The 49,295-nt window shown below is 64.1% G+C and carries 39 protein-coding genes, 1 other RNA gene and 1 pseudogene; 17 read left to right on the top strand and 24 right to left on the bottom strand.

The annotated features are described in order from the left end of the window. Positions 1 to 221: 221 nt before the first annotated feature. Both aroQ and BVH01_RS24050 read left to right on the top strand, forming a co-directional pair. Positions 222 to 662, top strand: coding sequence for a type II 3-dehydroquinate dehydratase (gene aroQ, locus BVH01_RS24055; RefSeq protein ID WP_075932751.1), 441 nt, complete (start codon positions 222 to 224; stop codon positions 660 to 662). 7 nt (positions 663 to 669) lie between these two features. Continuing rightward, positions 670 to 1,524, top strand: a complete 855-nt coding sequence (locus tag BVH01_RS24050; RefSeq protein WP_075932750.1) for a shikimate dehydrogenase — start codon at positions 670 to 672, stop codon at positions 1,522 to 1,524. A gap of 53 nt (positions 1,525 to 1,577) precedes the next feature. On the opposite strand, the gene BVH01_RS24045 is transcribed toward BVH01_RS24050, so the two are convergent. Both BVH01_RS24045 and quiC read right to left on the bottom strand, forming a co-directional pair. Continuing rightward, positions 1,578 to 2,261: a TetR/AcrR family transcriptional regulator gene (locus BVH01_RS24045; protein ID WP_177344628.1), complete on the bottom strand. Its 684-nt coding sequence runs from the start codon at positions 2,259 to 2,261 to the stop codon at positions 1,578 to 1,580. A gap of 71 nt (positions 2,262 to 2,332) precedes the next feature. After that, complete coding sequence (gene quiC, locus BVH01_RS24040) at positions 2,333 to 4,240, bottom strand: 3-dehydroshikimate dehydratase QuiC (RefSeq protein ID WP_075932749.1); 1,908 nt, start codon at positions 4,238 to 4,240, stop codon at positions 2,333 to 2,335. Positions 4,241 to 4,817: 577 nt separating this feature from the next. Between quiC and BVH01_RS24035 the strand changes: the two genes are divergently transcribed. Further along, positions 4,818 to 6,194: an MFS transporter gene (locus BVH01_RS24035; protein WP_075932748.1), complete on the top strand. Its 1,377-nt coding sequence runs from the start codon at positions 4,818 to 4,820 to the stop codon at positions 6,192 to 6,194. A 207-nt stretch (positions 6,195 to 6,401) separates the two neighbouring features. Here BVH01_RS24035 and BVH01_RS24030 read toward each other — a convergent pair whose 3' ends face one another. The 4 genes from BVH01_RS24030 to BVH01_RS24015 form a co-directional block, all read right to left on the bottom strand. Continuing rightward, on the bottom strand, positions 6,402 to 7,283 hold the full coding sequence (locus BVH01_RS24030; RefSeq protein WP_075932747.1) for a DMT family transporter: 882 nt from the start codon (positions 7,281 to 7,283) through the stop codon (positions 6,402 to 6,404). A gap of 84 nt (positions 7,284 to 7,367) precedes the next feature. Continuing rightward, entirely contained in the window at positions 7,368 to 8,189 is an 822-nt protein-coding gene (locus BVH01_RS24025) for a sugar phosphate isomerase/epimerase (RefSeq protein ID WP_075932746.1), read from the bottom strand. Positions 8,190 to 8,229: 40 nt separating this feature from the next. After that, positions 8,230 to 9,276: a Gfo/Idh/MocA family protein gene (locus tag BVH01_RS24020; protein ID WP_075932745.1), complete on the bottom strand. Its 1,047-nt coding sequence runs from the start codon at positions 9,274 to 9,276 to the stop codon at positions 8,230 to 8,232. A gap of 121 nt (positions 9,277 to 9,397) precedes the next feature. Beyond that, on the bottom strand, positions 9,398 to 10,171 hold the full coding sequence (locus BVH01_RS24015) for an IclR family transcriptional regulator (protein ID WP_075932753.1): 774 nt from the start codon (positions 10,169 to 10,171) through the stop codon (positions 9,398 to 9,400). 314 nt (positions 10,172 to 10,485) lie between these two features. On the opposite strand from BVH01_RS24015, the gene BVH01_RS24010 reads away from it, so the two are divergent. The 5 genes from BVH01_RS24010 to BVH01_RS23990 all read left to right on the top strand — a co-directional run bounded on the left by BVH01_RS24010 (position 10,486) and on the right by BVH01_RS23990 (position 15,203). Beyond that, complete coding sequence (locus BVH01_RS24010) at positions 10,486 to 10,671, top strand: hypothetical protein (protein WP_075932744.1); 186 nt, start codon at positions 10,486 to 10,488, stop codon at positions 10,669 to 10,671. A 45-nt stretch (positions 10,672 to 10,716) separates the two neighbouring features. After that, a complete protein-coding gene (locus BVH01_RS24005; RefSeq protein WP_075932743.1) occupies positions 10,717 to 11,184 on the top strand; it encodes a tripartite tricarboxylate transporter TctB family protein in 468 nt (155 codons plus the stop codon). A 12-nt stretch (positions 11,185 to 11,196) separates the two neighbouring features. Beyond that, the gene (locus tag BVH01_RS24000) at positions 11,197 to 12,711 is read left to right on the top strand and encodes a tripartite tricarboxylate transporter permease (protein ID WP_075932742.1); all 1,515 of its coding nucleotides are present in this window, start codon (positions 11,197 to 11,199) and stop codon (positions 12,709 to 12,711) included. A gap of 62 nt (positions 12,712 to 12,773) precedes the next feature. Continuing rightward, positions 12,774 to 13,775, top strand: coding sequence for a tripartite tricarboxylate transporter substrate binding protein (locus BVH01_RS23995; protein WP_075932741.1), 1,002 nt, complete (start codon positions 12,774 to 12,776; stop codon positions 13,773 to 13,775). Between the two features lie 222 nt (positions 13,776 to 13,997). Then, positions 13,998 to 15,203, top strand: coding sequence for an OprD family porin (locus BVH01_RS23990; RefSeq protein ID WP_371915625.1), 1,206 nt, complete (start codon positions 13,998 to 14,000; stop codon positions 15,201 to 15,203). A 173-nt stretch (positions 15,204 to 15,376) separates the two neighbouring features. Here BVH01_RS23990 and ffs read toward each other — a convergent pair. From ffs to BVH01_RS25375, 3 genes and pseudogenes are all read right to left on the bottom strand, one after another. Continuing rightward, an RNA gene (gene ffs / locus BVH01_RS23985) (signal recognition particle sRNA small type) lies at positions 15,377 to 15,473 on the bottom strand. 101 nt (positions 15,474 to 15,574) lie between these two features. Beyond that, positions 15,575 to 16,354, bottom strand: a complete 780-nt coding sequence (locus tag BVH01_RS25380; RefSeq protein ID WP_371915624.1) for a methyl-accepting chemotaxis protein — start codon at positions 16,352 to 16,354, stop codon at positions 15,575 to 15,577. Between the two features lie 78 nt (positions 16,355 to 16,432). After that, positions 16,433 to 17,209 (bottom strand): annotated as a pseudogene (locus tag BVH01_RS25375) (MCP four helix bundle domain-containing protein); the annotation flags it as partial. Positions 17,210 to 17,495: 286 nt separating this feature from the next. Between BVH01_RS25375 and BVH01_RS23975 the strand changes: the two are divergent. Together BVH01_RS23975 and BVH01_RS23970 are read left to right on the top strand one after the other, a co-directional pair. After that, positions 17,496 to 17,774, top strand: a complete 279-nt coding sequence (locus tag BVH01_RS23975) for an HU family DNA-binding protein (protein WP_013791713.1) — start codon at positions 17,496 to 17,498, stop codon at positions 17,772 to 17,774. A gap of 120 nt (positions 17,775 to 17,894) precedes the next feature. Continuing rightward, complete coding sequence (locus BVH01_RS23970; RefSeq protein ID WP_075932738.1) at positions 17,895 to 19,607, top strand: OPT family oligopeptide transporter; 1,713 nt, start codon at positions 17,895 to 17,897, stop codon at positions 19,605 to 19,607. A 685-nt stretch (positions 19,608 to 20,292) separates the two neighbouring features. On the opposite strand, the gene ligA is transcribed toward BVH01_RS23970, so the two are convergent. The 3 genes from ligA to smc all read right to left on the bottom strand — a co-directional run bounded on the left by ligA (position 20,293) and on the right by smc (position 27,300). Further along, entirely contained in the window at positions 20,293 to 22,659 is a 2,367-nt protein-coding gene (ligA, locus tag BVH01_RS23965) for an NAD-dependent DNA ligase LigA (protein ID WP_075932737.1), read from the bottom strand. 99 nt (positions 22,660 to 22,758) lie between these two features. Next, entirely contained in the window at positions 22,759 to 23,586 is an 828-nt protein-coding gene (zipA, locus tag BVH01_RS23960; RefSeq protein WP_075932736.1) for a cell division protein ZipA, read from the bottom strand. A gap of 225 nt (positions 23,587 to 23,811) precedes the next feature. Continuing rightward, positions 23,812 to 27,300: a chromosome segregation protein SMC gene (smc, locus tag BVH01_RS23955; protein WP_075932735.1), complete on the bottom strand. Its 3,489-nt coding sequence runs from the start codon at positions 27,298 to 27,300 to the stop codon at positions 23,812 to 23,814. 250 nt (positions 27,301 to 27,550) lie between these two features. On the opposite strand from smc, the gene BVH01_RS23950 reads away from it, so the two are divergent. After that, the gene (locus BVH01_RS23950; protein ID WP_075932734.1) at positions 27,551 to 28,780 is read left to right on the top strand and encodes an MFS transporter; all 1,230 of its coding nucleotides are present in this window, start codon (positions 27,551 to 27,553) and stop codon (positions 28,778 to 28,780) included. Positions 28,781 to 28,942: 162 nt separating this feature from the next. Further along, on the top strand, positions 28,943 to 30,250 hold the full coding sequence (gene guaD, locus BVH01_RS23945) for a guanine deaminase (protein WP_075932733.1): 1,308 nt from the start codon (positions 28,943 to 28,945) through the stop codon (positions 30,248 to 30,250). A gap of 241 nt (positions 30,251 to 30,491) precedes the next feature. Here the strand turns inward: guaD and BVH01_RS23940 are convergent, their stop codons facing one another. From BVH01_RS23940 to moaA, 5 genes are all read right to left on the bottom strand, one after another. Continuing rightward, complete coding sequence (locus BVH01_RS23940; RefSeq protein ID WP_075932732.1) at positions 30,492 to 31,280, bottom strand: ABC transporter ATP-binding protein; 789 nt, start codon at positions 31,278 to 31,280, stop codon at positions 30,492 to 30,494. Further along, positions 31,277 to 32,362, bottom strand: a complete 1,086-nt coding sequence (locus BVH01_RS23935; protein ID WP_075932731.1) for an iron ABC transporter permease — start codon at positions 32,360 to 32,362, stop codon at positions 31,277 to 31,279. The genes BVH01_RS23940 and BVH01_RS23935 overlap by 4 nt, the downstream gene beginning before the upstream one ends. Then, entirely contained in the window at positions 32,355 to 33,500 is a 1,146-nt protein-coding gene (locus BVH01_RS23930; protein WP_075932730.1) for an ABC transporter substrate-binding protein, read from the bottom strand. Before BVH01_RS23930 ends, BVH01_RS23935 begins: the two co-directional genes overlap by 8 nt. 263 nt (positions 33,501 to 33,763) lie before the next feature. Continuing rightward, entirely contained in the window at positions 33,764 to 34,213 is a 450-nt protein-coding gene (locus BVH01_RS23925; RefSeq protein WP_075932729.1) for a PA2169 family four-helix-bundle protein, read from the bottom strand. 197 nt (positions 34,214 to 34,410) lie between these two features. Next, positions 34,411 to 35,406 (bottom strand): GTP 3',8-cyclase MoaA, encoded by a 996-nt coding sequence (gene moaA, locus BVH01_RS23920; RefSeq protein WP_075932728.1) that lies wholly within the window; start codon positions 35,404 to 35,406, stop codon positions 34,411 to 34,413. A 374-nt stretch (positions 35,407 to 35,780) separates the two neighbouring features. Between moaA and BVH01_RS23915 the strand changes: the two genes are divergently transcribed. Then, complete coding sequence (locus tag BVH01_RS23915; RefSeq protein ID WP_075932727.1) at positions 35,781 to 36,194, top strand: CopD family protein; 414 nt, start codon at positions 35,781 to 35,783, stop codon at positions 36,192 to 36,194. A gap of 45 nt (positions 36,195 to 36,239) precedes the next feature. Here the strand turns inward: BVH01_RS23915 and BVH01_RS23910 are convergent, their stop codons facing one another. Then, the gene (locus BVH01_RS23910; protein WP_075932726.1) at positions 36,240 to 36,698 is read right to left on the bottom strand and encodes a DUF2231 domain-containing protein; all 459 of its coding nucleotides are present in this window, start codon (positions 36,696 to 36,698) and stop codon (positions 36,240 to 36,242) included. 132 nt (positions 36,699 to 36,830) lie between these two features. Between BVH01_RS23910 and coxB the strand changes: the two genes are divergently transcribed. From coxB to BVH01_RS23895, 3 genes are read left to right on the top strand one after another with little or no spacing between them, the layout of a single operon-like run. Continuing rightward, positions 36,831 to 37,721, top strand: coding sequence for a cytochrome c oxidase subunit II (gene coxB / locus BVH01_RS23905; RefSeq protein ID WP_075932752.1), 891 nt, complete (start codon positions 36,831 to 36,833; stop codon positions 37,719 to 37,721). Then, positions 37,718 to 40,273, top strand: coding sequence for a cytochrome c oxidase subunit I (gene ctaD, locus BVH01_RS23900; protein ID WP_075932725.1), 2,556 nt, complete (start codon positions 37,718 to 37,720; stop codon positions 40,271 to 40,273). The genes coxB and ctaD overlap by 4 nt, the downstream gene beginning before the upstream one ends. Further along, positions 40,273 to 40,626, top strand: coding sequence for a hypothetical protein (locus BVH01_RS23895; RefSeq protein WP_075932724.1), 354 nt, complete (start codon positions 40,273 to 40,275; stop codon positions 40,624 to 40,626). Before ctaD ends, BVH01_RS23895 begins: the two co-directional genes overlap by 1 nt. A 216-nt stretch (positions 40,627 to 40,842) precedes the next feature. On the opposite strand, the gene argR is transcribed toward BVH01_RS23895, so the two are convergent. From argR to acs, 6 genes are all read right to left on the bottom strand, one after another. Beyond that, positions 40,843 to 41,823, bottom strand: a complete 981-nt coding sequence (gene argR / locus BVH01_RS23890) for a transcriptional regulator ArgR (RefSeq protein ID WP_075932723.1) — start codon at positions 41,821 to 41,823, stop codon at positions 40,843 to 40,845. 53 nt (positions 41,824 to 41,876) lie between these two features. Continuing rightward, positions 41,877 to 42,641 carry an ABC transporter ATP-binding protein gene (locus BVH01_RS23885; RefSeq protein ID WP_075932722.1) on the bottom strand — a complete coding sequence of 255 codons (765 nt, stop codon included), beginning with the start codon at positions 42,639 to 42,641 and terminating at the stop codon, positions 41,877 to 41,879. A 29-nt stretch (positions 42,642 to 42,670) separates the two neighbouring features. Beyond that, positions 42,671 to 43,369 (bottom strand): ABC transporter permease, encoded by a 699-nt coding sequence (locus tag BVH01_RS23880; protein WP_075932721.1) that lies wholly within the window; start codon positions 43,367 to 43,369, stop codon positions 42,671 to 42,673. Positions 43,370 to 43,379: 10 nt separating this feature from the next. After that, positions 43,380 to 44,069 (bottom strand): ABC transporter permease, encoded by a 690-nt coding sequence (locus BVH01_RS23875; RefSeq protein WP_075932720.1) that lies wholly within the window; start codon positions 44,067 to 44,069, stop codon positions 43,380 to 43,382. A gap of 209 nt (positions 44,070 to 44,278) precedes the next feature. Continuing rightward, on the bottom strand, positions 44,279 to 45,058 hold the full coding sequence (locus tag BVH01_RS23870) for an ABC transporter substrate-binding protein (protein WP_075932719.1): 780 nt from the start codon (positions 45,056 to 45,058) through the stop codon (positions 44,279 to 44,281). Between the two features lie 324 nt (positions 45,059 to 45,382). After that, entirely contained in the window at positions 45,383 to 47,344 is a 1,962-nt protein-coding gene (gene acs, locus BVH01_RS23865) for an acetate--CoA ligase (RefSeq protein WP_075932718.1), read from the bottom strand. A 247-nt stretch (positions 47,345 to 47,591) separates the two neighbouring features. Between acs and BVH01_RS23860 the strand changes: the two genes are divergently transcribed. After that, on the top strand, positions 47,592 to 49,136 hold the full coding sequence (locus BVH01_RS23860; protein ID WP_075932717.1) for a cyclic diguanylate phosphodiesterase: 1,545 nt from the start codon (positions 47,592 to 47,594) through the stop codon (positions 49,134 to 49,136). Positions 49,137 to 49,295: the final 159 nt, after the last annotated feature.

The raw sequence follows: 49,295 nt of genomic DNA, 5'->3' as shown, positions 1-49,295 counted from the left end.
AGGAGTTTTCAGATCAGGCTGCGCCGGAAGTGGTGCGCATTATAGGCCCCCACGAGATCAGGTCAACCGTTTATTTCACTTTTTTGCGGAATCGACTGTAGCGCGATAATCGAACGCTTTGGCCTGCTTTATATGGATAGCTGGATTGACCTAATTAACCAGTTAGTACATTTTTAATGGCGCCACCTCAGGCTGGTTCCACAATAACAACAGGAAGCACCATGGCTCCCATCATTCTGATCCTCAACGGCCCGAACCTGAATATGCTCGGCACCCGTGAGCCGGCCACCTACGGCCACGAAACCCTGGCCGATATCTCCAGGCTTTGCGCGAACACCGCTGAAGCCCTTGGCCTGACCACCGAATTCCGCCAGACCAACCATGAAGCCGAGCTGATCGACTGGATTCACAAGGCCCGCGGCCGCTGCGCGGGCATCGTGATCAACCCGGCGGCCTGGACGCATACGTCCGTCGCCATCCGTGATGCGCTGGTTGCCAGCGAGCTACCGGTCATAGAAGTGCACCTCTCCAACGTGCACAAGCGGGAGACCTTCCGCCATCACTCCTTCGTTTCCCCTGTCGCGCTTGGCGTGATCTGTGGCTTGGGCAGCGGCGGCTATCGCGCGGCACTCCAGCACTTCAGCCACCTGATCAAGGAATAAGGCCGTCATGACTTCCAGCAAAAGCATTCTGGCCGGCCTCATCGGTGCAGGCATCCAGGCGTCTCGCACCCCCGCCATGCACGAGCATGAGGGCGATGCCCAGGGGATTCGCTACTTATATAGGCTGATCGACCTGGACCAACTGAAGCTCGACATCAGCGCCCTCCCCGACCTGCTCAGCGCCGCCGAGCGCATGAGCTTCACCGGGCTCAACATCACCTTTCCCTGCAAACAGGCGATCATTCCGCTGCTCGATGAGCTCTCCGACGAAGCCAGGGGCATTGGCGCGGTCAATACGGTCGTGTTCAAGGGTGGCAAACGCATCGGTCACAACACCGACTGCCTTGGTTTTTCCGAAGGGTTCAAACGCGGCTTGGGCGACGTCGCTCGCCGGCGCGTGGTGCAAATGGGCGCTGGAGGTGCCGGCGCCGCGGTCGCTCATGCCCTGTTGAGCGAGGGCGTCGAACAGTTGAGCATCTTCGACGTCGAGCCCGAACGCGCTCAGGCCCTGGCAAGCAACCTCAACGAGCACTTCGGCTCGCCACGTGCCCAGGCCGGCGGCGACCTGAGCTCAGCGATGGCCGCCGCCGACGGTCTGGTCAACACCACACCGATGGGCATGGCCAAACTGCCCGGCATGCCGGTACCCAAGACGCTGCTGCGCCAAGAGCTATGGGTTGCGGAGATCGTCTACTTCCCGTTGGAAACCGAACTGCTGCGCGAAGCACGTGCCATCGGTTGCCGAACCCTGGACGGCGGCAACATGGCAGTCTTCCAGGCCGTGAAGGCATTCGAGCTGTTCAGCGATGCCCAGGCCGATGCCCAGCGCATGCTCGATCACTTCCATAGCATGAACGGTTGATGCCACCGGGCCGACTCGGCGATGAGGCGGCCCAAGCTCGCTGGCTGATACGCTCAGCGCGTGATGTAGCGCAGTACCGCTTCGCAGATCATCGTCTTGTGGCGCTGCTTGACCTGATCGTCCGGCAGGTCGATCTGGAAGATCTCCCCGAAGGTATGCCGGTTCGAGACGCGGTAGAAGCAGAACGAACTGATCAGCATGTGTACGTCCAGGGTATCGAGCCCCTCGCGAAACAGCCCTTCCTTCTCGCCACGCTTGAGGGTTTCGCCCAGCGTCAGCAGCACCACGTTGCTCATCCGGCGGATTTCCGGTGACTGCTTGACGTACTCGCCGTAGTGAATGTTCTCGATGCTGACGATGCGCACGAAATCCGAGTTGCGATCATGGTGGTCGAAGGTGAACTCCACCAGGCGGCGAATGGCGTCGGGTGCTGGCAATTCGTCAAGGTGCAGACGGCGCTCGGTACTGCGGATATCACCGTACAACTTCGAGAGCACTTCGAGATAAAGCTGCTCCTTGCTGCCGAAGTAGTAATAGATCATGCGCTTGGACGTCGCCGTGCGCTCGGCGATGGCATCGACCCGGGCACCCGAGAGCCCCTGGCGGACGAATTCGGTGATGGCGGCCTGCAGGATGTTCTCCCGGGTTTTCTCCGGATTGTTCTTGCGTGGCTTGCGCGGCGCTGCGGCCTGCTCGTGGCTCGCAGGCTCGAGGGTAGCGGTCATGGAATCACTCATCATGGCGTTCTTGTTATCACTGCAAACGAAAAGCGGATGCGACCTCTGGCACGCATCCGCCTGAGTACAGCTTACAGCTTCGCCTGCCGCGTCACACCACTGCGTGCCTTGGCCATGGCAGCCAGACGCACCGCAACGTTGGCGGCACCATAGCCGACGTAGCCATTCTTGCGCTGAATGATCTCGAAGAAGAAGCGCTCCTCGAACGCCTCGGTGTATACGTGAAACAGCTCACCGCCCTGGGCATCGCGGTCGTAGAGCACGTTGTAATAGGCCAGTTCGCTGAGGAACTCGTCGTCGAAATCGAAGCGCGCGGCGAGATCGTCATAGTAGTTGAGCGGGATGTCCAAAAGCGGCACACCCGCCTCCTTGGCCCGCTCGACTTCCTTGAAGATGTCCTCGCAGGAAAACGCGATGTGATGCACGCCGGAACCCCGGTAGCTGGACAACGCATGGGCGATGGCGGTATTGCGGTTCTCCGAAATGTTCAGCGGCAGGCGCACCGAGCTGCAGCGGCTGCGCAGCGCTCGGCTCTTAACCAGGCCATAGGGATCGGGCAGCACCACTTCGTCGTCGGCCTCGAAGTCCAGCAGGCTCTTGTAGAACAGCACCCAGCTGTCGAGGCTGTCCGCCGGCAGCGCCAGCGCCATGTGGTCGATACGTTGCAGGCTGCCAGTCGGCAGTGCAGCGGGATCCAGCTTGAAGTCGCTGTCGTAGATGGTCTGCCCTGCTTCGGCCTGATCGACCAGGTAGATGAGGCTGCCATCGGGCGCGCGCATCGCCGGAATCTCGCGCTCGTTCGGCCCGACCAGGCCGCGATACGGGTGACCACGGTAATCGAGGGCGCGCTGCAACGCCGTCGTACCGTCCTTGACCTTCAGTGCGGTGGCGCACAGCGACGGGCCGTGGGCCTCGAAGAAACCGTGGGCGAACGAATAGGGTTCGGCATTGAGCACGATGTTGATGTCGCCCTGACGCAGCAGGCTGACGTCCTTGGAGCGGTGCTCGCCTGCCTTGGCGAAACCCAGACGCTGCAACCAACCCGACAGCTTGGCGCCGGCAGCCTCGTCGACGGCGAACTCGAGGAACTCGACACCGTGATAGCGACTGGCTGGCGGTGTGTCGAACAGCAGATCGAGGTTCGGCGCCTTGGCATCGGTCGCCAGCAGTTGCCGAGTCTTCTCTTCCAGATAAAGAAGTGAACGCAGCCCGTCGACCGCATTGGCGCGTGGCGGCGCGGCACGGAAGCCATCGTTGAAGATTTCCAGCGACAGCGGGCCGGTGTAGCCGGTGCGGATGATCGGCGCCAGAAAGCCTGGCAGGTCGAACTCGCCCTGCCCCGGGAAGCAACGGAAGTGGCGGCTCCACTCCAGCACGTCCATGGCCAGAATTGGCGCATCGGCCATCTGCACGAAAAAGATCTTGTCGCCAGGGATCTCGGCGATGGCTGCCGGATCGCCCTTGAGCGACAAGGTATGGAAGCTGTCGAGAATCACCCCGACCGCGGCATGATCGGCCTGGCGAACCAAGTTCCAGACCTGCTGGTAAGTATTGACGTGGCGGCCCCAGGCCAGTGCCTCGTAACCGATACGCAGGCCCCGCGCGCCGGCGCGCTCGCCCAGCAGACGCAGGTCGTCGACGAGAATCTCTTCATCGCCGAGCGAGTCGGTAGCTACGTTGCTGCATACCAGCACCAGATCGGTGCCAAGCTCCTGCATCAGGTCGAACTTGCGCTCCGCGCGGTCCAGGTTGCGTTGCAGCCGGTCGCGGCGGCAGCCTTCGAAATCACGGAACGGCTGAAACAGGGTGATGGCGATGCCCAGATCGGCGCACATCTTGCGCACGTCGCGCGGGCTGCCCGCGTAGTACAGCAGGTCGTTCTCGAAGATTTCCACGCCGTCGAAGCCGGCAGCGGCGATGGCTTCGAGTTTCTCGGGCAGGGTGCCGCTCAGCGAGACGGTGGCGATCGAGCGATGCATACTTCAGCTCCTTGTAGATAACGATCTCTACGGATCGTGTAATGACCTGGGCCCGGCACCAGAAGCGTAGCCGACAAGGCGTTCGAGCTTGGCATTCGCCAGGCCGTTCAATCCCCTTATGCCATTTCTTGAGGCCTGCAGCGATTATTCGTGCGCCCGCGCGAAGCGGCAATTCAAAGTGTACGAACTAGTTAGTATTTCGTGCGATTATCGAACACTAGGCCGTTTATCGAATTGACGCTATTTCACGGTTTGCAACACCATGTTTCCCACTGCAGTGACGGAAACCCTTCCGCCGCGACCAGCAAACAACCCGGCTCCATCCATAACAATTTCAATAAGAGTACGCCCATGCTCACTTCCCAGCCCCTGCATACCCGCATACCATTCGCACGCTTTTTGGCACCCACCCGGCCAACTGCGTCTGCGCACGTCCAACCCTGACTCGCGACACTCCGCTCGATAATCCTGAAAGCGGGTCGACCGGTGCCATCCACAAGGCCGGTCCCCACACGCTGTGGCCAAGCCGCACCCAGTTGCCGCTTCGCTCGGCGCTCTAATAACAACGGAGACCATGATGGCTAAGCCCTCAACTTCACAAGCCAAGAAAGCCACTGCCAGCGGCTGGGTCGGTTCAGCGCTGGAGTACTACGATTTCTTCATCTACGCCCAGGCCGCGGCGCTGATCTTCCCGCAGATATTCTTTCCCAACACCGATCCGAAGATGGCCATCGTCGCCTCGCTGGCAACCTACGGCGTCGGCTATCTGGCGCGCCCGGTAGGTGCATTCGTGCTCGGCCATTGGGGCGACACCCGTGGTCGCAAGAACGTGCTGCTGCTGTGCATGTTCCTGATGGGCATCTCCACCATGGCCGTCGGCCTGCTGCCGACCTACCACGATATCGGTCTGCTGGCTCCGGCCATGCTGGTCGTTCTGCGCCTGATCCAGGGCTTCGCGGTAGCCGGTGAGATCTCCGGCGCCAGCTCGATGATTCTCGAGCATGCGCCCTTCGGACGACGAGGCTTCTACGCCAGCTTCACGCTGCAAGGCGTACAGGCCGGCCAGGTGCTCGCCGCTGCGGTATTCCTGCCGCTCGCCTACTTCATGCCGAGCGAGGCGTTCAACGACTGGGGCTGGCGGATCCCGTTCCTGCTCAGTGCCTTCGTACTGCTGGCGGGTTTCATCATCCGTCGTGAGGTTCACGAAACGCCGGCCTTCGTCAACGAAGAGAACAAGCAGAAGATCGCCAAGTCGCCGATTTCCGAAGCATTCAGCACCAGCTGGCGGACCATGTTCCTGGTCATGGTGATGGCGCTGATGAACGTGATTCCGGTGGTGGCGACCATCTTCGGTGGCGCTTATGCCGTGCAACCGGCCTACGGGATCGGCTTCGACAAGAGCGTCTATCTGTGGATTCCGGTGGTGGGCAACATCGTCGCGGTTCTGGTGATTCCGTTCGTGGGCAACCTCTCCGACAAGATCGGTCGCCGCCCGACCCTGATCACCGGCGCGCTGGGCTCTGGCCTGCTGGCGTTCGGTTATCTGTATGCGATCAGCATCAGCAACGTGCCGCTGGCGTTCATCATGTCGCTGCTGATGTGGGGCGTGGTCTACCAAGGCTACAACGCGGTGTTCCCAAGCTTCTACCCGGAGCTGTTCCAGACCCGCTACCGCGTGTCCGCCATGGCCATCGCCCAGAACATCGGCACCATGCTTACCGCCATGCTGCCTGCGCTGTTTGCCCTGGTCGCACCGCCCGGCTCGGACAACATTCCATGGCTGATCGGCAGCCTGGCATTCGGCATCACCTGCCTGTGCGCCCTCGCCGCCTTCATCGCACCGGAAACCTACCGGATTCCGATGAGCGAACTGGGCAAACCCGGCGCCAAGCCGATGGACAAGGCCGAATACGACGCCGCTCGCCAGAACAGCGTGAACGAAGCCAGCCACTAACAAGGCAGGCGTAAAAAGAGAAGGCCCTTAGCCAGGCCGTGTGAAAACGTAGCGAGCGAAGGTCAGGCAAGGCAAAAATCGGCGAAAAAGCGCAGTTTACGAGTTGTAAATGAGCATTTTGAGCCGGTTTTTAACGCCGCCTGACCGAGCGCAGTAGTTTTCACACGGCCTGCAACGGGCCTTCTTGTATTTCCGGAGGCTAAAATTTCAGCGCTTTCTGCGTTGCTGATAAGCGGCCGCCAGCCCGCTGAGACAAATGATGGCGATACCCACCTTGGCGCTCGCCTCGGGGTCGTGGCCGAAGATGATCAGCCCCAGCAGGCCGGCGAAGACGATCTGGCAGTAGCCGAACGGCGCCAGCAGTGCCGGCGCGGCGTGGCGGAAGGCCTTGGTCAGCAGCAGGTGAGCGAACATGCCGCACGCGCCGAGGGCCAGCATCAGCGGCAAATGTTGCCACTGCGGCAGTTGCCAGAAGAACGGCACCAGGCAGCTCATCAGCAAGGTATTGAGCAGGCCGGTAAAGAAGTTACTGGTGGTCGGCGTGTCGTACTGGCTGAGCAGGCGCGTGAGTATCTGGTAGGCCGCGAAGCAGCTGGCCGAACAGAGCGGCAGCAGTACGGCCGGGGTGAACAGATCGCCGCCCGGATGCACGATGATCAGTACGCCTACGAAGCCCACCAGTACCGCCGCCCATTGCCCCCGGCTGACACGCTCCTTGAGCAGCGGCACCGACAGCGCGGTAACCAGCAACGGCGCCAGGAAGTTGACCGCCGTGGCCTCGGCCAGCGGGATGTACAAAAGACCGGTGGTGAAGAACAGGCTGCAGCCCAGCAGGCAGATCGCCCGCAGCGCCTGCAACCCCGGCCGTTTGCTGCGCAGCACGCGCAACCCCGACTGCGGCAGGAAGATGCCGGCCATCAGCAGCGTGTGCACCACATAGCGCGCCCACACCACCATGATCACCGGGTAGATGCCGGACAAGTACTTCGACAGCGCGTCATGGCTGGCGAACAGAAAGGTCGCCAGCACCACCAGGGCGATGCCCTTCAAGGGATGATTGACGCCTGACAGCGAACTCGGGGTGCTCATGGGAATTCTCGTGATCCAGACGTCATTATCGGTAGCAAACTAACTATATGTGCGGTCTGCCGCCATTGCGGATTTCAGTATGGGCTATGCCGACAGGTCGAGACGTTTCAACAGCGCCCGAGTCTTGTCGATGGCCATCTGCGCCCGCTGCGTCGGATCCTCCACCTGCCGGGTGGGGATTTCCAGACTCAACGGAACATTGGCCGGTAGACAGCGCAACAGCCCCGGCAAGTCACAATCACCGTCACCGGGAAAACGCCGCTCGTTACGCGCCTGGCGCAGAATCTCCGCCATGTCGTCCGGCCGCGGCCCGGCCACGTCGCACAGTTGGGCATAACCCAGCCATGATGGTTCCACCTGCTGCAATTCGTCGAGGCGTGACCCCGAGCGATTGAAATGAAAGGCGTCGACCAGCACGCCGCCGTTGTCACGGCCGGCCTGCCGCACGATACGCACTGCCTGTGAGAGATCGGCCACGTTGGTCCAGGGCATGAATTCCAGATGGGGCCGCAAGCCGTACGCCAGGGCGCGGTCGCACAATTCGCCGAAATTGTCGGTCAGCCGCGCTTCATCCGGGTCGTTGCCGGCGACCAGCACCTCACGCGCACCGAACTCGGCGCCGACCTCCAGCACCGCCTCGAAATCGCTGCAGCGTGTATGGGGTTTGAGCCGCAGGATCTCGACGTCGAGTACGCCGATGCCGGTGTCGCGCAGCCGCCTGAGCGTCTGCCGGCGCAAATCCGCGTCGGCCACCAGCGCGAAGTGATGTTCCTCGTCGGTGGCGGGAATCAGGCGCAGGCCGACATGACTGTAGCCCGTTCGGGCCGCCACCTCGACCATCTGCGGGGGCTCGAGTTCGAGGACGGTCAGGCTGGCCAGGGACATCAGGCGCTCGTGGGTATGCATCGATCTCTCTCCGGGCCGTGGCCCATGAATGGACGTTGGCTCAGACGGATTCAGGTACGGTGGCGCAGCCCTGCTCGGCGGCGCGGCAGATGGCGTCATACAGCGCCAGGGTGCGGCCGGCATCGGCTGCACTGACCAGCGGCAGCGCTTCGCCCCGCGCGACTTCGATGAAGTGCTTGAGCTGCAACAACAGCGCCGGAGCAGACTCGTACGGATGCTCCACACTCTGCAAGGGCTCGTGCCAGCCAGCGCCTGTGGAGGCGTACGACCAGTAACGCAGTTGCGGGATGCTCAGCGAACCTGCGGTGCCGGCCAGCAGATAACACGGCTGATCGGGTTGCCGGGGATACACCGGGTTTTCCCCGGCGCTGAGCTCCCAGCTCCAGGGAGCCGCCGCCGCGTCGGAGCCGGTCAGGCTACCCAGTGCGCCATTGGCGAAGCGCAGGATGATCGCCGCGCCGTCCTCGTTGGTGAAGCCGCGCACGGCGTGGCTGGTGAGCGCCTGAACCTGGTCCACCTCGCCACACAGGTAGCGCAGCAGATCCAGATCATGGATCAGGTTGGTCAGCAGCATCCCCGCTCCGGGCTCGCGCCGCCATGGAACGTCGTAGTAACTGTCCGGCTTCTGCAGTTGCCAGAGCGCCGTCACCGTGGTGAGTTGCCCCAGGACGCCCTGCAGCATCAATTCCCGCGCCTTGCCGATCAACGGATTGTGGCGGCGGTGGTGACCCACGAGCACCGGCACCCCGCTGCGCTGCACGGCAGCCACCAGTTCGCGCACTTCCTGCAGGCTGACGCCGACCGGCTTTTCGAGCAGCGCCGGCAGGCCGGCCTCGACACAGCGCAACGCAGTGGGCACATGGGCCGCATTGGGGTTGGCGATGATCACTGCCTGGGCCAGGCGGCTGTCCAGCAGGGCCTGCAGTTCATCGAAGCACGGCACACCGTGCTCGGCGGCGAGCAGTCGGGCCTGCTCGCTAGGGTCGACGACCGCGCAGAGAGTAGCGTGCGGCAGCTCGCGCAGATAACTGAGGTGTTGCCGGCCCATGATACCGGCGCCGATCAGGGCGATTCGCAAAGGGTTCAAGGTATGAGTCCTTTTCTGATTGTTATAGGCGCAGCGCGCTCGACAACAATCTAGAACTCAGTTCCACATTTAATCAACACCGGATGGAGCACCCGGCCGTTAATCGAACGTTATCGGCCACTCAAACGAACAGGTCCGATGCCTGGCTCGCTGACGACAGCTCGGCAGCCGCTTCCAGCAGCAGGGGTGCAAGCTGTTCCATGCGCTCGCCGGGCATGCGCGCGCTCGGGCCGGCAATGCTCAGCACGCCAATCACGCCACCGCGCTGCGGGTGGCTGACCACCGCAGCCAGCGCGCAGGTGCCCAGGGAGGAAGTTTCCACCACGGTCGCGTAGCCGCGCTCGCGGGCACGCTGCAGGTAACCGAGCAGCGCTTCATCGTCATGGGGTGCGTTGGGGCCGAACTCGCTGTCGTCGGGAATATGCTGGCGCGCCACCAGTGCCAATGCGTCGGCGTCCGCCAGGTTGGCCAGCCAGGCATGGCCGGAGGCGGTGTAGCGCAGCGGCGCGTCACGGCCCATGTCGGGGTCATAGCGCAGGCCGGAGCGCGCGCCCTGGGATTTGGCGATCCAGGTCTGCCGCTCGCCTTCGATCACCCCCAGGCGCACCAGCTCCCCACTTTGCCGGGCCAGGCGATCGAGGATCGGCTGCACGATGTCGGCGCCGCTGGCCGACAGGTAGCGAAAACCCAAGGCGACCAGCTTGGTCGAGAGCCGATAGCGGCTGGTATCGGCGTCCTGCCGCACGTAACCCAGACGCACCAACTCGGCGAGCATGCGGTGGGTGGCACTCTTGGGAATCTGCAACTGCTCGGCCAAGGTCTGCATCGGCACGTCACCGGCGCCCGCCAGACTTTCCAGCAGGTTGAGCGCCCGTTCTATCTGGCTTCCGGCCATGGTCATGCCCTCGATTGATTTGCCGCGATTCTAAAGACCCAGCGGTGCCGGCGGAACCGCCACATTCTGAAATCATCGCAGCTGCCGCCGGGATAGCCGCGGGTTGGCTGCGCCGGAACATGAGGCCATAATCCAGACCGGCTGATTGTACTAACTGGTTCGTTCTTGTTCGGTTATCGAACAGGAACCGATTTGGTGAATTGAATTAGCCCGCATCACCGCACAGTATTCCCAGCACTTGCGTGAGACATGCCGGATTTGCCAGCACCACTCACGAAAAAATGCCTCACCTATAAATATAAGAAGGTCACGCCATGCCACAGCTCGACACTGTGTTCACCCGCGCCCGGCAGATCAGCCTGAGCGCCATTCGCTCCCTGGCCAATACGCACAGCGACGCCGCGTCGTCCTTAGCGCCTACGGCCCTCGACATGCTCACTTTCCAGACGCCCGCGCACCCTACCCACGCGCCGATTCGCCAAGCCGGCATACGCACCTGAGCGGTTTTCCCACGCGGGCAGCACAGGCTGCATCTGGAGTGAGTCATGAGTACATCGAAAAAAGTACCGGTGGGTGAGCGCACCTTCTGCATCTTGCTGGTGGTCTTCAGCCTGTTCGTTCTGTATCAGGCCTATCTGATTTCCGGGTTCTCCTCGATCAGCTCGCCCGGTGCCTTCCCCCTGGGTGCCGGTGCCGTGCTGCTGATCGCCGCCGTACGAGTGCTCTGGGAATTGCGCGGCAAGCCGAACCACGGCGAAAGCTGGGCGGCCTCGGCCAAGCGCTTCAGCCACGAGCACTTCCCACGTCACATCGTGGTCTTCACCCTGCTCTCGGTGGCCTACCTGGCCGTCATCCAGTGGGCGAGCTTCTACGTCAGCACCTTCGCCTTCCTGATGCTCTCCATCGTCTACCTGCGGCGCGGCAAGGTGCTTTCGGCCCTGGTCGCCAGCGGCATCTCGGTGCTGGCCATCTACCTGCTGTTCACCCTGGCGTTCAGCGTCTACCTGCCCTGAGACGAGACTTCCATGAGCGATACCTTTTCCTACCTGCTGATGGCCTGGATGGACCCCAACCTGCTGATGCTGACGGCGCTCGGCACCTTCGCCGGCATCTACATCGGCGCCATTCCGGGTTTGTCGGTGACCATGGCGGTGTCCATCCTCGTCTCGTTCACCTTCTCATGGGACGTCAACGACGCCCTGGCGTTGATCGTCGGCATCTTCATCGGCGGCGTGTACGGTGGCGCGCGCAGCGCCATCCTGCTGAACATTCCCGGCGGCCCCTCTTCGGTGGCTACCTCGTTCGACGGTTACCCGCTGGCCAAGCGTGGCGAGGCCGGTCGCGCCATCGGCCTGAGCACCGTGATGTCGGTGATCGGCGGGCTGGTGGGCACCCTGGTACTGGCAATGGCAGCACCGATACTTGGTGATCTGGCGCTGAAGTTCGCACCTCGCGACTATTTCCTGATCGCCGCCATCGGCCTGATGCTGGTCGGCAGCCTCGCAGAAGGCAGCCTGGCCAAGGGCATCTTCGCCGTCGCCCTGGGCGCGATCATCGGCATGGTCGGCATGGACCCGGTCACCGCCGAAGGGCGCTTCACCATGGGCCAGATGGAGCTGATGGGCGGCATCCACTACGTGGTGGTGATGATCGGCCTGTTCGGCGTCGCCGAAGCGCTCTTTCAGCTGCATAACCTCAGCACCCAGGCGGTCAAGCAGAAGGTCGACAAGATCATTCCGTCGGTGGCGATGGTGCTCAAGTTCCTGCCGCTGTCGCTGCGCACTTCGATCATCGGCGTGCTGGTCGGCGTGCTGCCTGGCGTCGGTGGCGAGATCGCTGCCCTGCTCGCCTACGACCATGCCAAGCGCACGGTCAAGAACCCGACCAGCCCGTTCGGTGAAGGCGCCTACGAAGGCCTGGTAGCACCGGAAACCGCCAACAGCGCCGCCGTCGGTAGCGCTTACGTACCAATGCTGACGCTCGGCATGCCAGGCGATGCGGTCACCGCGGTGATCATCGGCGCGCTGGTGATCCACGGCCTCAACCCCGGCCCGATGCTGATGGTCGAGAACCCGCACATCTTCTGGTTCACCGTCGGCAACCTGGCGCTGGCCAACATCTTCCTGCTGATCTTCGGGCTGATGGGCATCAAGCTGTTCGCCAAGGTCGTCGAGCTGCCCAAAGCCGTGCTGATTCCGCTGATTCTGGTGCTCTGCACCGTCGGCTCCTACTCGCTGAACAGCAGCATGACCGAGGTGTACTGGATGCTTGGTTTCGGCCTGCTCGGCTATTTCCTCAAAGCGTTCGGCTTCCAGATGGGGCCGATCATCCTTGGCGTGATCCTCGGCCCGCTGATGGACAGCTCCTACCGCCAGGCCATGGCCTCGGTTGGCGACAACCCGGTCGAGCTGCTCGGCGAAATGGTCAGCAGCCCATTGTCGCTGATTCTCAGCAGCGCTCTGGTGCTGGTGCTACTGAGCAACACGCCGCTGTTCGGCTGGCTCAAACGCAAGCGCAAGGCCGCTTCGGTTCAACCTTGATACACCGCGTCACGCATGCCCGGAAACGGATATATAAAAACAACCAATGGAGAGTCTCCAACATGCTCAAGCAACTACTTACCGGCGTCGCATTTTCCCTTAGTGCACTGACGCTCGCCCTGCCGGCCCATGCCGATTACCCGGAACGCAGCATCCAGGCGGTGATCCCCTGGGGCGCTGGCGGTGCCACCGACAACGTGATGCGCAGTCTGGCGCCCTATGTCGAGAAGGAGCTGGGCACCAAGCTGATCCTCAACAACCGCCCCGGCGGCACCGCCGTGATCGGCAGCAGCTACGTGATGCAGCAGCGGCCCAACGGCTACACCCTGCTGCTCGGCGCCGAGAACCCGCAGTTGTATCCGGTTCTCGGCCTGGCCAAGTTCGACTACAGCGACTTCTACCCAGTCAACATCATTGGCCAGAACGTGGTGGTGATCGCCACCAACGCCGACAGCCCCTTCAACTCCATGGCCGATCTGCTGGCTGCGGCCAAGGAAAAGCCGGACACCTTGCGCATGGGCTCCACTGGCGCCGGCGGCCTGCCGAGCACCGTACACGCTATGGTCAATGCCGTCGGCGAGCTGAAGGTGCGTGAAGTGACCTTTGGCGGCGACGGCCCCGGCATCACCGCACTGATGGGCAAGCACATCGACTTCATGCCGCTGAGCCTGGCAGCTGCCCAGGAACTGGTGCGCTCCGGCAAGCTCAAGGCGCTGGCCGTGCTGGCCGCCGAGGAAGTACCGGAGCTGCCGGGCGTCGAACCGATCACCAAGGCCCTGCCGGACATCGGCGAATACCTGCCATGGGGCCCGTTCTGGGGCGCGTTCGTGCACAAGGACACTCCCGACGACATCAAGCAGAAGCTGGTCGAGGCCTACTCCAAGGCCGTGGCCAATGAAGAGTTCCAGGGTTTCCTGAAGAACTACGGCGCCCAGAGCCTGAACCTCAATGGCGCCGAAGCCGAGCAATTCCTCAAGCGCTGGCAGTCGGTCACCGCCTGGTCGATGTACAAGGCCAAGGCCATCGAGATCTCGCCGGACAGCGTCGGTATCGAGCAACCCTGATAACCGGGCTGGGCAGGCAAACTGCCCGGCCTGTGCTGTAGCGGAGCGCCCAGTCGGGCCAACTCCATCAATCGATGACAGAAAAACGCTTCCGCCCAGGCGGCAGGACTCGTGCGTCCTGAGAAAAGGAAAATCGTCATGAAACCGATCGAAACCGCAGTTCGCAGCCGCTGCTTGCTCGCCCCCTCGCTGCTGGCGCTCGGCGTTGCTCTCACCCTGCCGATGGGCGCCCACGCCGAGGGCTTCATCGACGACGCCAAGGTGTCGCTGAACCTGCGCAACTTCTACATCAACCGCAACTTCACCAACCCCGAGGGCCCGAGCGCGACGGCGCCGCAGAGCAAGGCCGAGGAATGGACCCAGAGCTTCATTCTCGATGCCCGCTCCGGTTACACGCCCGGCGTGGTCGGCTTCGGTGTCGATGCGCTGGGCATGCTTTCGCTCAAGCTCGACGGCGGTCGCGGCACCTACGGCACCGGCCTGCTACCACGTCATGACGACGGCCGCCCGGCTGACGACTATGGTCGCCTGGCACTGGCTGCCAAGGCCAGGATCTCCAAGACCGAACTGAAGGTTGGCGAGTGGATGCCGGTGCTGCCGATCCTGCGTGCCGACGATGGCCGCTCGCTCCCGCAAACGTTCGAAGGTGCCCAGGTCACCTCCAACGAAATCGCCGGCCTGACGCTTTACGGGGGCCAGTTCCGTCAGAACAGCGAACGCAACAACGCCAGCATGGAAAACATGTTTCTGAGCGGCAACAGCGCAGCCAATGGCTCCAACCGTTTCAACTTCGTCGGCGGTGAGTACAAGTTCAACGGCGACCGCACCATGATCGGCCTGTGGGGCGCCGAGCTGAAGGACGTCTACGAGCAGCAGTACCTGCAACTGATCCACAGCCAGCCTATCGGCGACTGGACCCTGGGCGCCAACCTCGGCTACTTCCAGGGTGAGGACGACGGCTCCGCGCGCGCCGGTAAACTGGACAACAAGACCTACTCCGGTCTGTTCTCCGCCAAGTACGGCAGCAACACCTTCTACGTCGGCTTGCAGAAGGTTACCGGCGACACCGGCTGGATGCGCGTCAACGGCACCAGCGGCGGCACCCTGGCCAACGACAGCTACAACTCCAGCTTCGACAACGCCAAGGAGAAATCCTGGCAGGTACGCCATGATTTCAACTTCGCCGGCGTCGGTATCCCGGGGCTGACCCTGATGAACCGCTATATCAGCGGCAGCAACGTGCATACCGCTGCTACAGACGATGGCAAGGAATGGGGCCGTGAGACCGAGCTGGCCTACGTGATCCAGGACGGCGCCTTCAAGAACCTGAGCGTGCGCTGGCGTAACGCGAGCATCCGTCGCGACTACAGCAACAACGAGTTCGACGAGAACCGCCTGATCTTCAACTACCCGCTGTCGATCCTGTAAGCCAGCGCCGCTCTCCAGTGTCACCCTTTGCCCGTCCCTGAGACGGGCTTTTTCATGGCCAGCGTGAAGAGGCCAGGTACGACAGACAGCAGAAAACGCCGCTGCGGTAGGTACCGAGCGCCGAGCTGTATATTCAAAAAGGACGACCCGAGCGGGCCTGGAGATGGAGGCGATCCTGCCAGCCACACCCCGGCACACAATGTTCCCGCTGTGGCTGCTTCCTTCCGGATCTGACCAGGTTCACGGGTAATCGTTGCGGGGGGACCGGCAGGACCACCATAACGCGGCTCACCATGCAGTGAGCCGGCGCCATTGTACCGGCTTGCGCCGAACTTACAACTGCTTCAAGCACTTAGCGTGCATATGGGTGGCTAGACGCGAAAGCGTCCGACCAGTCGCGCCAGGTCGCTGGACAGCTCGGACAGGCGCTGGCTGGCCTGCGTGCTCTGCTGCGACGTATGCGCCGCCTCGTTGGACAGCTCGCGGATATCGGTGATGTTGCGGGCGATCTCCTCGGTGACGCTGCTCTGTTGCTCGCACGCGGTGGCGATCTGCGCGGTCATGTCGTTGATGCGTTGCAACGATTCGCTGGTGTCGTTCAGCGCCTGATCCACGCCTGCCGCCTGCTCGACGCTTTCCCGCGCCTTGAGGCTGCCGGTCTGGGTCGCCTTGACGGCGTTCTGCACCCCGCCCTGCAGGCGCATGATCATGTCCTGGATGTCCGTGGTCGACTGCTGGGTGCGCCCCGCCAGGGCGCGCACCTCATCGGCCACCACGGCGAAGCCTCTGCCCTGCTCCCCGGCCCGCGCGGCCTCGATGGCGGCGTTGAGCGCCAGCAGATTGGTCTGTTCGGCAATACCGCGGATCACCGCCAGCACCTCGCCGATCCTGCCGGCTTCCTGCTCGAGCGCCTGAATACTCTGCGAGGCGCTTTCCACCTCACCGGCCAGATGCCGAATGGTCTGGATGGTCGCTCCGACCACCCGCGCACCTTCGCGCGATTGGGTTTCGGCATGGCGCACGGTATCGGCGGCTCCCTGGGCGCTGCGAGCGACCTCATGCACCGCCGCGCTCATCTCGGTCGCGGCAGTGCTGACCTGATCGACCGCCGCATGCTCGCTGTTGATCAGCCGATCGTTGGTCGCCGCCATCACCGCCAGGCCTTGCGCCGCATTGGCCACCTCGCCGGTAACCCGCCCCACGTCGCTGATCATCGGGTGCAGCTTGTCGAGGAAACGGTTGAAGGTGGCACTGAGCCGGCCGAGTTCGTCACGCGAGGACACCTCCAGGCGTACTCGCAGGTCACCATCGCCATCGGCCAGTTGTTCGATGCGCTCGAGCAAACGGTGCAGCGGGCGCGTCACCAGCCTAGGGAAGGCAATGATCAGCAGCAGGCATACCAGCAACCCACTCACCATTGCCACGCCAAGTTGCCAGCTCAGACGCTCGCCCTGGGCAATCGCGGCGGTGCCGACATCCTTGGCGCCCTGGTCTTCCAGCTCGCCGAGTTTGTTGATGACCTCGCGCATGGCATCGAACTGCGCCTCGCTGTCACCAAAACTCAGGCGGGCGGCGGCGACGGGGTCGGTACCGATCAGTTGCATGACCTGCGCGGCACTGCGCTCCCAGGTCGCAAAGGCACGTTCGAAGTCGGCCACCAGGCACGCTGCCTCGTCGCCCGGCTGCATCTGCGCATAAGCCCGCACGCGGTCGGCTGCCTGCTTGACGTTCTCGGCCTGGGACTGACGCAGGTCGGCAACGTGTTCCCGAGCACCATCGCTGAGCAGGCTGCGCTCGGCGACCAGCGCCTGATAGAGGTCGCGGTCGGCGTTGAGCAGCAGGCTCACACCCGGCAGAAACTGATGGGTCATACGGTTGCTGGCACCGACCACCTGACCGATGCCCCACATGGCCAGTGCGCCCATCAGCACCAGCAGCAGCGCCAGGAAAACGATCGGCAGGGCGATCTTCGAACGAAACCCGAGATCAGCGAATACGCGCAGCATGGCTACCCCCAGCAGAACCGCCGTGGTTCTGGCTCTGTTTCCAGGAGAATAGCTCCATTTGGCGCGACGCAAAGGCAAAGAGCCAGTATCTTTACGCGAACTTGACGCCACCGCGCGCCGCCAATAAAAGGTCGCAAGCGCCCGGATTTGAGCACTGCGGCGGAATTAACCGGCTACAGGTAGGTCACAATGAAGCCTGACCGATCGGGCAGAACCGCCCGGATCGATCATCTCTGAGTAGCGGCGTCATTCGGCGCCAGATTTTTCATCCCCAAGGAGCAATCACATGGCCATTACCAAAGACCAATTGATCGGTGACATCGCAGAAGCCATCGACACGCCGAAGACCACCGTCCGTGCGGCACTCGATCAGCTGAGCGAGATCGTCAGCGACGCGTTGGAAAATGGTGGTGAAATCACCCTGCCGGGCATCGGCAAACTGAAGGTCAGCGAGCGCCCAGCGCGCACCGGTCGCAACCCGCAGACTGGCAAGGCCATCGAAATCGCTGCCAAGAAGGTCGTGAAGTTCGTGCCGGCCAAGGCCCTGACCGACGCGGTCAACTGATCCAACAGCGGGGCGCTTCAAGGTGCCCCGCTGCTCCCCCGCAACACCTCCCCCGCTTAAGACTGAACCCCCACCCTCCTGCCGCCTCAAACGACGACATTCGTAAGATGCAGGCTCGCCATGCTCGCCGACCGCGAACTCACCTTCCGCGCGCTGTTTTCCGGTGTGCTGCTCGGCGCCCTGCTGACGCCGTCGAACATCTATTCGGGCCTGAAGATCGGCTGGTCATTCAACATGTCGATCATCGCGCTGCTGGTCAGCTACGGCATTTGGCAAAGCCTGGTGCGCTGGCGTCTGGGCACCGCCTGGAGCATGCGCGAGAGCAACATCAACCAGACGACTGCCTCGGCTGCCGCGTCGATCATTTCCGGTGGCCTGGTAGCGCCCATACCGGCCTACACCCTGCTGACCGGGCAACAGCTGCCCACGCTGCCATTGATAGCCTGGGTGTTCTCGGTGAGCTTTCTGGGTATCTGGGTGGCCTGGTACCTGCGCCGCAGCATGGTCGAGGACACCCGCCTGCGCTTTCCCGAGGCGGTCGCCACCCTGGAAACCATGCAGCAGGTCTACAACCATGGGCGTGACGCCCTGCAGCGTCTCTGCGTGCTCGGCACGGCGGCGCTGCTCGGCGGGTTGGTGAAATGGGCCGATACCTTCCTCTACAGCCTGCCGCGCTGGTCGCCCAGCGCGCAGTTGGAACGGCTGACCTTCAACCTCGACCCGTCGCCGCTGTTGATCGGCTTCGGCGGCATCATCGGCATCCGCGTCGGCCTGTCGCTGCTGCTCGGTGCCTTGATCGCCTGGGGCGGCTTGGCGCCGTGGTTGCTGAGCAGTGGCTTGGTCGCGCTTGCCGACGGTGCCGGCGGCCCGCAGTTCGCCCCGCTGGTGGAGTGGCTGCTGTGGCCCGGCGTGACCCTGCTGGTCTGCGCCACCCTGACCTCACTGGCGGTACGCTTCGTGGCGAGCCGGCGCGTCGCCCGTGCTACTGGCAAAACGCCCCGGCAGAGCCCTGCTAAATTGCCGCTGCTGATGCTGGTTCTGGCTTCCTTGCTGGTGCTGACGCTGCAGGTGCTGCTGTTCGACATCGACCCGCTGATGGCGCTGCTCAGCGTGCCGCTGGCGGTGGCCCTCGCCTGCATGGCCGCGCGGGTGGTCGGGGCGACCGGTATTCCGCCGATTGGCGCCACCGGGCAGCTGTCGCAGCTGACGTTCGGGGTGATCGCGCCAGGGCAGGTCAGCGTCAACCTGATGGCCGCCAACACCGCCGGCGGCGCCGCCGGCCAGTGCACCGACCTGCTCAACGACTTCCGGGTAGGCCACGCCATCGGCGCCAAGCCCTACAACCAGTTGATCGCCCAATGCCTGGGCATTCTCGTCGGCAGCATCGTCGGCGTGCTGGTCTATCAAATCCTGATTCCCGACCCACAGGGGATGCTGATCACCCAACAATGGCCGGCGCCCGCCGTCGCCACCTGGAAAGCGGTCGCCGAAGTGCTGGGTTATGGCCTCGACTCTCTCGACGTGAGCATTCGCTGGGCCATGCTGGCGGGCGCCTTGTGCGGCATGGTGTTCGGCGTGCTGGAAGCAAGCCTGCCCGTGCAGTCGACCTTTGCCCGACTGCTGCCGAGCTCGGCGGCCTTTGGCCTGGCGTTCATCATCCCGGCGTCGATCTCACTGATGATGGCGATCGGCGCCCTGCTCGCCTGGGTATTTCAGTCACGCTGGCGCAGCCTCGGCGAGCGCTTCACCATCGCCGCAGCGGCTGGGCTGGTGGCCGGCGAAAGCATCGTCGGGGTCGGCACGTCGTTCTGGATGATGCTGGCGGGCGGTTAAAACGGCATCAATCAGCCATACATGACGGTTCAGACCAACTCGGCCTGCCATCCGTGTAGTAGCGTCGACCTCGGCGCGAAACTATGGCGGCCTTGCTGTGGAATCGGCGTCGTACATCCAATTCGCCGCGGGTCGCGGCTCCCACAATAATCGCAAGCAACCCACTGTCTGTGTAGGAGCGCCGACCCGGCGCGAACGATTGTGGCCTTGTTGCAAGGCCTGCGGCGTACACCCGACTCGCCGCGGGTCGCGGCTCCCACAATAATCGCAGGCAACCCACTGTCTGTGTAGGAGCGTCGACCCGGCGCGAACGATTATGGCCTTGTTGCAAGGCCTGCGGCGTACACCCGACTCGCCGCGGGTCGCGGCTCCCACAATAATCGCAGGCAACCCACTGTCTGTGTAGGAGCGCCGACCCGGCGCGAACGATTATGGCTTTGTTGCAAGGCCTGCGGCGTACACCCGACTCGCCGCGGGTCGCGGCTCCCACAATAATCGCAGGCAACCCACTGTCTGTGTAGGAGCGCCGACCCGGCGCGAACGATTGTGGCCTTGTTGCAAGGCCTGCGGCGTACAACCGACTCGCCGCGGGTCGAGGTTCCTACAATAAATCGCGAGCAACCCACCGACTGCGTAAGAGCGTCGACCTCGGCGCGAGGTCGCGGTTTCTGGAGGCGTTAAACCGTCATTCGGCAGCGATCCCGTAATCGCCCAGCTTGGCGATAAACGTCTGCTCATCAAGCACCGGAATGTTCAGTTCGGTGGCCTTGGCCAGTTTCGAGCCGGCGCCGGGGCCGGCGACCACGCAGGTGGTTTTCGCCGATACCGAGCCGGCCACCTTGGCGCCCAGGCTTTCCAGCTTGTCCTTGGCGATATCGCGGCTCATCACTTCCAGGCTGCCGGTCAGCACCCAGGTCTGGCCGGCCAGCGGCAGCCCTTCGACGACCTTTTTATCGCTCTCCCAGTGCATACCGAAATCACGCAGTTGGGCCTCGATGGCTCGCGCGCGATTGGCGTTCTCGGCGTTGGCGAAGAACTCGCGCACCGACTGTTTGGCTTTTTCGTTGAGGCCCTTCATGGCGCTGAGGTCGAGCCAGTCGGCGGTGATCACCGCCTCCAGCGTCTTGAAGCGCTCGGCCAGGTTCTTCGCACCAGTGGCCGCCACGAAAGGAATGTTCAGCTTGTCGAGCAACCCGCCGAGCGTGGTGCTGGCGGCGAATTCGGCCGCCAGCTCGCCCTGGTCCTGCAGTTCCAGGCCGCGTTCGAGCAGATGCCTGATCACCGTCTGGTTGTGCGCATCCTCGAAGAAGCTGTGGATCTCGTGGGCCACTTCCAGGCCGATGTCCGGCAGGTAAGTCAGCACCTCAGGCAGCGCCTGGGTGACGCGCTCCAGCGAGCCCAGGGAGCGCGCCAGCACCTTGGCGGTCTCTTCACCGACATCGGGAATGCCCAGGGCGTAAATGAAGCGCGCCAGGCTCGGGCGCTTGCTGTCGGCGATGGCGTCGAGCAGCTTGCGGCTGGACACCTCGGCAAAGCCTTCAAGGCCGACGATCTGTTCGAACTCCAGGGTGTAGAGGTCGGCTGGCGAGCCGACCAGGCCCTCGTCCACCAACTGCTCGACGCTCTTCTCGCCGAGGCCCTCGATGTCCATGGCGCGTCGCGACACGAAATGGATGATCGCCTGTTTGAGCTGGGCGGCGCAGGCCAGGCGGCCGACGCAACGATACACGGCGCCTTCGCTGACCGTTTCGCGGCCCTTGCTGCGTTTGATCAGCTGGGTACGCTCCACCGCCGAGCCGCACACCGGGCACTGTTCCGGCACCGCCACCGGGCGCGCGCTCTCGGGACGACGTTCGATGACCACTTGCATCACCTGGGGAATCACGTCACCGGCGCGGCGGATGATCACCGTGTCGCCGATCATCACCCCGAGGCGTGCCACCTCGTCCATGTTGTGCAACGTGGCGTTGGATACCGTCACACCCGCCACTTTCACCGGCTTGAGCCGTGCCACCGGCGTCACGGCGCCGGTACGGCCGACCTGAAATTCCACGTCGAGCAGCTCGGTGAGCTCTTCCATGGCGGGAAACTTGTGGGCGATGGCCCAGTGCGGCGTACGGGCGCGGAAGCCGAGCTGCTGCTGGTCTTCGATGTTGTTGACCTTGAACACCACGCCGTCGATGTCATAGGGCAGGCCCATGCGTCGCTCGCCGATGTCGCGGTAGTAGACCAGGCAGTCTTCCACGCCCTTGGCCAGCTTCAACTCGGGGCTGATGGGAATGCCCCAGGTCTTCAGGCGCTGCAGCATGCCGACCTGGGTCGGCGCCGGCTCGGCGCTGTGCTGGCCGAGGCCGTAGCAGCAGAATTCCAGCGGGCGGCTGGCGGTGATCTTCGAATCCAGCTGGCGCAGGCTGCCGGCCGCGGCGTTGCGCGGGTTGGCAAAGGTCTTGCCGCCGATCTCCGCCTGGGCAGCGTTGAGGCGTTCGAAACCGGCGCGGGACATGAACACCTCACCGCGCACTTCCAGCACATCCGGCCAGCCACTGCCCTGCAGCTTGAGCGGCACGTTGCGAATGGTGCGCACGTTGACGCTGATGTCTTCGCCAGTGGTTCCGTCACCCCGGGTGGCGCCGCGTACCAGCTTGCCGTCACGGTACAGCAGGCTCACCGCCAGGCCGTCGAGCTTGGGCTCGCAGCTGTATTCGACCTCGGCACCGCCACCGAACAGATCGCCGCCCTGCACGCCGAGGCCGTTCTGCACGCTGCGGTCGAAAGCCCGCAGGTCGTCTTCTTCGAAGGCGTTGCCAAGGCTGAGCATGGGCACTTCGTGGCGCACTTCGCCAAAGGCGCTGAGCGCTTCACCGCCAACGCGCTGGGTCGGCGAATCGGGCGTCACCAGTTCCGGGTGCTCGGCTTCGAGGGCCTGCAGTTCGCGGAACAGGCGATCGTACTCGGCGTCGGGCACGCTCGGCTCGTCGAGCACGTAGTAGCGGTAGTTGTGCGCGTCCAGTTCGTTACGCAGTTCGAGGATACGTTGGGCGGAATCTTTCATGCAGGTCATTCTCGGCGGGCCACGGCCAGGGCACAGAAACGAAAAACCTCAAGCCAAGCGCTGGGCTTGTAGCTTGAGGCTCGTCGGTGCCGCTTTCTTTCAGCGTTTTTGCGTCAACAGGCGGCGTTCGTATTCGACGATGCGCTGACGGTAATGTTCGATGGTTTGTGCGGTCAGCACGCTGCGCTGATCGTCCTTGAGCTCACCATTGAGTTCATGGGCCAGCTTGCGCGCCGCCGCGACCATCACGTCGAAGGCCTGCTTGGGATGGCGCGGGCCTGGCAGGCCGAGGAAGAAGCTCACCGCACGGGTGCTGAAGCCCTCGATGTCGTCCAGGTCGAAGGTGCCGGGTTTCAGCGCATTGGCCATGGAGAACAGCACTTCGCCGTTGCCGGCCATGCTCTCGTGGCGATGGAAGATGTCCATCTCGCCGAAACGCAGGCCGCTTTCCAGAATGTTTTGCAGCAGCGCCGGGCCCTTGAAGCCTTGCTCATCACGGGCGATGACGTTGATCACCAGTACTTCCTCGACCGGCGGCAGATCCTTGTCGGCCTGCTTGCCGGAGACGCTGCTGCGCGCCTCGTCTTCGTCGTCCACCGGATTGAGCAGCGTCGGCACCGGCTCGTCGGCGGTCAGGTCCAGGTCACCCTGGCGCGGTTCGCTGCGACGGCGGCTGTTGACGTCGCGGGCGCTCATCGATGGCAGGTCGTCTTCATCCAGCGAAGGCTCATGATTGCGCTCGATCACCCTGGGCGGGCTGAGCACATCGGGATCACCTTCGTCATCGGGCAGATTGGACAGGTTGCGGTCGAGCCGGAACTTGAGTTTGCCCTTGCCACCGCGCATCCGCCGCCAGCCATCGAAGAGGATGCCGGCGATGACGATGATACCGATGATGATCAGCCACTCGCGTAGACCGAATTCCATGAAATGTCCTGACCCCTAAAGCAAAAATTGATGAAAAAAGGCGTCCTGGCCCGTAATGATGACCTTGAAACGTGGCGCCAACTCCATGTTCTGACTGGCGTTTTCCCACGTGCAACAAAAGTGGGCGTTAAGCTAGCACGACGAAAGGCAACTTTACACCGGCAAAACGCTGTAAAACCGCCACTGCCACCGGTTTTTACGCGACAAAAACCTCGTTTGGCCTTCTCAACTGTCCACCATCGCCAACGCCTCTTCGACATCCACCGCTACCAGTCGCGAACAACCGGGTTCGTGCATCGTCACGCCCATCAACTGGTCGGCCATTTCCATGGCGATCTTGTTGTGGGTGATGTAGATGAACTGCACGGTTTCCGACATTTCCTTGACCAGCCGCGCGTAACGCCCGACGTTGGCATCGTCCAGCGGTGCGTCCACTTCGTCGAGCATGCAGAACGGAGCCGGATTGAGCTGGAAGATCGAAAAAACCAGCGCCAGCGCCGTCAATGCCTTCTCGCCGCCGGACAGCAAATGGATGGTGCTGTTCTTCTTTCCCGGTGGACGCGCCATGATGGTCACCCCGGTATCGAGTAGATCTTCGCCGGTGAGTTCCAAATATGCGCTGCCACCGCCGAAAACTTTCGGGAAAAGCGCCTGCAGGCCGGCGTTGATCTGGTCGAAGGTTTCCTTGAAACGATTGCGCGTTTCCCGATCGATCTTGCGGATAACGTTTTCCAGGGTATCCAGCGCTTCGACCAGGTCGGCGTTCTGGGCATCCAGGTAGCGCTTGCGCTCGGATTGCTGCTGGTATTCCTCGATGGCTGCCAGGTTGATCGCGCCGAGCCGCTGGATGCGCCCGGCCATCTGCTCCAAAGCTTGCTCCCAGGCCGTCTCGCTGGCGTCATCGGGCAAAGTGGCGAGCACGCCGTGCAGGTCATAGCCCTCTTCCTGCAACTGATCCTGCAGGGCCTTGCGGCGCACGTTCAGCGACTGCCACTCCAGGCGCTGCTGCTCCAGCTGGCCACGCAGCAATTGCGATTGCTGTTCGGCCTGAGTGCGGCGCTTCTCGGCGTCACGCAGCTCGCGGTCGGCATCTTCCAGGGCGAGGCGCGCCAGACGCAGCTCCTCTTCGACGCCCATGCGCCGCTCCAGCAGCTCTTCGAGTTTCAGGCGCAACTCTTCCAGCGGTGCAGCGCCCTCTTCCAGGTTCAGGTCGAGCTGCTCGCGCTTTTCCGTGAGGCGTTCGGATTGCAGTTCGAGGCGTTCCAGAGCCTGGCGGGTAGAATCGTGCTGGGCGCGCAACGAACCCAGGCGCACGGCCAACTGGTGGGCGTGATCCTTGTGCTGGCGCGCCTCCTGGCGGACACGATCAAGCCGCTCGCGCAAAGCATCGCGGCTGGCCAGCAGGCTTTCGCGCTGCTCGGTATCCAAGGCCATGCTGTCGAGGGCGTCCTGCAGGTACAGGCGCGCCTCACCCAACTGTTCGGTTTCCATGGCCCGTTGCTCGGCCAGCTCCTGCTGCTCGGCCTCGATGCGCCGACGCCGCAGCAACAACTGTTCGGCCTTGGCCTGACCGGCCGACAGCCGCGCCTTGAGCTCGCCCAGGCGGCGCGCCTGATCCTGCAACTGGCGGCGCTGCTGCTCACGCAATTCTTCTTCCTGACGCTGGCGCTCGCGCAGGGCCTGCAGGTTTTCCTCCAACAGCGCCAGCGCGGCCTCGCGCTCGTCCCGCTCCAGACCCAAGCTCTCCAGCTCCTGGGCCCGGGCCAGGACGCCGCTCTGCGCCTCGCTGGCACGCCGCACACGCAGAAAGTGCCGGCCCACCCAATAGCCATCGCGGCTGACCAAGGTTTCGCCGGATGCCAGCGTGGCGCGTTCGGCCAAGGCCTGATCGAGGTTTTCGACCGGGCGCACGCGGCCCAGCCAGGGCGCCAGGTCCACGGGGGATTCGACCTTGTCCAGCAGGCTGCCGGGGATGCGCTGGCCATCGCCGGCAGCCGACACCAGGCGCAATTCGCCCTGCTTGAGGGCGGCGAAATCCAGCCCGCTGAAATCGTCCTGCAAGACGGCCTGAAGGTCGGCGCCGAGCACGGTTTCCACCGCCAGCTCCCAGCCGGCTTCCACCCGCAGGCCTTCGGCCAGGCGTGGGCGCTGCTCGAGGCCATTGTCGCGCAACCATTGCGCCGTGCCCTTGCCCGGATCCAGCGCAGCTTGCTGCAAGGCTTCCAGAGACGCGAGGCGACCGCTGAGGCGTTGTAGCTCGCCCTGGGCCTGCTGCTGCGCCTGGCCGGTATGTTGCAGTTCGTCACGCAATTGCTGCAGGCGCTCGGCCTGCTCGGCTTCCTGTTCCTGTAACTGCTCCAGGTCCAGCTCGCCGACGGCGATCTCCTCGCCCAGCTCGATGATCGCCGCATCTTCCGGGTCGGCGGCCAGTTGCTGTAACTCATCGCCCAAACGACGCTGGCGTTCGCTGAGGCGCTCCAGGCTCTGCTCCAGCTGTTGGATGCGCGACTGCTGCACCTCGGCCTGGCGACGCGGCTCGGCGCTGCGCTGGTTGAAGGCTTCCCATTGTTCCTGCCAGCCGTGCATGCCGGTCTCGGCTTCTTCCAACGCAGCAGCGGACTCCTCGGCAGCCGCCGCGGTGATCTCCTGCTCCGGTTCGAGCATGGCCAGTTCTTCACCGAGGGTAGCCAGCAGGGTACGGTCGTGGCCCAGGTGCGATTCGGTCTCCAGGCGCGCGCGCTCGGCTTCACGCAGGTCGTCCTGCAACTGGCGCAGGCGCTGCTGACCATGCTGGATGCTCTGTTCGACCCGGGCGATATCGCCGCCCACCGAGTAGAAGCGTCCCTGCACCAGGTTGAACCGCTCGGACAGCTCATGGTGGCCGTCACGCAGCCGTTCGATGCTGGCGTCGGCGTTGCGCTGCTCGGCCACCAGCGCCTCGAAGGAAACCTCCTGGTTGCCGATCACCGCCTCGCGCTGGCCGACCTGCTCGTTCAGCGTCTGCCAGCGCAGCGCGGTCAGTTGCGCCTTGAGCTGACGTTCCTCGGCCTTGTATTCCTGATACTTCTCGGCCGCCTGGGCCTGGCGGTGCAGGCGCTCGAGCTGGCGTTCCAGTTCTTCACGCAGGTCGGTCAGGCGCGCCAGGTTTTCCTGGGTACGACGGATGCGGCTCTCGGTCTCGCGGCGGCGCTCCTTGTACTTGGAGATGCCCGCCGCTTCTTCGATGAAGTTGCGCAGTTCCTCCGGCTTGGCCTCGATCAGTTTGCTGATCATGCCCTGCTCGATGATCGAGTAACTGCGCGGGCCCAGGCCGGTGCCGAGGAAGATATCGGTGATGTCGCGACGACGGCATTTCACGCCGTTGAGGAAATAGGTGTTCTGGCTGTCGCGGGTCACCCGGCGGCGAATGGAAATTTCCGCGAAGGCTGCGTACTCGCCGGTCAGGGTGTTGTCGCTGTTGTCGAAGATCAGCTCGATGCTGGCCTGGGTCACCGGTTTACGGGTGTTGGAGCCGTTGAAGATGACGTCGGTCATCGACTCGCCACGCAGGTTCTTCGCCGAGCTTTCGCCCATCACCCAGCGCACGGCATCGATGATGTTGGACTTGCCGCAGCCGTTAGGACCGACCACCGCCGCCATGTTGCTGGGGAAGTTCACCGTGGTGGGGTCGACGAAGGACTTGAAGCCCGCCAGTTTGATGGATTTCAGACGCATGCGCGAGCGCTCGCCGAGACGGCAACCAGGTTGGCAGGGAAGTCAGCGGCGCACAGCGTCATAAATGTCCTTGAGGCGCGATGCTTGGGGAGCGTGAGGCCTGACCAATGGCCAGAAGGGCCGGGAGTTTAGCACAGCCAGGACGCCAGCAAGCCCCGCGCATATCTACAGGGAACGCCGCCGCTTCGCCGGCATCCAATCGCCAGGCCAGCGCAATCGCCTGGCGCGTTTTCTTCGTCCGAGGTTTTCCATGCAGACGTACGCATGCGCAGCGAAACTGGATCGCCTGAATTTCTTTCTGGCTGACGTTCGCGACGGCCTCGGGCCTTACCTGGCTATATACCTGCTCTCGGTACACAAATGGCAGGCCGGCGACATCGGCCTGGTCATGGCCCTCGGTGGGCTGGCCGGCCTGGCCGCGCAGATTCCCGCCGGCGCGCTGGTGGACTGGGTGCGCGACAAGCGCCTGCTGGTCGCAGCCGCTTCCATTCTGGTCACCCTCGCCTGCCTTGTCACCCTGTGGCAGGCGCAATTCGCCTGGGTGGCGATCAGCCAGATCGCCGCCGGCATGGCCTCCTCGGTGTTCGCCCCGGCGCTGGCCGGCATCACCCTGGGCATCGTCGGGCCGAAGGCGTTCACCCGACGTATTGCCCGCAACGAATCCTTCAACCACGCCGGTAACGCCACCGCCGCGCTGCTCGCCGGTCTGTTCGCCTACCTGTGGGGGCCGGTCGCGGTGTTCTACCTGATGACCGCCATGGCCGTGCTCAGCCTGCTGTCGGCATTGAGCATTCCAGCCCGCGCCATCGACGCCGACCAGGCCCGGGGCCGTGAAAGCGGCTCGGCGATGACGCCGCTGCGCCAGCTGCTCACCCAGCCGCCGCTGGTGCTGCTGGCGCTGTGCTGCGCGCTGTTTCACCTGGCCAACGCCGCGATGTTGCCGCTGGTGGGGCAGAAACTCGCGCTGGCCAACCCGGAGCTGGCGACCACGCTGATCTCGGCCTGTATCGTCGCCGCCCAACTGGTGATGATTCCGGCGGCCATGCTGGTCGGTGCCCGCGCCGATCGCTGGGGGCGCAAGCCGCTGCTGCTGGCCGGCTTTCTGATCCTGCCGATCCGCGGCGTGCTGTACACGCTGAGCGACGACCCGGTCTGGCTGGTATCGGTGCAATTGCTCGACGGCATCGGCGCTGGCCTGTTCGGCGCCTTGATCCCGCTGATGGTGCGCGACCTGACCCACGGCAGCGGCCATTTCAACGTCAGCCTGGCCAGCGTGAGCCTGGTGTTCGGCATCGGCGCGTCGCTGAGCAACGGCCTGGCCGGTTATGTCGCCGAGGCCAGCGGCTACGACAGCGCCTTCCTGGTGCTGGCGGCCGTGGCTGGCTGCGCCGTGCTCCTGCTGCTGGGCATGCCGGAAACCCTCAGGGCCGACACGATAGAGCACGAACTCGACGACGCAGCGCCGCGCACCGCCACCTGACCGCCAGGTCAACATTCGCCTCGGACGAGGTTGTCGCCACCGCCCTTGTCCCGCAAAATCTCCGCTCAACGCGGTGCGCGCGTCGCATCGATGCGCGCACGCCTGCGGCGGCGCCGCCCGCGACCGCCCTGCACCGCTCTATCGGATCTGTATCGAGGCCCCATGTCCACTACGCTTCACGCCTACCGCGGCGCCATCCTGCACAGCCTCGCCGATCCGGCCGAGGTCGGTATCGAGGCGTCCTACGCCTATTTCGAGGACGGCATCCTGCTGGTCGAGGATGGCAAGGTTCGCGACGTGGGCCCGGCGGAGGACCTGCTGCCGTGTTTGGCCGGCGTCGCCCTGAGCCATTACGAGAACGCACTGATCACCCCGGGCTTCATCGACACCCACATCCATTTCCCGCAGACCGGCATGATCGGCGCCTACGGCGAGCAACTGCTCGACTGGTTGAACACCTACACCTTCCCGACCGAGATGCGTTTCGCCGACCAGGCCCATGCCCGCGAAGTGGCCGAGGTGTTCGTCAAGGAACTGCTGCGCAACGGCACCACCACCGCGCTGGTGTTCGGCAGCGTGCACAAGCAGTCGGTGGACGCCCTCTTCGAGGTGGCCAGCGCACTGGACCTGCGCATGATCGCCGGCAAGGTGCTGATGGACCGTAACGCCCCCGAGGCGCTGACCGATACGGTGGAATCGGGCTACGCCGACAGCCGTGAACTGATCCAGCGCTGGCACGGCAAGGGCCGCCTGCACTATGCGGTGACGCCGCGTTTCGCGCCGACCAGCACGCCGGAGCAACTGGCCATGGCCGGGCGCCTGCTGGGCGAATACCCGGACCTGTACCTGCACACGCACCTGTCGGAAAACCGCCAGGAGATCGAGTGGGTCAAGGAGCTGTTCCCGGACAACGGCGGCTACCTGGACGTCTACGACAAGCACCAGCTCACCGGCCCACGCTCGGTGTTCGCCCACGCCGTACACCTGTGTGACGCCGAATGCCAGCGCCTGGCAGAGACCGGGTCGGCGGTGGCCTTCTGCCCGACCTCCAACCTGTTTCTCGGCAGCGGCCTGTTCGACCTCAAGCGCATGGAGCAGCACAAGGTCCGCGTCGGCCTGGGTACCGACATCGGCGCCGGTACCAGCTTCTCGCAACTACGCTCGCTCAGCGAGGCCTACAAGATCATGCAGTTGCAGGGCCAGAAGCTCGACCCGTTCAAGTCGCTATACCTGGCGACCCTGGGCAGCGCCCGGGCGCTGTATCTGGACGAGCGCATCGGCAACTTCGCAGCCGGCAAGGACGCGGACTTCGTGGTGCTCGACTACCAGGCCACGCCGCTGATCGACTACCGCCTCAAGCAGAGCGGCAACCTGGCCGAACGGTTGTTCGCGTTGATTACCCTGGGAGATGACCGGGTGATCAGGGAGACCTTTGCTGCGGGGAACAGCGTGCATCGCAGGGATGGCTGATGGGGACCCTATAGGTGCCTGCTTGCGGACGCGAATCAGAGTGCCCCCAGGGATGGGCACAATCGCATCGTGGGAGCCGCGACCCGCGGCGAATCGGGTGTAGGACGCCAATATTGCAGTAAGGCCGCCATCGATTCGCGCCGAGGTCGGCGCTCCCACATGATTGGTGGTGCATCCGCGATCACTGTATTCACCTGGCCTTGCAGCAGCGCCGGCAGGCTAGTTTCCGTCGGGCGGCGCTTTAGTTCCGGGAACCAATTACCGATACCGGATAGATCGCGGTGTAGGCACCACCGTCCACGCTCAGGGTTCGGCAATCGACGCCATACACGGCGGCCAGGTGCTCGGGGGTGAGCATCTCGTCGGTGGTGCCGCAGCCGTGCACGCGGCCCCGGTCGATCATCAGCGCGTCGTCGGCATAGCGGCTGGCCAGGTTCATGTCGTGGAAAATCGCCAGGGTGACGATGTTCTCGCGCCGCGTGTAGGCGCTGACTGCCTCGAGCATGTGCAACTGGTTGGCCAGGTCCAGCGCCGAGGTCGGCTCATCGAGCAACAGCAGGCGGGGGCTGCGCACCAGCGCCAGGGCGAGGGAAATCATCTGTCGCTCACCGCCGGACAGTTGCCCCGGCTGCTTTTCGGCGAAGCGTTGCAGGCCCAGCAGGTCGAGCACTTCACTGGCGCGCCGCTGGCTGTCGCGCTGGGTCGACCAGCCCCGCGCGCCGCCATGCTGTGCCAGCAGGAGCAATTCGTAGGTCGACAGGCGCACGTCGAGGTGGGCCATGTCCTGAGCCACATAGCCGATCAGGCTCGCGCGCAGCGCCGGCTCCAGGCCGAGCAGCTGGGTGCCGTCGATGGTCGCCGAACCTTCGGCACGCAGCAGACCACATAGCCCCTTCATGAACGTCGACTTACCCGCGCCATTGGCGCCTAGCAGTGCCAGGGTGCGGCCCGCTTCGGCACGCACGGCGAAGTCGCGGATGATCGGCCGGCCGCCGATGGACACGCGATAATCCTCGGTGACGAAACTCATCGGGACGTCAGCCTCCGGTCGCGCAGGATCAAGATGATGAAGAACGGCAGGCCGATCAGCGAAGTGACCATGCCGATGGGCAGCACGGCGCCCGGCACGATCAGCTTGCTGGCCAGCGACGCCAGGGTGACGAAGATGACCCCGCAGGCCAGGGTCACGCCGATGGTGAAACGCTGATCCTCGCCGACCAGCAGGCGCGCCACGTGGGGCGCCACCAGACCGACGAAACCGATGATGCCGACCACCGAAGTCACCGCCCCGGCGAGCAGCGCGGCCAGCACCAGCATGCTGGTGCGCACGCGCTTGACGCGAATGCCGAACACCACCGCCTGCTCGCCAAAACTGCGCAGCGCGGTCAGCGCCCAGGCCTGCATCAGCACCAGCGGTACCGCCACCAGGGCGATGGCGGTGCACAGCGCGACCTTGGTCCAGGTCACGTGCAACAGCGAACCCATCAGCCAGAACACGATGCTCTGCAGCTGGTCGACGCTGGACACGTACTGCACGAGCCCCAGCAACGAGCTGAACACGAAATGCACGGCGATGCCCAACAGGGTGATGGCCTGCAGGCCGATCTGCCCGCGGGTCAGCAACAGGATCACGCCGACGGTGAGCAGCGAGAACAGAAACGCGTTGGCGGTCACCAGCATTTCCGCACCGAAGCCCGGCAACCACTGCGCCAGGGACAGGTTGAAGGTCAGCGCCAGCGCCGCGCCGAAGCCCGCCGCCGAGGAAATGCCGAGGGTGAAGGGCTCGGCCAGCGGATTGTCGAGCACCGTCTGCATGATCAGCCCGGCCAGCGCCAGACAAGTGCCGGCCAGCACCGCCATCAGCGTCATCGGCATGCGCAGCTCCCAGAGGATGACCCGCGTCGAGTCGTCCACCTGGTCCGGCATGAACAGGCCTTGCAGCGCATCGGCGAAGCTCAGGGTGCCGGAGCCGACGACGAGATCCGCGACGAAGGCGATCAGCGCCACCAGCAACAGGCCGACCAGCAGCAGGCTGCGCTGCCAGACCGCGCGGGCGTAGCGCTGTTGATAGCCGGCATCGACCGGCGCCGCAGCGGCCGCCGGGTCACTCACCGGCCGGCGCCTGGCCGAACAGAATCGCGGGCACCTCGCCAAGGCCGGTCATGCTCAGCAGTGCTCGGGTGCTGGCGGCGTGATCCAGGCCGGCAGCGGCTTGCGGATAGAAGGCCTGGGCCAGGTACTCGACCGCCAGGATGTTCCAGGCGCTGGCATAGAACTGGTGGTACACGCCATACACGCGGCCGTGCTGTACCGCGCTCAATTGCTGCATGCCGGGGCGCTGCAGCAGCTGTTTCATGGCTTTGTCGATCGCCGCCTGCTGCACCGTCGGGCCAAAACCGAAGGGTGGCGAAATCGAGGCGCTGCCCGAGAACTGGGTGCCGCTCATCACGTAGACGTCGGGCTTCTTGCTGATCACCGTCTCCAGGGTGACGTCGCCGGTCACGCCAGGCAACAGCTGGCTGCCGAGGTTATCGCCACCGGCCGCCTGTATCAGCTTGCCCCAGTACACGTCGCCGTGGGTGAAGCAGCAACTGCTGGCGCCACCCTGCCCGGCCTTGGCCTCGACGAACACCAGCGGGCGCTTGCCCTGTTCGGCGATCAGTTTGTCGACCTTCGCCAGGCGCGCCTTGTAGAAATCCAGGTACTCGCTGGCGCGGGACTCGCGGTTGAGCACCTTGCCCAGCAGGGCCACGCTCTGCTGGCCGTTGGGTACCGGATCCAGATCGCTGTCGACGTAGATCGCCGGAATCTTCAGCGCCGCCAGCTTGCGCTCGACGCCTGCGCCTTCCAGGGATTTGCGCGCGCGCAACTGGAACACCAGCAGGTCGGGTTTGCCGGCGACCACGGCTTCGAGGTTCATGTCGCCCTCATCACCGAACTGCATGTCGACAGCCCGCCCGGCGCTCTGCGGCCAGCGTTTCTGGAAGACCTGCCAGGTGTTCGGATCGGAACGCTTGATGATGTTGTTCCACACCGTGATGCGTGCGAACGGGTCTTCGCGATCCAGCAGCGCCAGGCCGAACAGATCGCGCCCATCCTGCAGGACGATGCGCTTGGGCTCGTGTTCTATGGTCACCTGGCGACCCGCCAGGTCCGTGACGGTTAACGGATAGTCGGTGGCCTGGGCAACAGCGCTGCACAGCAGGCACAGGGCGGCCGTGAGACGGACGAGAAGCGCGGGGATGGTCATGGAGGGATCGAGCCTTTTACTGCGCGGATGAACGGACGGCGGGCGTCGGCGGCGAAAACAGAAACATAGAGTAACAAAGGCGCCGCACAACGTCATTAAGAACCATTATCGATGGACGGTTCGAATCCATTCACGCCGTCAGCTGCGCCGATCTAACTGGGCTTGCACGGCCCTGCTAGGGTGGCATCGCCGCAGGCGGCACAGACGAATTGCAGGCACAAAAAAGGATGCCCGCAGGCATCCTCTTTCCAACTCAGCGCCGATCAGCTGGCGCGCGCGGAATCGCGCAGTGCCTTGACCTGATCATGGTTGCGCTGCACGCCTTGCAGTTGCTTCTCGAGCACGACGCGGACGTTGCTCGGCAGGTCTTTCTGCAGGGCTTCACGATAGGCCTTCAGGGCGACGTCTTCACCACGCTCGCACTCGTTGAGGATGGCCTCTTCGCTCTTGCCGGTCAGCAGCGACTTGAGGTCCACCCAGCCGCGGTGCAGAGCACCGGAAACGCTGGAGCTGGTTTCCGGGTCGCCGCCCAGGCCACGGACCAGTTGCTGCAGCTCGGCGGCTGCGCTGGCACAGTCCTGCGAGCGCTGAACGAAGAAAGTTTTGAGGCGCGGCTCTTTCACGTCTTCGGCACACTCGCTGAAGCCTTTCTCGCCGTCTTTGCTGGTTTCGATCAGGTCATTCAGTACCGAAATAACGTCTTTGTTATCCACTTTGAATCTCCTCGTCGCTTCAGAAAAAAGCCCGTATGGGCCGCTCCCTTAAGTGGAGTGGGCGCCTGTTGCGGAGGTTCAGGGCAAATTCTGGCGGGTCGGTCAGGCGGCGCTCAATCGGCCATGGGCAAAGGCCCGCGCCGCCTGGGCGCGAACCGCTCGTCTGGATGACGAAAAGGCGAAGAAAGCGAAACGGCTCAGCCGCCGGTCATGCTCATGAAGCGTATAACCTGCACCTGCTCGTCGGTTTCGAAGTGGTGGCGCTCGGGCTTGAGCTGCAGCGCACCGACCAGGGCCTCGCGCAGACGCTCGCTGTCGCCGGGATGGGCGCGCATCAAGCCGCGCAGATCCAGGGCGTTGTCGTGGCCCAGGCAAAGCACCAGCTTGCCTTCGGCGGTGACGCGCACGCGGTTGCAGTCGCCGCAGAAGTTGTTGCTGTGCGGCGAGATGAACCCCACGCGGGTGTCGCTGCCGCCGACCTGCCAATAGCGTGACGGCCCTCCAGTGACATGGCTGCTGCGCACCAGCGCATGACGCGTTTCGATGCGTTCGCGCACCACTTCGCTGGAGCAGAAGGTCTGTTCGCGCTGATGGCTGACCACGCTACCCAGCGGCATCTCTTCGATGAAGCTGATGTCCAGGCCGCGGGCCATGGCGTATTCGACCAGGCCCAGCACCTCGTCGTCGTTGCGCCCGGTTTGCACCACGCTGTTGAGCTTGATGCGCTTGAAGCCCGCTGCTGCTGCTGCGTCGATGCCAGCCAACACCTGGTCGAGCATGTCGCGGCGGGTGAAGGCGGCAAAGCGCTCACGCTGCAACGAATCGAGGCTGACGTTCAACCGGGTGACGCCCGCGGCGCGCAGGTCGTTGGCCATGTGCGAAAGCTGCGAGCCGTTGGTGGTGATCGACAGGTCCTCGAGCTCGGGGCGCTCGCCCAGGCGGCGCAACAGGCTCAACAGGTTCTTGCGCACCAGCGGCTCGCCGCCGGTGATGCGGATACGTTTGACGCCCAGCCCGATGAACGCGTCGGCGACGTTGTACAGCTCTTCGAGGCTGAGGATCTGCGAACGCGGCGCGAACACCATGTCTTCGCTCATGCAGTAGGTGCAGCGGAAGTCGCAGCGATCGGTCACCGAGAGTCGCAGGTAGGTAATGCGTCGGCCAAAGGGATCGACCAACTGCGTCGTGTGCATCGTTCCGATCTCCCGGCCTCGTGGCCAGCTGGAAGTGGCTGCCGCCAATGCGACAGAAGGCAGCTCAGAGGGCTGCGCAGTGACGCCGAGTTTATCACGCCTGCCCCGGCGCCGCGCCGTTCCCCGGGTCGCACCCTGTCGGGTCGGACAACATCGCCCACACATTCAGTGACACAACCGGGCTTACCCGCGTAGCTGCAAAAGCACCTCGCGATGCTGGCGAGTTTTGCAGCAGGCCGCAGCCGACGGGCCTCACAGCGATTTGCCGAGCGCCCCGACAACCGCTGCGCACGCCCGGCGGAAAGGTCGAACCGGGTTTCCCGCGCCTGGGTCACACAGGCAGACCTCAGGACGACTGGCAATGGAGGGCACCGATGCCACTGCTGAAACTGCTGCATTTCACCGCGCTGATCGCCTGGTGCGGCACCCTGCTGTACCTGCCCGCGCTGATCGCTGCCAGTTGTCGCAGCGCCCAGAGCACGGAGCGCCCGGGCCACCCCGAGATCAACCGCACGATCTTCACACTGATCGCCACGCCGGCTGCACTGATTGCCATCGGCAGTGGCACCGCGCTGTTCCTGCGCGATGGCACCTTTGGCATCTGGCTGGTGGCCAAGCTTACCGCCGTGGCGGTCATGGTCATCTGCCATGCGCTGTGCGGCCTGCTGATCCTGCAGTGCGAACGTCAGCCCCGCCCTGCCCTGACCGTCGCCTGCGCGGCATTGGGCGGCATCACCTTCGGCATGATTGCCGCCACGCTGTGGCTGGTGCTCGCCAAACCTTTCTGAACCAGGAGCTACCCACCCATGAATGCAGGCGGGCCTCAGCCAGACCTACTCGACGTCGACACCCACGGCATGCTCATAGACCAGGCGCCCACCCAGGTACGCGGCGATGGCGATCAGCCCGGCAGTGAACAACGACAGGTAGAACGCCCAGATCTCGAAACCATCCTCGCCGTGGCGGTAGCGCAGCATCCAGTTCAGCGACGCCAGGGACAGCATCATCACGGCGATGATGGCGTGGCACCAGGCGCTGATCTTCTGGCGGATGCGCCGTACGGTCAGCAGGTCGATCATTCCGGCGATGCTGGCAATCCAGCCGCCGGCTGCACCAACGCCGGCCAGCCAAAGGCTGGCACGCGCCCAGAATGGGTCGGTGCTCCAGAAGTAGGCGAAATCGGTAGCCACCAGGCCCAGCAGCGCGGCCACCGGGAAGTGGATCATCATCGGGTGCAGCGGGTGCCCGGCGATGGCGGCGCGACTGATGATGGATTCTTGTTGCTCAGCCATGGCGGCCTCCCTGTCGGTTGGAAAGAGGGTCGCGGATACCCGACCCTAATCAAGTTGACCGCACTGGCCTCAGCAGTTCCGATTATCTCCGCGTGCAGTGGTGACCAATCGATTCTGGCCCCGGCCGGCCCGGTGGCGCGCGATATCGCCCTGTTGTGGTGGGCCATGTGCGGCTTCTTCACGCTGGTGTTGGTGGTGGTCAGCGCCATCTGGATCTACGCCCTGTGGCGCAAGCCACGCGAGTATTCGGCCGATGAGACCCGGCGCATCCAGCGGCGGTGGCTGATCGGTGGCGGCATCCTGCTACCCTCGGTCACCATCGTCCTGCTGCTGGCATTCGGCATCCCGGTGGGCCAGCGCATGATGCAGCTGCCGCTACTCGGCGACCGACCGCTGCAGATCGAGGTGATCGGCCATCAGTGGTGGTGGGAGGTGCGCTACCCGGACAGCGGCGTGGTGACCGCCAATCAGTTGCACCTGCCGGCCGGGCGCCCTGTCGATATCTCCGTGAGCAGCGCCGACGTGATCCACGCCTTCTGGGTGCCGCGCCTGGGCGGCAAGATCGACATGATCCCCGGTCGCGAGAACCGCATCCGCCTGCAGGCCGACAAGCCGGGTACCTTTCGCGGCCAGTGCACGGAGTTCTGCGGCACACAGCACAGCCATATGGTGCTCGATGTGCAGGCCCACAGCGAAGAGGACTTCGCGGCCTGGCTCGATGCGCGCCGCGAGCCGCAAATCCAAGCCGTGCAAGGCCCGGCCGCCGACACTTTTCTCGCTCACTGCGGGATGTGCCACCGAGTGGCCGGCGTCAGTGCCGGTAACCGTGGCCCGGATCTCACCGACCTGGCCAGCCGCCGCCACCTCGGCGCCGGCCTGCTGCCCAACGAGCCCGGCGCCACGCTGACCTGGATACGCGAGCACGGCCACTTGAAACCGGGTACCGGCATGCCGCTGACCGACGACCTCGATGCCGAGCACCTGCAGGCCATCGCCACCTGGCTGGAGGGCCTCGAACCATGAGCGCAAGCGACGACAACCAGCGCGATAACCGCGAAACCCAGTGCCGCGAAACGGCCGACGCCGATGCTCTGCACGACCAGTTCAACGAGGTGTGGGGCAACCCGCGCGGCTGGCGCGCGCTGACCATCGTCAACCATACAACCCTGGGCTTACGCTTCATGGTCACCGGCCTCGGTTTCTTCATCTTCGGCCTGCTGCTGGCGATGCTGATCCGCACCCAACTGGCACTGCCGGGCAACGCGTTCATGGGCCCGGAGATGTACAACCAGGTATTCACCATGCACGGCACGGTGATGATGTTCCTGTTCGCCGTGCCGATGATGGAAGGCCTGGCGGTGTACCTGCTGCCCAAGATGCTCGGTGCCCGGGATCTGGTGTTCCCGCGTCTGTCGGCGCTGGGCTATTGGTGCTACCTGTTCGGCGGACTGATCATCTGTTCCAGCCTGCTGTTCGGTGTGGCGCCCAATGCCGGTTGGTTCATGTACACGCCGCTGTCCAGCGCTGCGCATTCGCCAGGCATCAACGCCGACTTCTGGCTCCTGGGCATCACCTTCGTGGAGATTTCCGCGGTGTCGGCCGGGGTCGAGCTGGTGGTGTCGATCCTGCGCACCCGCGCCGAGGGCATGGCGCTGAACAGGATGCCGATCTATGCCTGGTACATCCTGACCATGGCGATGATGATCGTCATCGGCTTTCCGCCCCTGATCCTGGGCAGCATCCTGCTGGAACTGGAGCGCGCCGCCGGCCTGCCGTTCTTCGAAGTGGCGCGCGGCGGCGATCCGCTGCTGTGGCAGCACCTGTTCTGGCTGTTCGGCCACCCCGAGGTATACATCATCTTCCTGCCAGCGGCTGGCATCGTCTCCACCTTGCTGCCGGTGTTCTGCGGCCGCCCGCTGGTGGGCTACCGCGCTGTGGTGCTGGGCGTGCTGAGCACCGGCTTCATCAGCTTCGGTCTGTGGGTGCACCACATGTTCACGGTGGGCATTCCGCAACTGGCCCAGGCGTTCTTCTCGGCGGCGAGCATGCTGGTGGCGATTCCCACCGCGATCCAGGTGTTCTCGTGGATCGCTACGCTGTGGCTCGGCAAACCGCGCTACAACGTGCCGATGCTGTGGCTGGTGGGCTTTCTGATCATCTTCGTGTGCGGCGGGCTGACCGGGGTGATGCTGGCGCTGGTGCCGTTCGACTGGCAGGTGCACGACACGCACTTCGTGGTCGCCCATTTCCACTACGTGCTGATCGGCGGCATGCTGTTTCCGCTGATCGCCGGGCTGTACTACTGGCTGCCGCACTTCTCCGGGCGCATGGCCTCCGAGCGTCTGGGCAAGTGGGGCTTCTGGCTGGTGTTCATCGGCTTCAACATGACCTTCCTGATCATGCACTGGACCGGCCTCCTGGGCATGCCACGGCGGGCGTACACCTACGAGAGCGGCCTGGGCTGGGATATGCCCAACCTGATCTCGTCGATCGGCAGCTTCATCATGGTGATCGGCATCGCCACCCTGCTGCTCGATCTGGTGCTGCACTATCGCTACGGCAAACCTGCGGGCAACAATCCCTGGCAGGCCGACACCCTGGAATGGGCCACTGCCCTGCCACCCAACCCGTACAACTTCGTCAGCCTGGCTAAGGTCACCGACCGCCATCCGCTGTGGCGCGACCCGGATCTGGGCGAAAGCATGGCCCGCGGCGAACATGCGCTGACGGTGATCGACCACGGCCGCCGCGAAACCTGGGGCGTCGACCCGCTGACCGGCAAGGTACGGGAGATCATCCACCTGCCCGGCAACAGCTGGCTGCCGTTCATCGCTGCCTGCTTCATCGCCGTGCTGTGCCTGAGCCTGCTGGCCAAGACCTACCTGCTGGCGCTGATCGCCTGCTTCGCGTCGATCGGGGTGCTGCTGCGCTGGAGCTGGGAGAACGGCGCCCACCCCAAGGCCGCACCGGATGCCCAGACCCAGCCCGGCGAGCCGCCGCTGCATTCGCGTACCTGCGATGGGCCGGGCCTGTGGGGCATGGGCGTGACGCTGCTGTCCAACGGTGCGCTGTACCTGTCGCTGCTGTTCGGCTGGTTCTACCTGTGGACGGTAGCGCCAAACTGGCTGGTGCCCGATGCGCCCGTGTTCAACCACTGGCTACTGCTGGCTGCCGCCCTGCTGCTGAGCCTGGCTACGCCCTGGCATCGGCGGGTGCTGGCACGACTGCGCCGCGGCGATGCCCGCGGCTTGTTCGCTTGCCAGGTCGGCCTGGCCGTGGTCGGCCTGATTCAGAGCGTTCTGTTGCTGGTCGCCTTGCTCAGCGAATCACTGGAGCCGACCGTGCGCGCCCATGATGCAGTGATCTTCGTGATGCTCGCCTACAGCCTCGGCCATGCCCTGCTCGCCAGCACCCTCAGTGTCCTGCAGGCGCTGCGCGTACGCATCGGTTACGTGGGCGGCGAGTCGCCCTACGAACCGCTGGTGGTCGCCCAGCTGTGGGGCTACAACCTCGGCGTGCTGTGGGTCAGCTACTTTGCCATCGCCCTGTTCCCACCTGCTTTCGGAGGCGCCTGATGCAAAGCCTGCGTTCGCTCTACAACCCGATCCACGTCGCCAGCGGGCTGAGCATCTGGAGCCTATGGTTCGTGGCCCTGTATGGCGGCCAGGGCGTCGGCTGTTCGGTGGCGCCGCCGCCTCTGGAAGACGGCCCGTGGACCTGGCTGAACCTGGCACTGGCGCTGCTCTCGTTGCTGGCCACAGGTCTGCTGCTGGCACTGGCACGGCTGTTTCTCCGGGCTGCCAAACGCCCCGGCTGCAACGAGCGCGAGCGTTTCGTGGCCAGCGTCTCGGCGGGCGGGCACCTGATTGCCGCCATCGCCGTGGCGTTCATCTCCCTGCCGATCATGGTGCTGCCGCCGTGCGCTTGAAGTCGCAGCGAACCTGCTGGAACGCCACCTAAGCTAGCAACGCGCGATCAGCCCGAGAGGCGATAAACAACTCTTCCAAAGGCTTGGTGATCGCCATGCTGCGCGAGAGAAGTATTGGCTACGCACCCTGCGGAAGCGGGCGGGGACGCCCAATCCATGCCCGCTAATGGTAGATGCCTCACCTCACCGTGGTGAGGTGACCATCAAGGCACTCGCCTAGCCGCGCTCGGCAGGCGCCGAAGTCAGTTCGAAGGGGCTGTTGCTACGCCGCTGATTGCGATCTTCACGCGGCGTGGCGCCAAAGAAGTTGCGGTAGGCGCTGGAGAAATGCGGCCCCGAGGAGAAGCCGCAGGACAGGCCGATCTGGATGATCGACTTGCTGGTCTGCATCAGCAACTGGCGCGCTTTGTTCAGGCGCAGCTCCAGGTAATACTGACTGGGCACACGGTTCAGGTACTGCTTGAAGATGCGTTCCAGCTGGCGACGCGAGACGCACACGTGCTGGGCGATCTCGTCGGTGGTCAGCGGCTCCTCGATATTGGCCTCCATCAGCAGCACGGCCTGGGTCAGCTTGGGGTGGCTGGAGCCGAGGCGATTTTGCAGCGGAATGCGCTGGCGCTCGCCACCCTCACGGATGCGTTCGACCACCAGCTCCTCCGACACCGCACCGGCCAGCTCGGCGCCGTGGTCACGGGCCAACAGAGCCAGCAGCATGTCCATCACCGCCATGCCGCCACAGGCTGTGAGGCGGTCACGGTCCCAGTCGAACAGGTGGCTGGTAGCGATGACCTTGGGGAAACGCTCGGCGAAGTCGTCCTGCCACCGCCAGTGCACGGATGCCCGATAACCATCGAGCAGCCCCAGTTGCGCCAGAGGGTAAACGCCCGCCGCTACCGCGCCGAGGCAACAGCCGTTGCGCGCCACCTGCTTGAGCGCGGTGGCCAGCGCCGGCGCCACGCTGGCCGGTGGCTCGTCGGCGAGCAGGAACAGCTTGCGATAACCTTCCAGGCCTGCCGTCCAGGAACTGCCCGGCAGACGCCAGGCACCGTCACTGGGCGCCTCGGCCTGCAGGAACGAAACCTCGTAGACCACCTCCGGATGGACGCGCTGGGCGACGCTCAAGGCCTCTTCCGCCAGCGCCAGGGTCAGGGGCTTGGTGGAGGGCCAAAGCAGGAAGCCGATTCGGGGGGCAGTCATGATGGGCAGGTTGGGCTCTGAAGGCAGTGATAGGTCGGGAATGATAACGCCAACTATTTGAGGCTGCCGCTGAGGAACTGTTGCAGCCGTTGAGACTGCGGATTGGCCAGCACCTCGCGCGGGTCGCCACGCTCCTCCACCAGACCCTGATGCAGGAACAGCAGTTGATTGGACACTTCGCGGGCAAAGCCCATCTCGTGGGTGACCACCACCATGGTACGCCCTTCATCGGCCAGGTCGCGCATTACCTTGAGCACGTCGCCGACCAGCTCGGGGTCCAGCGCCGAAGTCGGTTCGTCGAACAGCATCACTTCCGGCTCCATGGCCAGGGCCCGGGCGATCGCCACACGCTGCTGCTCGCCGCCACTCATATGGGCGGGATAGGCGGTCTTGCGATGGGCCACGCCGACCTTCTGCAGGTAGTGCTCGGCCTTGTCGCGGGCCTCGGCCTTGCCCATGCCCAACACGTGCACCGGCGCTTCCATGACGTTTTCCAGCACGTTCATGTGCGACCACAGGTTGAAGTGCTGAAACACCATGGAAAGCCGCGAGCGCAGGCGCTGTAGCTGTTTGTCATTGGCGGCGCGCAGGGCGCCGTCCTTGCCGGGCACCAGTTCGAGCGCCTCGCCGTTGAGCAGGATCTGCCCGGCGTGGGGCTGCTCGAGCAGGTTGATGCAGCGCAGGAAGGTGCTCTTGCCCGAACCACTGGAGCCGATGATGCTGATCACGTCACCGGCTTTGGCCGCCAGCGACACGCCCTTGAGCACCTCGTGGCTGCCGTAGCGCTTGTGCAGGTCCGTCACTTCGAGCTTGTACATGCTTTTCACTCTTTCAGAAGTCCGAGGGCTCAGGAACGCCGCGGCGCCAGATAGGCCAGCCAGCGACGCTCGGCCAGTTTGAACAGGCGCACCAGGACGAAGGTCAGGCACAGATAGAACAGGCCGGCGGTGATGAATGCCTCGAACGGCAGGTAGTACTGGGAGCTGACGGTGCGCGCCGCGCCGGTGATGTCGATCAGGGTGACGATCGACGCCAGGCTGGTGGTGTGCAGCATCATGATCACTTCGTTGCTGTACTGCGGCAGTGCGCGGCGTAACGCCGACGGCAGGAGGATGCGGCGGTACAACTTGGCCCGCGACATGCCCATGGCCTTGGCCGCCTCGATCTCGCCGTGGGGCGTGGCTTTCAGGCTGCCGGCGAGAATCTCGGCGCTGTAGGCGCTGGTATTGATGGCGAACGCCACGCAGGCGCAGAAGGTGGCGTTGGACAGGTACGGCCACAGCACGCTCTCGCGCACTGCCTCGAACTGGGCGAGGCCGTAATAGACCAGAAACAGCTGCACCAGCATCGGCGTGCCACGAATCACGTAGGTGTACAGCCAGGCCGGCCCGTTGACCCACGGCGAGCGTGAGGTGCGCATCAGCGCCAGGGGAATGGCCAGCAGCAGGCCGAAGAACAGCGCGATGGCCAGCAGCTTGAGGGTCACCAGTACGCCGCCGAAATACAGCGGCAGGCTGTCCCAGATGACAGTGTAATCGAAGATCATCGTGCGGCCCTCACAGTTCGGCAACCTTGGTGCCGACCGAGTAGCGTTTTTCCAGATAACGCAGGGCCAGCAGCGAGACGCTGGTGATCAGCAGGTACAGACCGGCCACCGCCAGGTAGAAGGTGAACGGCTCGCGAGTGGCGTCGGCGGCGCTCTTGGCCTTGAACATCATGTCCTGCAGGCCGACCACCGAAATCAGCGCGGTGGCCTTGGTGAGCACCAGCCAGTTGTTGGTGAAGCCCGGAATGGCGAAGCGGATCATCTGCGGCACCAGAATGCGCATGAACACCTGAAAGCCGCTCATGCCATAAGCTGCGCCCGCCTCCGCCTGGCCCTTGGGGATGGCCATGAAGGCGCCGCGGAAGGTCTCGGACAGATAGGCCCCGAAGATGAAGCCCATGGTGAACACACCGGCGACGAAGGGGTTGATGTCGATGTACTCGTCATAGCCGAGCATCGGTGCGAGCCGGTTCACCATGTCCTGGCCACCGTAGAAGATCAACAGGATCAGTACCAGGTCGGGAATGCCGCGGATCACCGTCGAATAGGTCTCCCCCAGCACCGCCAGCCAGCGCACCGGCGACAGCCGAAACGCCGCGCCGATCAGGCCGAGCACGATCGCCACCGCCATCGAGGTCAAGGCCAGAATCAGGGTGAGCCAGGCGCCCTCGATAATGGACGAGCCGTAGCCGTTGAGCATCCGCTTACCTCATGCGTGCGCCCGCAGGCGCCGGAAATGCAACGCAAAAGTGGCACGCGCCTGAAAAAGCGTGTGCCACCTCCAACAAGAAATCACGATATCGCGAGCTAGAGCCATGCCAGGCAACAGTCAGGCGAGGACAATTTCGTACAAGAGCATCCGAGCCTGACTTCTAATACCGCATGGCCGAAGCGCAGCAGATCGTGGTCTTACTTGCCGTAGACGTCGAAGCTGAAGTACTTGTCCTGAATGGCCTTGTACTTGCCGTTGGCGCGGATCGCTAGGATCGCGGCGCTGATCTTCTCGGCCAGCGCCTTGTCGCCCTTGCGCACGGCGATGCCCTGGCCCTCGCCGAAGTACTTCTCTTCGGTGAAGTCCGGGCCCACGAAGGCGAAGCCCTTGCCGGCGTCGGTTTTCAGGAAGCCGTCTTCGATGTTCACCGAGTCGGCGATGGTGCCATCCAGGCGGCCGGCGCTCAGATCCAGGAACACTTCGTTCTGCGAGCTGTAGCGCACGATCTCGGCACCAGCAGGCGCGAAGACGTCGGTAGCGTAGCGGTCATACACGGAGGAACGCTGCACGCCGATCTTCTTGCCCTTGAGGTCGGAGGCCACGTCGTTCATCACAGCCCCGCTCTTCATCGCCAGCTTGGCAGGCGTGGCGTAGTACTTGCCGGTGAAGTCCACGGCGCGCTTGCGCTCTTCGGTGATCGACATCGACGACAGCACGGCGTCGAACTTGCGTACTTTCAGCGCCGGAATCAGGCCGTCGAACTCCTGCTCGATCCATTTGCACTCGACCTTCATTTCTTCACACAGGGCCACGCCGATGTCGTAGTCGAAGCCGGTGATGTTGCCGTCGGGAGTCTTGTAGGCGAATGGCGGGTAAGCCGCTTCGATACCGATGCGCAGCGCCTTGGCCTCCTGGGCCATGGTCAGCGGCGACAGCAGGGATAGTGCCAGCGCGCCGAGCAGTGCGATCTTCTTCATGGGGAAGCTCCTGACAGGGATGGGGTTTCACTGGCCGCAAGGCGGGTAAGCCGGGCCATGGAAGGGTGACGTCGCCAGCGTAGCGCAGGGCTGCAGGCGGCGCACGGAAGTGCGGCATTCTAGCGATAGCGCGGCAGGCGATATTTCCCAGATGCGACAACTAATTACAGAACCCAGGGGGCAGCTGCCCGCCCATCTTGACAGAACAAAAAACAGCCAATTCTGACCAATCGGTTCAGTCGCCCGAGTCATCCACACGGGACAAAGACGAACGCCCCACACCGGTCAACCGGTGTGGGGCGTCGCATCAAAGCACGACTCGGATCAGGCGCAGGCGGCCTGCATCGACTTGTGGGTGTCGATCAGGTGTTGCACCACGCCCGGGTCGGCCAGGGTGGAGATGTCGCCGAGGCTGTCGTACTCGGCGGTAGCAATCTTGCGCAGAATGCGGCGCATGATCTTGCCCGAACGGGTCTTCGGCAGCCCTGGCGCCCACTGGATCACGTCCGGGGTGGCGATCGGGCCGATTTCCTTGCGTACCCAGGCCTTGAGTTCCTGGCGCAGCTGCTCGGACGGCTCCTGACCCTGGTTCAGGGTCACGTAGACGTAGATGCCCTGCCCCTTGATGTCGTGCGGCACGCCGACCACCGCCGCCTCGGCGACCTTCGGGTGAGCGACCATGGCGCTTTCCACTTCGGCGGTGCCCATGCGATGGCCCGATATGTTGAGCACGTCATCGACGCGACCGGTGATCCACCAGTAGCCGTCTTCGTCTCGGCGAGCACCGTCGCCGGTGAAGTACATGCCCTTGAAGGTCTTGAAGTAGGTGTCGACGAAACGGTCATGGTCACCGTACAGACTACGCGACTGGCCCGGCCAGGAATCGAGGATCACCAGGTTGCCCTCGGCGGCGCCTTCGATCAGGTTGCCCAGGTTGTCGACCAGCGCCGGCACCACGCCGAAGAACGGACGGGTCGCCGAGCCCGGCTTGAGCGCGGTTGCGCCCGGCAGCGGCGTGATCATGAAACCGCCAGTTTCGGTCTGCCACCAGGTATCGACGATCGGACAGCGCGACCGGCCGACCTTCTCGTAATACCAGTTCCAGGCTTCCGGGTTGATCGGCTCACCGACCGAGCCGAGCAGGCGCAGGCTGGAGCCGTCGGCACCGGCCACGGCCGCCTCGCCCTGGGCCATCATGGCGCGGATGGCGGTCGGCGCGGTGTAGAGGATGTTGACCTTGTGTTTGTCGATGATCTTCGACACGCGGGTCACGTCCGGGTAGTTGGGAATGCCTTCGAACAGCAGCGTGGTCGCGCCGTTGGCCAGCGGGCCGTAGACGATGTAGCTGTGGCCGGTGACCCAGCCGACGTCGGCGGTGCACCAGTAGATTTCGCCCGGCTTGTAGTCGAACACCCGCTCATGGGTCAGCGCGGCGTACAGCAGGTAGCCGCCGGTGGTGTGCAGCACGCCCTTGGGCTTGCCGGTGGAACCGGAGGTGTAGAGGATGAACAGCGCTTCCTCGGCACCCATTTCCTTCGGTGCGCAGACGCTGCCGGCGACCTTCATCAGGTCCTCGAACCAGATGTCGCGGTGCTGGTTCCACTTGATCTCGGAGCCGGTGCGCTGCACCACGATGACCTTCTGGATGCTGCGCGTCTCGGGGTTGGTCAGGGCGTCGTCGACGTTGGCCTTGAGCGGGATCTTCTTGCCACCGCGCAGGCCTTCGTCCGCGGTGATCACCACCTTGGACTTGCAGTCGATGATGCGGCCGGCCAGGGCTTCGGGCGAGAAACCGCCGAACACCACGGAGTGGATGGCGCCGATGCGTGCGCAAGCCAGCATGGCGACCACGGCCTCGGGAATCATCGGCATGTAGATGGTCACCACGTCGCCGCGGTGCACGTCCTGGCCGCGCAGGGCGTTGGCGAACTTGCACACCTGCTCGTGCAACTGGCGGTAGGTGATTTCCTTGTGCTCGGACGGGTCGTCGCCTTCCCAGATGATCGCGATCTGATCGCCGCGCTCTTCCAGGTGACGGTCCAGGCAGTTGTAGGAAACGTTGAGGGTGCCGTCGGCGAACCATTTGATGTCGACGTGGTGGTCGTCGAAGGACGTCTGTTTGACCTTGGTGAACGGCTTGATCCAGTCGAGGCGCTGAGCCTGTTCGCGCCAGAAGCCATCGGGGTTGATCACCGACTGCTGGTACATGGCCTTGTAGGTGGCCTCGTCGGTCATCGTATTGGCCGCCACCTCAGGGCGCACGGGATACAGGGACGCAGCACTCATTGAATCACCTCGGCTTTATTGATGTTGTTTTTCTATGGCGACATTTGTAACCATCGCTCCCCTGCTCAACCATTCGACCATGGTCTTAACGCTGCTAGACCTTGGTCGCAGCTCCTGCTGCCAAGCCACAAACGCCCGCAAACTTCTACGACCACCGCTGCCTGGCGCCAATTGCGAGACGCAGCGAGCATTCTTGTCGGACGACTTTCGCTAAGCTCTGCACAGCCATCCTGGACCCCGTAACGCCATGCCCTTCTCCACCCTGCGCACCCGCGGGCGCGCCCGGCGCCTGAGCACCTCGCTGGCGGTCGCGGCGTTGCCGTTGCTACTCGGCATACCGCTCATGTACTGGCAAGCCGCGACGCTGCTGCAAAGCCGCGCGGTGAAAAGCGCAGCCGATGCCCGCAAACAACTCGACGCCATGCTCGACGACGCAGCCCGCTCCGCCGGCCTGGTGCTGCCACTGGCCGGGCAAGCCTGTGAGAGCGTCGCGCAGACGCTGCGTAGCCAGGTGGCCGTCAGCCCGTTCTCGCGCTCGGTCAATCTGGTAGCGGACGGGCTGATCTACTGCACGTCGCTGATGGGCGCCTATGAACGGGACGAAGATACCGCCAGCTACGTTCGCGGCCAGCTGCGTCTGATGGCCGGCAACGCGGTCACGCCCGACCGCGCCGTACTGGTCTACCGACAGGCCGAGGGTAACCATGGCGTATTGATCGGTATCGACGGGCAGCACCTGATCAACCTGTTGCAGATCAACGGGCAGGAAGTGTCGCTGCAGATCGCCGTCGGCCAGAACTGGATTTTCGCCGATGGCCGGGTCACCGCCACGCCGCCCAGCGGTGAGCTCGAATACGCCACCCAGGCAGCCTCCTCGCGCTATCCCTTCAGGGTCGCCGCCGGCTACGCGCCCGGTGCCACGCTGCAGTACATGCAGGACCACTATCAGCCGCAGTGGCTGCTGTTCATGATCCTCGGTTGCCTGGCCGGCGCCGGCAGCTATCGGCTCGGCCTGCGCGCTACCTCTCCCGGCACGGCGCTCAAGCGCGCCCTGGAGGCCGACGAGTTCATCCCCTATTACCAGCCCGTGGTGGATGCCCAGACCGGCCACTGGCACGGCATCGAAACCCTGATGCGCTGGCAGCACCCGACCGAAGGCCTGGTGCCACCGGACCAGTTCATTCCCCTGGCCGAGCGCCTGGGCCTGATCGTGCCGATGACCCGCGCGTTGATGTGCCAGGTTCGCGAGGATTTCGTCGGGCGTGCCGAACACCTGCCCATGGGCTTTCATATCGGCATCAACATCACCGCTGCGCAATGCTGCGATCTGCACCTGGTCGACGAATGCCGGGACTTCCTGGCCGCCTTCGCGCCCGGGCAGATCACCTTGATCCTCGAGCTCACCGAGCGGCAGATGATTACGCCCACCGAGGTCACAGAACGGCTGTTCGCCGAATTGCGCCAGTTGGGCGTGCGCATCGCCATCGACGACTTCGGCACCGGGCATTCGAGCCTGGCCTACCTGCGCGAATTTCGCGTCGACGTGCTGAAGATCGACCGCAGCTTCATTTCGATGATCGATTCGCACTCGCTGTCCCGACATCTGCTCGACAACATCCTCGACCTGGCCACCCGCCTGCAGCTGGACCTGGTCGCCGAGGGCGTGGAAAGCGCGGAGCAGGTTCAGTACCTGACCCAACGTGATGTGCGCTATCTGCAAGGCTTCCACTTCGCCAGACCGATGCCCGCCGCCCCGCTGTTCGATACGCTGCGCACGCCGCCGACGGTATAGAACCGGGAAGCCCGGCGCTGTGGCCGGGCTTGTTTTTTCTTTTGCGACATAGCCTGTTCAACGGCCTGCGAGCGCAGCCGCCGCTGGGCAGGCGATCAGTTCATACCCAGCCAGTTCGGCAATGCCAGCGACACGAACGGCACGTACGTGACCAGGATC

This window comes from Pseudomonas sp. PA1(2017), from assembly GCF_001945375.1.
GTDB lineage: Bacteria > Pseudomonadota > Gammaproteobacteria > Pseudomonadales > Pseudomonadaceae > Aquipseudomonas.
This window is presented reverse-complemented; position numbering and strand designations above follow the sequence as displayed.

Bases quoted from the DNA above. Each gene is read 5' to 3' on its own strand.
- aroQ (WP_075932751.1), top strand. From the start codon at position 222: ATGGCTCCCATCATTCTGATCCTCAACGGCCCGAACCTGAATATGCTC.
- BVH01_RS24050 (WP_075932750.1), top strand. From the start codon at position 670: ATGACTTCCAGCAAAAGCATTCTGGCCGGCCTCATCGGTGCAGGCATC.
- BVH01_RS24045 (WP_177344628.1), bottom strand. From the start codon at position 2,261: ATGAGTGATTCCATGACCGCTACCCTCGAGCCTGCGAGCCACGAGCAG.
- quiC (WP_075932749.1), bottom strand. From the start codon at position 4,240: ATGCATCGCTCGATCGCCACCGTCTCGCTGAGCGGCACCCTGCCCGAG.
- BVH01_RS24035 (WP_075932748.1), top strand. From the start codon at position 4,818: ATGGCTAAGCCCTCAACTTCACAAGCCAAGAAAGCCACTGCCAGCGGC.
- BVH01_RS24030 (WP_075932747.1), bottom strand. From the start codon at position 7,283: ATGAGCACCCCGAGTTCGCTGTCAGGCGTCAATCATCCCTTGAAGGGC.
- BVH01_RS24025 (WP_075932746.1), bottom strand. From the start codon at position 8,189: ATGCATACCCACGAGCGCCTGATGTCCCTGGCCAGCCTGACCGTCCTC.
- BVH01_RS24015 (WP_075932753.1), bottom strand. From the start codon at position 10,171: ATGGCCGGAAGCCAGATAGAACGGGCGCTCAACCTGCTGGAAAGTCTG.
- BVH01_RS24010 (WP_075932744.1), top strand. From the start codon at position 10,486: ATGCCACAGCTCGACACTGTGTTCACCCGCGCCCGGCAGATCAGCCTG.
- BVH01_RS24005 (WP_075932743.1), top strand. From the start codon at position 10,717: ATGAGTACATCGAAAAAAGTACCGGTGGGTGAGCGCACCTTCTGCATC.
- BVH01_RS24000 (WP_075932742.1), top strand. From the start codon at position 11,197: ATGAGCGATACCTTTTCCTACCTGCTGATGGCCTGGATGGACCCCAAC.
- BVH01_RS23995 (WP_075932741.1), top strand. From the start codon at position 12,774: ATGCTCAAGCAACTACTTACCGGCGTCGCATTTTCCCTTAGTGCACTG.
- BVH01_RS23990 (WP_371915625.1), top strand. From the start codon at position 13,998: ATGGGCGCCCACGCCGAGGGCTTCATCGACGACGCCAAGGTGTCGCTG.
- BVH01_RS25380 (WP_371915624.1), bottom strand. From the start codon at position 16,354: ATGGCGGCGACCAACGATCGGCTGATCAACAGCGAGCATGCGGCGGTC.
- BVH01_RS23975 (WP_013791713.1), top strand. From the start codon at position 17,496: ATGGCCATTACCAAAGACCAATTGATCGGTGACATCGCAGAAGCCATC.
- BVH01_RS23970 (WP_075932738.1), top strand. From the start codon at position 17,895: ATGCTCGCCGACCGCGAACTCACCTTCCGCGCGCTGTTTTCCGGTGTG.
- ligA (WP_075932737.1), bottom strand. From the start codon at position 22,659: ATGAAAGATTCCGCCCAACGTATCCTCGAACTGCGTAACGAACTGGAC.
- zipA (WP_075932736.1), bottom strand. From the start codon at position 23,586: ATGGAATTCGGTCTACGCGAGTGGCTGATCATCATCGGTATCATCGTC.
- smc (WP_075932735.1), bottom strand. From the start codon at position 27,300: ATGCGTCTGAAATCCATCAAACTGGCGGGCTTCAAGTCCTTCGTCGAC.
- BVH01_RS23950 (WP_075932734.1), top strand. From the start codon at position 27,551: ATGCAGACGTACGCATGCGCAGCGAAACTGGATCGCCTGAATTTCTTT.
- guaD (WP_075932733.1), top strand. From the start codon at position 28,943: ATGTCCACTACGCTTCACGCCTACCGCGGCGCCATCCTGCACAGCCTC.
- BVH01_RS23940 (WP_075932732.1), bottom strand. From the start codon at position 31,280: ATGAGTTTCGTCACCGAGGATTATCGCGTGTCCATCGGCGGCCGGCCG.
- BVH01_RS23930 (WP_075932730.1), bottom strand. From the start codon at position 33,500: ATGACCATCCCCGCGCTTCTCGTCCGTCTCACGGCCGCCCTGTGCCTG.
- moaA (WP_075932728.1), bottom strand. From the start codon at position 35,406: ATGCACACGACGCAGTTGGTCGATCCCTTTGGCCGACGCATTACCTAC.
- BVH01_RS23915 (WP_075932727.1), top strand. From the start codon at position 35,781: ATGCCACTGCTGAAACTGCTGCATTTCACCGCGCTGATCGCCTGGTGC.
- BVH01_RS23910 (WP_075932726.1), bottom strand. From the start codon at position 36,698: ATGGCTGAGCAACAAGAATCCATCATCAGTCGCGCCGCCATCGCCGGG.
- ctaD (WP_075932725.1), top strand. From the start codon at position 37,718: ATGAGCGCAAGCGACGACAACCAGCGCGATAACCGCGAAACCCAGTGC.
- BVH01_RS23895 (WP_075932724.1), top strand. From the start codon at position 40,273: ATGCAAAGCCTGCGTTCGCTCTACAACCCGATCCACGTCGCCAGCGGG.
- argR (WP_075932723.1), bottom strand. From the start codon at position 41,823: ATGACTGCCCCCCGAATCGGCTTCCTGCTTTGGCCCTCCACCAAGCCC.
- BVH01_RS23885 (WP_075932722.1), bottom strand. From the start codon at position 42,641: ATGTACAAGCTCGAAGTGACGGACCTGCACAAGCGCTACGGCAGCCAC.
- BVH01_RS23880 (WP_075932721.1), bottom strand. From the start codon at position 43,369: ATGATCTTCGATTACACTGTCATCTGGGACAGCCTGCCGCTGTATTTC.
- BVH01_RS23875 (WP_075932720.1), bottom strand. From the start codon at position 44,069: ATGCTCAACGGCTACGGCTCGTCCATTATCGAGGGCGCCTGGCTCACC.
- BVH01_RS23870 (WP_075932719.1), bottom strand. From the start codon at position 45,058: ATGAAGAAGATCGCACTGCTCGGCGCGCTGGCACTATCCCTGCTGTCG.
- acs (WP_075932718.1), bottom strand. From the start codon at position 47,344: ATGAGTGCTGCGTCCCTGTATCCCGTGCGCCCTGAGGTGGCGGCCAAT.
- BVH01_RS23860 (WP_075932717.1), top strand. From the start codon at position 47,592: ATGCCCTTCTCCACCCTGCGCACCCGCGGGCGCGCCCGGCGCCTGAGC.